Below are 57,671 nucleotides of genomic sequence, written 5' to 3' on the forward strand. Positions count from 1 at the left end.
TTCCGAAGCCCCTGGCCATCGGTTATCGAGCGGTGCTGATGGAGCTTCTGGACTCACAGGATGCTGATAATGTGGATCTCACGCTCTCGGGCTTAGCCATTACATCCGGGGGCAGCGTAGTTGTAGCGGCGAATCAAGCTCCGTCCGATACAGATGGCGATCAATCCCAAGCAGTCACCTCAGATCACACCCCCAAAATCGTCATTATCGGGACGGGAAGCGAAACCTCACCAGCTGGTGTTAGCTCCAAAGCAGATACTCATTAAGCATCTTTCCATGTGGAGCTCTTAAGTTCCATACCACGGTATTCTGATCATCATTACTGCAGTGCAAGGAAGTAGAGAAAATGGATTACGAGATCGATTTTTTACCCGTAGGAGAAGGTTCCGGTGATGCAATTGTCGTGCGCTACGGTGAGGCTGGCCACGGAGGCTACCTACATGTCATCGATGGCGGCCACACTGAAACAGCTCAAACCATCACCGATCACCTCCACGAGTACTACCCTGGTTACCCCATCGATCACATGGTTTTGTCACACGCTGATAACGATCACGCCTGTGGTCTTATCGGTGTGATGGAGAACTTCAAGGTCAGTCATCTCTGGATGAACAGGCCGTGGCTGTATGCCGAACAAATTCTCGAGCATTTTCACGGCAATTTCAGTCTGCAAGGCTTGATTGATGACATCAAGCAGCGTCACTCCTATCTGGTGAAGCTTGAAGAGCTTGCACTGCAGCAAGGCACTGTGATCCATGAGGTCTTTCAAGGGGACAGGATTGGGGCGTTCACCGTCCTTGCGCCAACCCGGGAACGGTACATTGAATCAATCCCGGATTTTGGAAAAACACCCGACAGATACTCGGCTGAAGCGGAAGATGTGCAGAGTTATGACCTCCTGCGTTCTTTGCTTGAGAGCGCAAAAAAGAAAGTGCTGGAATTCTGGGATATAGAAACACTTGCGGATGACACCAAGACCTCAGCGTCTAATGAAAGCTGTGTTGTGCAGTACTCTACCCTCGGCAACGGCGTTCTGCTCACTGCTGACGTTGGCCCCGTCGGCCTGACCGAAGCTTATGAGTACGCGGATCAATGTGGTTTGAAGAAGCCTGGGTTTGTACAAATTCCACACCACGGGAGCAGGCGCAACGTCACTCCGACGGTTCTGGACGCCTGGCTTGGTCCCATAAAACCACAAGGCACTGTGGGCTGCACTGCATTTTGCTCGGTCGGATCCAACAAGCACGACTACCCACGCGCGCAGGTCAAAAATGCGTTCATCCGGCGTGGTTACGAGGTCTATGTTACCCGGACGCGATGGATATCGCATTTCAAGGGGCTTGGTCATCCCAATACCGGACCAATAACCCCTGAAAAGTTCGAGAGTGAGGTGGAAACGATCTGATGGAGGTGTTCAAGTTCTTCGACGCCTATTCCATTCGTGCGAGGCTATTCCCAGCGATTATCGCCGCTGCCCCCGCCCTTGCCGCCCTGGCACTGTTGATCTCATGGAAGACGCTTCAGCTTTCAAACTTGGTTGCTTCATTAGGAGCCCTTGTTCTGCTGTATGCCATCGCTGACATCGCACGCTCACGCGGCCGTACAATCGAGCCCAAGCTCTTTGAGCGGCAGGGTGGCATACCATCGATCACTCTGTTTCGTCGAAACGACCCGACCATTGATGCCGGTTCCAAAGACAGGTATCGGGAGTTTCTTGCTGGAAAGCTGACAATCCAGGCCCCGACTCCCGAAGAGGAAAGAGCAAACCAAGGTGCAGCAGATGCTTTCTACGCTCAATGCGGTGTTTGGCTTCGCCAGAATACGCGAGACACCCAAAGATTCTCGATCCTGTTCGGTGAGAACGTCACATACGGCTTTCGCCGTAACCTGCTGGGCGTCAAAAGGCTAGCACTGTGTCTCAACATCACGGTTGTAGCTGTTTGTGCCTTCATTCTATGGCGACTTTCCTGGGACATCACCGCCCCGCTTGGCAACAACATAACACTCGTTTTGCTCGTAGCAGCCGCTCACGCTGCATACATGCTCGTGGCGGTAAACGAAAAATCGGTACAAGACGCTGCGCGCACCTATGGACGGGAACTCATTCTGAGCTGCGAGGCCTTGCTGGAGCAACCGAAGGGTGCCGTTGGGTAAGCGGCTGTATGTGTTTCAGGGAGATGGGTATGTAGGGAGCAGCCTCCTGGGCCAGCCAGCTGCCACATAGCACGCCCCGGCTCGATGTCACTGCGGTGTAATACAACGAGGTGTATGATCCCCACCACTAAGGGATTAGTACCTACTGAAGGACTAGTGCTTGCTCAAGGATTAGCACCCCCGTTGAAAACCCGGCCCACGTGCCGGGTTTTCGCTATGTGGGGATTGGTCTGTCTGGTTGCATCTCGAAAACACGCTGCGATACTACAGGGCAGCGCTAGGTCGAGACAGCTGGCCACAACCACACAGCCCCCTTGGTACTGGATGTTTGGACACCGGAATCAAAACCTACCAGCCCGTACAAATCTCGTACAGCGTGACCGCATACGGCTCCTGCCATGAGTTTTGATGCCGAAACGGGGCTATAGGCTAAAAATTCATTGGTATCGCGTGGATAGGGCATTGCTGACCGGGAAAATGGCGTTCACGAAGCGGTTTCGTTCTACCGGAACGAAACCAATTTCAATATACATAAAAACGTGTAGGCAATTGATTCTATTAGATTAAACAGAAAAAAAACCTGACAAAACCTCTTTTTCCTGCAAATCTTGAATAGCTATTCCCTAAAAACCTAGTGCCTGACTGGCGATACTCGCCAGTCAGGAGGTATGATCCATGTATGACATCATTAAAGAAACATCATAGGAATGGTCGTGCTCACTTCTCGGGGCATGAGACCTTCCCTCTACGCCAAATGTGGCTAAAAAAAGCCTTCGACCAATCAGGTGCTGAAGGTGTAATCCTGAAGTCTGTATTCACTGACGCCTCAGCAGTTGCAACTTTTGGCGTCGGCAAGAATATGGTTGCTTCTATTCGACATTGGGCTCTAGCGTGTGGAGTAATGCGGGATACTAACGAAGGCTTCCGCGTAGGGGACATGGTCAAAGAAATCCTCAAAGATGGAGGGCTCGACCCTTACGCGGAGAACCCCTCGACTGCCTGGCTCGCCCATTGGCAACTTGCAGGAAAATGCTTTCGCTCCACCACATGGTATTGGCTCTTCAACCACGTGACAGCCCCAACCTTTACTCGCCAAGAGCTCGAAGCCCCCCTCGCTAATTATGCGCGGGAGCTGGATCCCAAGCACCGTTTGGCAAGCGCGACAATCTCACGAGATCTGGAAACATGTCTTCGCAGCTATGCACCCCGAGCTGCAGGCGGGTCGCCGGAGGATCTAGCCGAACCGCTTCTGGGCGAGCTAGGTCTATTGCAAGAGGTTCATAAAAACCAATACACCTTTCGGCGCGGCCCTAAAGCATCGCTTCACGACGGAGTCTTTGCATACGCCCTCGTTGATTTTTGGAATCGTGCAGCTCCACACCAAAGCTCTCTAGCTTTTGAAACAATTGCTTATGCTGAAGGCTCTCCGGGCCGCGTTTTCAAGCTAGACGAAGAATCCATAGCCCAACGCCTAATCGCCCTATCTGACTTCACTGGTCGCAAGCTCGAATGGACAGATTCTGCTGGCTTGAGGCAGGTCTACCGAAAGGACCTAGAGAAAGAGAACATAAGAGATATGATTAGGCGCGCTTATGACTGATGAAAAACAGCCGTTGCTAGCGGACATCGTTCAGATTTCACGCCAATACCAACGCTCTATACGTATAAATGCTGACCTCGGTCGCGCCGCAGCCCTTTGCGGTTACATCTGCCATGCCACGGCCGCAACGATAGTGGATAGTATGTGCAGGCATATCTCGGAGACCAACCAACGCTGTTTCACGTGGACGGGTCCTTTCGGCGGAGGAAAAAGCTCCTTAGCTCTTACTCTTGCAAGTGCATTGCATCCTGACAGTAGTCTGCGAGCACAAGCTCGGGAAGCTCTAAAGTCGGATTCTACTCCCTCTTTCGACACTGCACTCCCCGTCCGCAATGGTTGGCTAATCGTCCCTGTTGTGGGTCGACGCGGCAGCGTAGTCACTGAGCTCCATACTGAGCTGAGGCGCGCTCAGGAAAAAACCGTGCCCGATAATGAACAGTATTCCATCCAATCTGTCATTGCAGAACTACTTAGTGAAGCCAAATCTCGGCCGGACGACGGTGCACTCGTTATAATTGACGAAATGGGCAAGTTCCTGGAAGCTTCTGCGCTAGGCATAGGTGATGATGTCTATTTCTTTCAGGAACTAGCAGAGGCCGCCGCTCGTTCCGAAGGCCGGCTAATAGTTGTGGGGGTGTTGCATCAGTCCTTTGCACAATACTCTGCTCGCCTAGGGACCGAGACACGTGACGACTGGGCAAAAATTCAAGGCCGCTATGTCGATCTACCGTTCGTCGCTGCAAGCGATGAAGTGGTAGAGCTAATCGGCCGCGCTATCCAAGCGGAGCGTAGCCCTAAGCGTATATCTGTCGCAGCGAATACGGTCGCAGAGGCGATACGCTCCCGCCGACCGGCTGTCGGAAAAGAGTTTTCCAACGCGTTATCTGCATGCTGGCCGCTCCATCCGGCGATGGCCGCACTACTCGGACCGATCTCCAAAAGGCAGTTCGGTCAGAACGAGCGCAGCATATTCGGTTTTTTATCGTCTGTGGAGCCATATGGTTTTCGCTCTTATCTAGATTCGACTCCAGCCGATGCGGCGAATTGGTATTGCCCGAGCGATTATTGGGACTATCTACGGGCTAACCTTGAACCCGCAATTCTTGCTTCCCCCGACGGCCATCGCTGGTCACAGGCAGTTGAGGCAGTAGAACGAGCCGAAGCAAAAACTGGTGATACATTACAACTCTCGTTGATTAAGAATATTGCTATAATTGACCTCTTCCGTAATGGATCGGGGCTCGCTGCTGATGCTGCAGTTCTCAGTTCTTTATTCAACGATATACCCCCTAAAGAAATCGACTGCGCACTGACAAAACTGTCGTCGCTTAACGTTATTATTTATAAAAGCTATACCGGAGCTTGGTCTGTATTCGAAGGTAGCGATTTCGATATTGATGGGGCCATTACGCAAGCTCTCATGACATCGCCTGACGTTGATTACGCACGCCTCACACAGCTAATGGGATTACACCCAGTCGTTGCGAAGCGGCACTATCACGAGACTGGTTCCATGCGCTGGATGGAGCTATCGTTATGCAGCGTTGATCAGGCTGAAAAGACCGCCGCCGCCTTTCAGCCCCGCAAGGGCGAGTTTGGAGTATTCATCTTAGCTCTGCCCAGCAGAGATATGAGTCAGCGAGATGCGGAATTGCGAGCTCAAGCTTGCTCGAAGCTACGCCCTTGGCCCGTAATAGTAGGCATTCCAGCCAATCACGCTCGCATCTCTGAGCTCACGTCTGAGTTGATGGCTCTTGAACAGGTCAAAGAGCGCCACGAGTTATCCGGCGACGCCGTAGCGCGCCGTGAAGTCTACGCACGCCTAGCCGCTACTGGAGCTGATCTGGAAGATCAGCTCCATACTGCAATCGCTCTGACTGGATGGCACGATGGCACGGATCATATTATTGAATGTGGCTCAAAACTATCTCCTTTAGCGTCCAACTTAGCCGAAAAGCTTTTCAGCCACTCACCCCGGGTATGGAGTGAGCTAGTTAACAGGGATAGCATCTCAAGCAATAGCGTTAAGGCCCGTCGTGAATTGCTTCACGCGATGGTCAACGCCGAAGGGCAAGAGGTTCTGGGCTTCGAGGGGTTCCCGGCGGAAAGAGGACTCTACGAGACTTTACTGAGAGGCACAGAGCTTCACCGCCAAGACTCCTCAGGTATTTGGCGTTTTTCCCCCCCAAGCAAAGGGCATACCAGCAACTTTCGACCTCTGTGGGAGGCTGCCCAAGCACTCTTCTCTGACACTAGTGTCCGTGTAGATGCGCACGAGATTTATGAGCGGTGGAGCGCACCTCAATTCGGAATGAAAAAGGGTATCCAGCCAATTATCCTCACCGCGTTTATGCTCGCTCACAAAGGCAATATCGCTACTTACAAGGACGGGGTTTTCCTGCCCCGCCTTACCGACTTTGACATAGACGAATGTCTTCAGGACCCCAAGCGCTTCTCGCTACGCTGGGTGACTATTGACGAGGATAAAAGCCATATCCTCGTAGGTATCTCGAAACTATTGGCAGAGGTCGGCGAAACAGCGCACACATCTGACCCGCTTGAGGTAGCCCGCGGCTTGGTAGCGATGGTGTATAACCTACCCGGATGGGCTAGAAGAACCCAACGCGTAGGTGAAACTGCCAAGGCTGTGCGCGACATACTGCTAAAAGCTAACGACCCGCATAAGGTGCTGTTTGTAGATTTAGCCTCCCTGCTCAACGCCATTGACGGTGAAAACTATGTTAAATCGTTGTGGCCACCACTCAAAGAGCTCACAAACGCTTACGGGGAAATGCTCTTTGAAGTCGAAGAAAAAATGCTCGATGCCCTAGGCGCAACCAGAGTAGATCTCGCAGCGTTACGCGAGCGTGCTGGCTCGGTTTCGGGCGTGTCGGGTGACTTAAGACTCGACGCCTTTGCAACACGCTTAGCCAGCTTTGATGGCAGCAGAGGCTCACTCGAGGGTATATTAAGTCTGGCAGCAGATAAGCCACCCCACGACTGGGTAGATCGGCATATCGATGCGGTAATTTTGGAGCTGACAAAGTTCGCACGGCGATTCCGCGAGATTGAGGCATTCGTGGCTGTACATGGGCGGAGAGCGCACAGCGAGGCTATTGCTATTGTCATCGGCGCAGGTTCAGACACCAAAACTATCTCCCGATCCTTTGCAATCTCGGATCGTCACCAAAAAACGGTTGACATTATGTCCAATGAGATCATGACTCTGTTAGAGGCCCAAGACTTAGAAACTGAAGTACTGCTGGCAATCCTGGCCAAAGCGGGAATGAAACTAGCTTTTACCGATGAGAAAACACGCAATGACTGAGCGACATGTTTTGGGTATTTCTGGCGGAAAAGACAGCGCCGCATTGGCGATCTATATGCGGGATCGTCATCCAGAGCTCGATATCGACTATTTCTTTACCGACACAGGAGAAGAACTTCCCGAGGTCAAAGAGTTTCTCGACAAGCTTGAAGGGTATTTGGGCAAACCTATCGTAAGGCTCAACCCCGGTCGCGACTTCCGTTTTTGGCTACAGCAATACAATCATTTTTTACCTAGCCCGCAGGTTCGCTGGTGCACTCGCATGTTGAAGCTCAAACCATTTGAAGAGTGGGTAAAACCTTGGCTAGCGGCTGGCGACAAAGTAACATCTTACGTCGCTATCCGCGCGGATGAGGAGTATCGTGAGGGATATTCGTCCAAATCCGAAAACCTCTACGTCAGGCTGCCGTTCCGTGAAGCAGGCATCAACAAAGCAGAAGTGATCGACATCCTAGAGAGCTCAGGCGTAGGCTACCCAAAATACTACGAATGGCGCTCCAGGAGTGGCTGTACATTCTGCTTCTTCCAGCAAAAAATTGAATGGGTTCGTCTTCGCGAAAGACATCCAGACGCTTATGAAGCAGCGAAAGCCCTTGAGAAGGATGCGCTGGAACATGGGTCTCCATTCACTTGGTCTAAAGGGGAGTCCCTTTCTGATCTAGAGCACCCCGCACGGATTATGGAAATCAAATCTGAATATGAAATCCGTCGCGCGCGGCGGCGCTCTAATATCCCGGTCAACCCTTTGCGCCCAATTACGCATACTATCGACGATATAGACGATATTTATGGGGAGGATGATGGGAATGGAGCCTGCTTAATTTGTCACAAATAAGCATCGGTGGCCAACCAACTCCGGGCGAAGTACCCTGCGGAGCGAAACAGAGACTCATCTGACGCTATACTTCGCAGAAAAATAGTATGGTCTAACTTCTCATTCGAGCTATGAAAGAACCGTGCCTGCAGCCTCAACTCCCACTCATTGGATGAAGCGAGAAAAGTAGAGAGCGTGGCTCAAGTATTACAACGAGCAACGCATTCATCATGCACTGGGAATTAAAACAACCCAGCATAGTTTGTCAATAATTTGTAGAAGCTTAGATCTGATCTGGCACTCGTTTTGAAATTGCCAGATCAAGTTTGGATTTCTAAAAATAATTAGCGGCCTGAGCGTGTATCAGAGCGGCAATATTCCGGCTATACTGGCTTACTATTCATGCATGCCAAAAAGCCACTATTGCTTTTTTTTCATTTTCTTTTCTGACCAGCCATTTCTCTTTATTTATGAAGTCTCTCAAATCCTGGATTGAGACCGGTTTCTCCTTGCAGTAAATACAAAGCAATGTACTTTCAGTACACTGCGCACCGGGTTTAAGCTGTATTCCCATATAAACGCGAGTAAGTTCATCGTTATTTGCGTCCGGAAAAGCATTAAGCATCGCACTCAGACTGTCTTCGTCAATGTGAATCTCATCCGCACTTCCCCTAGACCTGGCGTGGCCAGTCAATGGTGTGCCTGCGAGTACAGCTGTGGGCTCATTCTCCAATAATGTGCTCACTAATAATGCGGTACCATGTAAGTCCCAGCTACTGAAAGTACGCTGAAGGCCAACCCTCGATGCTCTTGAACTGTATGTAGCTGCAATGCTCTGCGCCTGATCAAGGCGAAGCTCGCCTATTAGCTCCCAACCGTTTACAAAATCCTCAGCAAACTCCTGGATAGATGGCGTGAAAATGTGTTTAAGATTCCATCCCAGACTATCCGTATCGCTTTCAGATACCCTTGAGTTAAGGTAGACCATGGCTTGACTTTTTTCTAGATTCAAAGGGCGTGAGCGAACCCCTCTGACAAGGAGCAACGACACGCTGTCGCATTCCTCATCTTTCGCTTGAGCGAGATCACATGCTTGAGTAAGGTTCAACCATTCCCTACCTTCCTTTGAACGTAAAACCATTCCAAAACGCAGATTTTTCTTCAACCATTTTGACTTGTCAAGCGCAGGAGAGTCGGCAGGGTAAGCATCATGATCAACTTTTGAATCCCCACGCCACTCCATACTTCTCATTAATCCTCGAATAGCGGCTCGCGAATCGCCTATCTCTGCCACTGGCGCAATCACATGAGTGTTACGGTTGTTCATTAAGTTTTCACCAAGCTTACGAAGCGAACCACGGATTCCGGAATAGGACTCTAGGGCAGTAAGCAAATGTCGGCTAAGACACTCTTCCACGTATCGACAAAAATCATCATTGTCTAAGGTTGCCGTTTCATGAAGTATATCCATGGCCTGAAGGTCAAGGCCCCAAAGTTTCTTGGCTTGAACTTGTGCTGCCTGTACAAGACCATTCGACGCCTCACTTACAAAGTTTTCGACTGCAGAAATGAATGGTCTGTCAGATGCCAATTGATAAAGAGCAGTTTTCCAATGGGTCAAATCTTCATCGCTCATCGGCTTGCCCATGAGCCTCATCCTTGAGCTGGATACCTTAAGCTCAGGTCGAATATCGAGGAATTCTTCCCGCAGCTGAGGCACATACGTTGACATTAATATTACTTGGAGGGGTTCTTTTATACAGTCCTTGTGTGCTTCCAAGACATATTCAATAAATGGAAGTGTCGCCTCTTTAGAGTTATCTACTAAAAAATAGTCAACTATTATTAAGTCATACTGATTACCCTCTGGAATTTCGGGGAGAGAATAGTGATCAATATTCCCCTCAAGCACACCCACATCTAGCAACAAATCTCTGATACGCCTTACAGGCTCCGCATTACCGTGGCGGCTTTCAATCACTTTTTTTGCAGCGTTCCTTAATCGGGCAGGCGATTCCTCACATATTGTTTTTTTAGAAAGCGGTACGGCAAGATCAGGCATACTTTCTACGTTATAACCATGATTGGTCAAAACTTTGACATAGGCCTCATAATCTGGATCATGCAAATCACCTAGCAATGCTTCAATATCGCCGTCGATGGTAATGAGGTCTGAAGTACGAATACTCTCAGATAAGTCGTCATCAATAATTGCAACCCTAATAATTTTCGCGTCAAGTAGAGTTTTCTTGAGATCCATATCTATTCCTTGGGAAGCTCGAGCACAAAGCCTCTAAATCGCCCATCATCATCTGGCGAATCCAATACAAGCTTTGCTTCGTGGTAAGTTGCGACCTCTGCCGCAATGAAAAGACCAAGGCCCTGCCCCCGCGGCCGAAGTGAAAAGCCAGCCGTGAAGATCCTATTTTTGTCGGCGGGTGAGATCCCCGGACCATTATCTCTTATAGTCAAAGTTCTTGATTCGGGGTCAAGCTCAATCGATATCCGCCGTTCGGTCCTCCCAGGTTTAGCACCCTGTTGAACCCAGTAAATGGAATTTGTTATCAGGTTCTCAATTGCTAGACTCACGAAGCCACGAACCATCTTAATTTCAACTGGTCGAAGTTCGCTTTCACCGGAGATAAAGAGTTCACACTTGACTTTGTGGCGTTCAAATCGGGCCGCATAACCTTCAACTATAGTGTTTAGCAATGCGGCAAGATCAAAGACTTCTTTTCGATGTCTTCCAGAGGGGGTCAGTGGATCCAGTTGGCGTAGCCGAGTGTTGATGGCTTTAATTTCCGCGTCTAGTTTTCCAAGTAGTGCTTTTGTTTGCGGTGACTCATCTTTAGAAAGCTTATTCATCAATTGTCGAGTATGACCTGTTGTTCTAGTCAGCTCATGTAACACCCCTGACATAACTGTGCCAACCCCAGCCAGTTCAAGAATATCCTCCCTACGTTCACTAGCTAATTTGCTCGCCTCTTCGAAACGAGTGACTTCGTTCTTTATAAAATGGAGGTGATTGGCAATTGACTGTACTGATCCCTGCACGTCTACCGAAACTTTGGAACGAATTTCCGTTAAGCCTTGCTCAGCTTGTAGCACTCTTGCTCTTATTGTGGCCGGAGCACTTTCCACAATGTCATCAAGCTTAGCCTTTTTCTCCTCTTGCCCTTCATGCCCTATGTAGCGTCTAAGCTCATCTATTGCAAATTTGGTTAGCATTTCTCGGACGAGGTTTGCCTCAGGAGACTCTATCAATCCTTCACGATTTGAGCGATCTATCAAACAGGGATTTTCTGCTCTGGAAATTTCCAGAGCACCTACCGTTTGAATACGGTTTACCGCAAAGCCTCCACGCTTTAGCGCTGAGCTATCTAATCCCAGCCAGTCCTCGCCAGTGGACTGCCCTGAAAACCCAACGCGAAAACCATCTCGATATATTGCAATTCCCCCGCTCCATAAGTCGAGCTCTGCTTTCGCAGCCTTCCAGTTACCATGTAAAGTTGCTTGCTGTCGAAGTCGATCACGATTAAACCATCGAATCGTAGCCTTAATAGGTCCGATTTTTCTTAGAGCATCCATTGTTGTCATCAACGAATGTGTTAACTCTTCTACCGTCCTTATCGTTACCTCCGGTTCATTTCCTCGTTGGTAATCGATGAGGGTCGTCCGTAAGATACCGGGAGCGCTCCCTTTAACCCCATCAGGATCGAACTGGAGCTCAATGTCTGCTTGAACAAGGTCGGTAAGCACTTTTTTCATTCCCTCGATAGGAATGCGAGCACCCCCGTTGATATGGACATCAATAGGAAATCCTGATGGTTTTTTCTGTTTTTCCGACTTCTTCTCTTCGCTTGGGTCTCGATCTTCAAGCTTACTAAACGGGTTTTGTAAGCGGCGAAGAAAATCACTTACCAGCTTGCTTCTAACCTTTTCTTCAGTCCAGTGGCTTTTTAAAGCAGAGATTGTAATTACCGTTCCTGATGGCGCCGAGAGGGGAATCTTTGTTTGTTTTATATCGAGAGTTATATCATTAATTTCTTTAGTGGGATCATCAAACAATCTCCAGTCAAATTGTATCTCATGGGCTTGACTATCTTTTGTCCAGGATGTGACATTCGCACAGTCTCCGAGACGCATCATCGCCAGGCGACCGATACCTTTATTACCTAAAATTTTCCGGCCGAGATCGTCAGAAGTGTGAGTCTGCAATCTTGACGTTGTTCCAATAGCCAGAAATACAGACTCCAATGTTTCCGCATCCATTCCGCAGCCTGTATCTTCGATTGAAATCCAATTGAGCGACTCAAGTACTTTCTTCGCTCGATCTCTTGTCAGCCCCGGAACTAATTCCGACAGTAGTCTTTGTGCTTTCGAAGATTGCCCAAGGTTTATAATTGCATTAATATCTTCTCTTACCTCTGAAATCGTAGTTCCTAATTCAGCCGCACTTCTAGCTTGATCGATTTTCTGGATGCTTTCATCAATTATTGAGTGGGAGACCGGGATATGAATATCAATTTTCACTCTTGGTGACTCTGCATCAAAGGCATTTTTGATGAGCTCATTGATGGCCACCTCGTCAGAAGTAATCAACTCCGCCCCGAGATGTATTAATGTTCTAGCTGCTACCGAAAAAATTGCCACTTTATCTCAGTCCTTAAGTAATTTTTGATGTGCGCCGTCTTAAGTTATAGCAACTTTCCCAAGTCAGGAGCTACGCCGTTGGGACATCAACATAGATGGCATCTCATTGATCGATTCAACCCTAGCACTTACGTGATGATGCCATGGTGATTGCAAGTTCTCAATGCCCCTTGTTTGACACGTGAGGCCCGCTGATCTGCATTTGGATTTTTTGCCCGCCGCACCGCGTTGATGGCTAGGATCCTAGTCTCCACAGCGAAGCCTTCTAGCAGTCCGTCTGCCATGTAGCGCCCGGCATCTCATTGAACAACCTGCTGATCACAACGGCCGTGACGACATTCGAGAAGCCCAAGTGACTGTGTACCTCGTCTTCCCAGCTCAATCGGCAGAACCATCGATAGGTCAGGTTTAGGTGCGCCTCTTCGCACAATCGCAGTTCAGAGCGGATGCCATAGCAGTAATGAGGGGCGCCTGATAAGACTATAGAAACCCACCAAGTAAGCGCGTAATCGCTGGGGCCCATGCAATGATCGATGCTGCGTAGGAGGCGCTGCCGCTCTCCCGGTAGCCGTCCCATCATACGGTTGCCCCCCACGCGCGCTGACAGAATAATCAACGGCATGGAGAGACCGTTACTTTTCAGCAAATTGGCCAGAAGCGGAAGGTTAAGCAGTATTTAGCAGGATGCCCCTTGAAGCTTGGGCGCGTCTACTCAGATCAGGGCACGAGATACTCACGGAACGCCCCGGTCATCCGATTCCCCCACCAATGAAGCGCCCTCAAGGCAAGATTAATCCAGCGGTATATCTGGTATTGCTTGACTGCTCTTGGCCGTTCTCAGTGAAAGCCGCCCGGCTTCGTACCAGAACACTTTTTTGTCGCCGCCGACCGAATCATTCCACGGCTTGCTTCCGCAGTTCGCTGGATGACCACTCTGTTTCTGAGTCTCGCAACGCTATCGGCTGGTAGTTGCCAGTCGCAATGCGAAGGGCTTATTCGAAAGGCATCACTGTTCTTTCTCCTAAGCAGACAATAACATTACGCCACTTCAGCCAGCTATCCCAAGCGAACATGACTCTCACCTTCTGGGGCGGTCCCCATACGCATCAAACCCTCGAAGCTGGTCGATTTTTTTAGCTATTTTAACCGCAGCCTCCAGCTCGCTGATCCCGTGCTGTTTCATGAGTTCATAGCGCTCGGCCTTCTCCTCCGGTTCAGTTTGAGCGAGCGCTAGAAACAGACTCGGCGGCACGGCACGAAACAGCACCTCCATGCTTTTGGACAGAATGACGCCTTCAGTGAACTTGCCGGCCTCCTTGCGAGCGGACAGCATCAGGGCTTTCTGCGCGGGGTTCAGCTCACGAAACCGGGCAATCTTTTCCACCTCGTCAGGGGGCATGGATAGGCAGATCCACCACTCAATCATGTTGAGCATGGTTTCTGCGGATGTCGGCAGGTCGTCGATGTTCTGCGTGGCCAGCCAGAACCAGGCACCGAGCTTGCGCCACATTTTGGTGATTTTCACCACATAGGGCGATAGCAGTGGGTTTCTGGTGATGATGTGTCCTTCATCCGTCACGTTGAGGATGGGCCTGCCCAGGTACTGGTCACGCTCAGCGATATTGTTGACCGTGTTGATGAGGGAAACGTAGGCGATTGACAGTTGGGCGTTGTAGCCCTCTCGGGCATAGGTGGCCAGATCGACAATGGTGATATCGGCTTCTGGCCATGGCGTACCGTCGCGATCAAACATTTCGCCATCGGTACCTTGGCAGAACATGTCCATTGCATCGGCCATCTCCAGCAGCCGGGTGCGCCGGGTTTCAGGCAGTGTTGAGTCACGGCCTCGCGCTCGCAGTGCGTCGCGCACGTCGCGGGTCAACACTGTGCGTTGCTCGCCGTGGCAGAACTGCGCGGCATCAAGGATGCACTGGCGGATAAGGCTGCGGTCGGCGCGGGTCATGCGCGCTTCTTCCTTGTCCTCCCCACCGGTGATCATCAGCCGTGCGGTAATCTCCAGCTCGCCCAGCACATCCCGTTGTTCGTCCATCTCAGCGGCATCATTCTGTGCGGGTTGATCCTCATCCAGCGCATCCGCATCCAGTGTCTGTACGTCACTGGGTGATTCAATCAGTCGGCGGGCGTCGGCAAATGGCGCAAGGCTAACGCCGGATCCGGGTGACAGCTTGACGCGGTTGACCGTCAGTCCCAATTGCTTGGCGAAGTCGCCAAACAACCCGAAGGAGTTACCTGCTTCGACAATGAATATGCGCGGTCGATAGATAGCGGCGACCTGGCCGAGGATATTGTTGAGAGTGGCCGACTTGCCTGACCCTGTCGGGCCGAACAGAAACAAATGCGCGTTCATCTGCCGGTCCAGGCGATTGAACGGATCAAAGGTGATCAGCCCTCCCCCACGGTTGAAGAAGGTGATGCCCGGCCGCCCGGTCCCCTGACTGCGCCCCCATACCGGCGCCAGATTGGCGGCATGCTGGGCAAACATCAGTTGCGTGTACCACCGTTTGCGATCAGCGTCCGGGTTGTAGACGCAGGGTAGCCAGCGCAGGTAGCTGTTGAGCGGCGCGACTTCGTCCTCCTCTCGCACGGGCTGCAGACCAGCGTTGAGCATGACGTTGGCCAGTTGCAAGCCGCGCTGATCCAGGTCCGACTCGTCGCCCCCAGACAAGTAGAACGCCAGCGCACCACGGTACAGTTTGTGGCTGCTGCCAATCAGCGAGCGTGCCTGCTGTACATCCTCCAGCGCCTGTTCCGATGCCAGGGTTTCGCCAACGGCTTTCTTTGCCAGGTGGTTGAGGTGCGCTTCAAGCACATCCTGGGGAGTGGCTACCAGCGTCAGGCACATCACCGTGCCCAAGGGCATCTGGTCGAATACGGTGTTAACGGCGTCGCCTCTGCGTGTTTCGCCGGTCAGATGGCCAGCGGTCGGTGGCGTGCGCAGGCGGTCGGTGACCATGACCCGGTGCGGGCGGCTATCGAAATACCATAGCCCCCGCTCAGCGTCAGAGCGCGGCTGGCCAAAGAACAACCGCTGCGAGAAATCCGTGCCGCTGGCGAGTTCGATGTCATCAGCTTCGGAGGTTTCCGGGTAGGCGGCCAGGCAGTAGAAGCGCTCACGGTCTTCGGCATCCGGGCCCAGCAATGAAGGGTGGGGATTGAACCAGCGCAGCAACCAGTCGTGAATCTGCGCGGCACCCAGACGAGATGTCTGAATACCGGCATTGGCCAGGCCGCCCAGTAATCTGTCACAGGCGGTGTTCAGGGCCTGCTCCGCTGTCTGGCCGCGGCGGGTTGCTTGATGGGCCGTTCGGCGGTAGACCACCATGCGTACACGCCGAGTCTGCCCGCGCCAGCGCAGGCGGGTGACGGTGGTGTCCTCGAACAGGCCACCGGGCCGCGATACGGCCCGCAGATGGTGCTCGACGCTCCTCAAATACTGCTCGGTGAATACGGCTCCCTTGGCTCGCGGCTGAACGTAGTCGCGCAGGGTGTGCAGATACTGATCGAAATTGGGCTCGTCCTGAGCATATAGCTGGACGACCCAAGGGTTCTGGTCTAATTCATCGAATGAGTCCTGCAGGGCATTTTCCAGTGCATCACGGGCCTGCGCCAGCCAGGCGGGTTCCCGCCCCTCGGTACCCAACGGGGTGAGCTCGAAGAAAGCCGCGACCGAGACGCCATCCTCCAGCAGCATGCACTGCGGTTGCGGCAGGTATTCGACCCAAGGCAACAAGGACACAAAAGACGGTGCGCTGTCGTATAGCGCTTGCTCATCCGCCAAGGTGGCCGGACGGTTGTCGTCTACAGCTACGCTGGGCGAGCGTCGACGCCACAAGGGCCAGACCATCAGTACGCCTCCGTGCGCTCACCCGGCATCGCATACTGGATGCGCTGGTACAGGGGAAAGACGGTAGAGTAGCCTGGCACCGGGACGGGATCGGTTCCGGTCAGATGGGGAAATACATACATCACCAGATCCGGGTTCGGTAAACGCTGAAACTGCCGGCGGATCTCGTTCGCTGCGGTACGGGTGTAGCGCGTCTGCTCGGAAAGTGCGGCCTGCCTGTCTGTCTCTTCTAGTGGACGTCGCAGGCTTTGTCGTGCATCAAGCAGTTGGCGGCGGGCCACCTGGCCACTGCCGCCCTCACCTGTCTGCTGGTGCCAGATGTCCTGCATGCTGCGGTCACCATGGGGCATCAGTTGCTCCTTGCTGGTGGTACAGCCAGCAAGCACCGTCACTACCGCCGCCAGCAGCAGCTTATTAATCCAGTTCGAGTGCATGGCTCTCTCCTGCCCGATGGTCAACGCGTCGGCCTTCTGGCTCGTAGTCGATATGAAGGGGTTTTTCGAGGTGGACGGCGACCTGAGCACCGGGCTGCACATAGACCGCCGCGAAGGCCTGGCCATAGAGCCGATTCACCCATTGCGACATGTCCTGCACGCCGCCCGCGAGAATGCGCCCAACCGCTTCGTTATCCGAGATACCTACGGTGCCGATGGAGCCGTCTGCTCCGGCGTAGGACATCTGGCTGCTATCGGACTCGATCAGCGAGGCCACACCCGCGCCAGCGGCGGTGACCAGCGCTTGGGTACCGAGGTATTGCTGTGCATTGCTGCGCCTTGCACCGCTGACGCAGGGAATGCCATAGGGGTCGCTGATCCAGCCCAACCCCTCCTGTCGGTTATTCTGTTGACTGCTACCCTCGCTGTCTTCGGGTATGGTGCGAATGGTGCCGTCATGGAACACAAAGGTGATGCTGCGTACCTGTCCTCTCACGCAGGACAGCGTCCAGTCGCCGCTGGCGGTGCCGCTGAATACCGCACCCGCGACATCCGGAATATCAATACCGTTCGCGGTCAAGTTGTCGGGGCCGACCAGCACCTTGAAGGGGTACGGATCGTTCACGGTGCCATCAATGGGCACACGGCCGATCAGTGCAGTCATTGCGACCGAACCCATCAGGGTGGCGTTGGTCGGTACGGTGTAGACCGCTCTGGCTGTGTTGATGCCAGTCGTGCTGGCACCGGCATCGACGATATGCTCGACCGTGGTGTCCAGCATGCTTTGGGCTGGCCCAAAACTAGTTGGAAAGCGCTCATCTTCACCGGGCCGGTTGCGCCCTTCTGTCTTCCTGACATCATCAGGCTCCACCCAGCGCACCCTCTCACGGAACCCGGCTTCACCGTCACCGCGCAGCCCCAGGCCCACCGGCAGGTCAGCATGGCCGCTGCTATCACCCAGTGTGTCCAGTTTGCGCTGCAGCTCAGCGATGAGCCCATCACGCTCTGTCTCCAAATGCTGCTGATCGCGGCGTAGATTGTCACGCTCTGACGCCAGCGCTGCGCTGATACGCTGATCAATCGCGCCTTCACGCTGACGCAGGCGTAGGTTTTCTTCACGTTGCGTCTTGTTGTCCGCTTGGGCCTCCTGCAGTTCACTGCGCATCTGTTTAACTTGCCCCACCAGCGTGGCCACCGTGTCTCGCGGCGTGTCCCCCTCGATGCCCAACGCCTGCATTTCGTCAGCGGTAAGCTGGCTATCAAGGCTGCCCTGTTGCGGGGTTGTCCCGTCACTACCAGAAAACAGCCGGATGCCCGCGTACACCACCAGCAAGCCAATGGGGATCATCAACCACTTGAGCAAGCCATTACTGCGCATGGTCGTTCTCCATGGTGCGGGTAGTGCTCTGGTCTTCGGGGTGTGGCAAATGCACAGCGGGATCAAAGCGCTGGATAGCGGGGAGTAACGACTGCCCCAGGCCTCGATTGCGGGTGACCAGATACAACACGGTGGTGTCTTCCGGTACGCCACGTGGGCCGAGTGTTGGGTGCTGGAAGCTGGCGGTAAGGATGTCGCCCTGGATCAAACGAGGGTCGAGCGCAACCCACTCTGTGCTGTGATTGATGAGGCGCACGGCGGTCACCCACTGGTCTTCCAGCCGCCAGGCAGCAAGCGCTTCGGCGTGTAGCGGCAGTGTCGGCAACAGGGTGTCGAGCACCAGGTCGCGGCGCAGGTTCACCCGCCTGATTCCCGGCACGGGTTCGACAGTGCGTAACGGTGCATACAGGTTCTGGGCTGCGTAGCGCGTCAGCACCACGGCGATGGGCGTCTCGCGCTGAGGGGAGCGTGTCTGCTCAACGGACGAAGCCGTACTTGCACCCTCTTCCTGCGCTTGGCCATAGCGCTGAGGCGTGGCGTTGCTCTCGACGATGCGTACCGGCTCCAGCGGTGGGTCACCTTCATTGGCTGGCTCGGCGGCAATATCCAGCAGGATCAGGGTGCCGCTGTCCGCATCCTGCAGTTGCAGCCGTGTGGGCTCAATCGGCTCGCTGGCTCGCAGATAAACAGCCCCACCCGCACTTTGCACACGCAATCTATCGCCCACACTGGTGGGTACACCCACACGCACATTGCGATCGATAAACACGATGCGCTCCTGACCGACCTGAAGTGGCACCGCTAACGGCAGCCGCTCCCAGTGCAGGACTTCCACTGCTTGGGCAACCGATGCCAGGATCAGAGCCATCAAGCCCAGCCCCACAACCCTGTAATGCTTCATCGCGAATCTCCTTGCGGCATCAGGCCGCTACGCTCCGGCACAGACTCCAGCGTTTCTGGCACCGTGATGCGTTGGGGCGAGACGGCGTAGCAATCGATTGCCAGCCCGAACGGATTGCGGGCTGGATCGACGTCCGCCTTGGTGACTTTGAGGGGATACCGAACGAGGGCACGTTTGACCTGCTCTGCGCCGTAGTACTCGTCAGCGCTGATATCCAGCGTCACCACCCAGTCACGATTTGAAACCACACGCACGCGTGCCGAGGGGGCGTCGCCATATCCCCGCCCAGGAATCTCATAAATGCCGCGCACTCTCTGGCGCAGCTCTCCCGTAGAACGGCGATGGTCATAATCAGCCTGCAGAAAGGTGCGGCAGGCCGGCGTGAAGTACGGCGCCAGCACATGCAGATTGCGTGCATAGTCCTCTTCCCCATTGGTAGGCCAGCGGTGCAGCTGCTGCCACACGTAGAACGTGAAGGCATAGACGCTCTCTGGCGGGACCTCCCACCAAGCCCGGGTACTGCCCGAGCGCAGATCGGGTGGCACATGAACCGTCAGGTCCCGTGGCGCGCTCCACCAGCCGCCGCCCATTACCAGCGCAATCAGTAGCAGCGCTAGAGCACCAAGACGCAAGGTCTTGATATGCGCCTGCAGATGGACGACTTCGTTCTTGAAACGGCTCATCGCGTGCTCCGGCGTACCGACCAGAAACCAGATCGATAAATCAGTCCCTGGCCGCCGACCCAGGCAGCAAGCAGCGGATGCTGCAAGGCGATCTGCCACTGCAGCTGCCGATACAGCCAGGTGTCCGGCCTGCCTCGTTTCTTGCGACGCAGAATGCTGCCGCCGATAAAAACACCGAAGGTGATACTCAGAACAACAAGCGTTGGCGCGATGGCAATGGTCGACAACATCCATGAGAGCGGGATGCCTGCCAACAGGCCAACCGCACCGGTCAGGCCGCAGCAGATCCACAGCTCATCAGCGGTCAGGCCTCGCACCACTACCGGGTGGCGATTGAGACGGTGCGGCAAAAAAGACACTGTGCCGTCCGCCCGGAGATGTTGATGCTCCGGCATGCCAGCCCCCTTACAGGATTCCCGTGGCTTCAGTGAGCAGCCAGATGCCGATAACCAGCAGGACCGCACCGACAGCAACTGTCAGCCCAAACTGACCCCAGGTTTTTTTGCCGGTATGGATTTCCGCGTAGGTTCCGTAGGCGTGATAACACACACCAATGAACATGCTGGCCACAACCAACAGCGCCACCAGCAGCACGATGTCGTACCCATAATTGCGCAGGGTTTCCATGATGCCGCCGCCGGTGCCACGGGAAGGGTTCTCCAGCGTGGGCAACCCCTGCGCGAAGGACATGGCAGGCAGGCACGCCGAGCTGATGCCTGAGGTATAGCGCTTGAAGCGTTGGGTAGTGGACAGGCGATTTCCCATGGTCAGGTCTCCGGGTTCAGGAAAGGAGGAAAAAAGTCAGGACGAGGTACAGCGCTACGAACCGGATCACGACGGATAGGAACTGACGCTGATTGAGCTGGTTTTCTGCCCAGCCGACGTAGGCGGTCCGGATGGCCCACACGCCCCAGAGTAAGAGCACAGCGAATACCGCACCGACCAGTGCCGAGGCCATTGCTGCGGGAGCAATCCCCCCGTTGGCGAGGAAGGCAGAGGTTTGTGCGGGCGTCATGGCTGCTGCTCCTGGGTTTGTAGAGGCGCAGAAAGCTCTGTCTCGGCTCGATAATCACCGTCGAGTTCTTGCAGATCGCGGGGCTGGGCGCGGGATGGAGTGAGATGGAACTGGATGCCGGCACGAACGTGCGCGAGGTCATCGAGTAACCTCGGGTAGTCGAAGTAGTAGCGTTCGCCCGTTGTGACCAGCGCCTGGGCCGCACTTTGAGCAATGAAGCGCTCCAGAGCGTCGAGCTGGCGCAGTGCAGCAATGAGATCCTGGCGCTGCGCTGCTGCGGCCAGTGGCACGACGGCCATCAGGGCGGTCATGAACAGAACCGTCGCGCCGCAACGTACGACGCGGAGCGGAAACCGTAGCACCATCGCACCATTCCTCGTCAGATCAGTAATGATCCGATCATGGCGAGACGGACGCCTTCAGGCCACAAACAATGGGGACTGCACAGTTACCGTATTAGTGAGCAGCGCTGGGGCAACAGCGGGAGGGGAGAGGCGAAGAAGAAGCCCCGGATTGACCGTAATGCAGTTCACTTGAGTGGAGCAGCCTTACGATCCAACGGATACCAGGTTTTGGAAATCTTTACCGTCCTTGGCCTTCCCCGCTTTGGAGGGTGATCCTATCCCGCAGCAGAAAGCACCAAACGGCAGCTACAACCAAACGGTAGCTACAGTTCTTGCCAGAGCACTGGCACCGCCCCGCCTGGTGGCAAGCCCAGTGCCGCCAGCAAGAGCAGCTTGGAAGGCCATTCATCCATATCGCGCACTGCGATGACCCAGTGTGCCTGGGTTACGCGAGGTTGCGCGAGCAGTGCCTGAAAGTACACCGCATCAACATCCGACAGCGAGTGGCCGAGCACGACCACCTGTTCGATGGTGGCCAGGGAGTTAAAGAAGGAGGCGTTCTGGGCGATAAGGTCGGCCGAGTGTTTGAAGGTCGACGAAAAATAGTCGTCGATGATGCCGTTGGCTTCTATCAGGCGCGCGTCGGTTTCTTCGATACCGGGGCGATCATTCAGTGAGCTTCTGGACGACGGACTCCAGGCATGGCCGAGGATCAGCGTATCGTCTGGTTGTGTGGCGCAGCCGTGGATAAACAGCACCTGCTGACGAGCAACATCATAAACGGCGTTCAGTGTGCTGGTGTAGTTGAAGCTCAAGAACAGTGCCTGACGATCCAGCCTAGACAGTCGTTGCGGGGTGGTATCGCGTGTGGGAACGGGTAGCGCACGAACCCAGTCGGCGAAATGAGTCTGCAGTTCCTTCGAAAGCCGATCAACGACATTTTTCACTTCATTCTGAAAGTCGTGATGCCCTGAATCACTCCAGGCCTCGTCTCTGTAGGCCGCCATGAAATGACCGAGGTTGTCGATCAACATATCTGCATCCAGCTCGGTCAGCGCCAGTTCCAGTCCGTTCCAGTTTTCTCCGGCAGAGAGGTACTCCTCCACTTCACGGTAAACGTCGCTGTCCGTGTCCTGAACGTACTCCTTGAAGTCTCCGAGGCCGGATGGAATGCCGTGCCAGAGGTCAAAGCCGTTTCCGATGATGTAGAGCGTGGTGGGTACCATTTTGTTTTCCGTCGGTTTTTTGTGCTGATGATATGTGAGCCAGAATGACTTTCGATCTATGTTAACAGAGCAATGCGGGACATCGTTCAAGGCAAGTAGTAGGCTCTCATGATCTAGGTGGTGGAACCACTTAATGTGTTCAGAACTTTGAATGGAGAAAAGCAATGAACTGCTTGATTAAACACAGCCAAAGCTTTGTTATTGAAAGCCTGGTAAAACGATTGATCGCAGATATCAATATTTATTCTCATTTACTGACAACGGTAGATTGGCAGTTGCTAATAAGCTTGAACAATGCTGTTGGTGAGAGACAGAACTGCCAGAAAAACTGCTTAGGGTGTCTGGAGTTTAGCAGCATGTTGCACATACTCTCCACTTTCATTCATGGAGTTTCTAGCGCAAACAAGAAAAGCGAAGCGATTGTCACGGAGTTGTGCCGTATCTTTACTGTTCCGAATGATTTAGATCCAGTTGTCCTTGCGCTGGATCTGGTTGTTTCTCCCAATTATGTTAAGTCAAAAATTTCCGCAGAATATATTCTGCTCTATGAGAAATACGTTGATGCGGTGAAGAGCAATATTTCCCGCTTGGCGTTGGATCATTTCCTTCATGAACAGGCGAAGTGTAATGACACAATTCTCGCGCACGTAAATCTGGATCAAGAGCAAGTGATTGCTTATCAGACGGCAGAAGCATCTGCTGGTGATGAATTATTTTATGTTGACCAGAATGTTGTTAGCAAATATGGAATAGATCAAGGCTTCAGTCGGCAGATAGATAACTTTAAAAACAAGGTTTCTTGCAAGTTTGTTTACAGCCCCTATGTAATTGAAGATGGTGTAAAAATGAGCCGTGTTCGGCTTGCTGAATACTTTGATACGATTGAAGCACTCACGGAAAACACTATGCTGGTGCGATCCGGTAACGGTGTGATGTTTGCCAGGGAAGATATTCAGGTTACATTCGATCGCGTTTTGCTCTGGAGAAATGCAACAAGGGCTGCTGAGGATTTGAAGGTACAAAAGATGCACTACAATCATTGGGGATATCCTCATTATTCAAGAGGGTCAAAATTGTCGAATCGGGTTAATAAAGATATTCATGTATTCTTCGAATCCCTGCGCCCCTATCTGGATGACATAAGTTGTGACTTTGATTTCAATGACGATGGGAGTGATCGGGAGCTGTGTCGCTGGCTATGTGCGGCAACGATCGGGAAATCTTTCTCCTTGCGGGAACTTGTTGATAGGTCGATCAGATATGAAGGTGATACTGGATGCATGGTGTGCATTGAGGATCTGTGCGACTTCCTAGACTTGATAAACTATCAGACGGAGCCTCTTTCTGAACTGACCAAGATTCGGAGCAGTGTTCAGGATACAGAGCACTTGAAACTTGCTTGGAAGGCAGACTATTTCGTGACTGATGACAAGAAGCTGCGTATACGTGGCGATTTTATTTATTCAGTCCTTGGGTTAGGCACAAAGTTCATAAGCATCAAAGAGCTTAAAGAAAGGGTCGTCAGTGCGCTCAAGGAATGACTGATCAGTCACTCCTTGAGCGACTAATGTCCTGTATGGGTATGGTGTCGATCACAAGTACTTCTTGAAACTCCCCGCAGTCAGATTCATTGCCAAATACAGCAGTCCAGCACTGGGTAGCAGTATCCATAATGGATGTAGGGATACCGGCAAGGCCAGATAAACCACCCACGGCAATACCAGCAGCGGGATGATGGACGCTTTGGCGCGGTGGTATATGAATCCCGATTCCCGCCCTGCGCCGAAACGGCGGATGTCCCGTCGCACCAGCCCATCGACCAGGCCGACGAACGCTGCGAGGAAGAACAAGGGCAGCGTCAACACCAGCACCAGTAGTCGTACCAGAAACGTCAGCGTGATGTAGGCTGCGGCAATCAGGTAACGCTCGCTCCAGACATAGACCTGGCCAATGAAGTAGCGGAAGTCCCGTATCTCTGCCCTACCCGCCTGCCGTACCTGGCCGGCTGTAGCTTCTATTCTCTCGATCAGTCCCGTTCTGATAAACAGCCAGTGATATCCGGTGTCGACCAGCTGATGGGCGGTACGTCCTGGCTCCTGCACGATGGCACTGCGGGTAAAGTGACCTGACAGATGGCTCAGTTCGCTGTGCAACATGGACTGCGAATGGCGCCACCCCTGCTCTTTCCAGAACAGGTGCATGCCGATGCATTCGATCACGATAGACAGCAACAGTGAGGCAATCAGCAAACCCAGCAGGCGAAACGGCAAGGTAACCAATCCTGCAATCAGGCCACGCCGTTGATTATGCTGGGTTCTGGCGGTGGACACGGTATCGCTCACGTTGACGTGGTCTCACTGGCGTCGTCGGTGCCCTCATGATCATGCAGCAGATCGATTGGTAGATCCTGATTCTGTAAACCCGGTGTACCCAGGCTGACCCACCACTGATTGGAGTCCGTGTAGCTCTGGCGCATATAGTCGGCCATCTGCCGAAGGTCATCTGGCATGACCTCATCCTTATCGGGGGCTGGCAGTGGCATCCGCACCTTCCACAGCTGACCGCCCTGTATAAGCGCAAAACACTGTCCCTTGGATAACTGCACCACATGAGAGGGATCAATCATCGGCACGCTGGACATGCTGATACGATCCTGCGTATTGCTGGTGAAGTCAGCTGACCCTTGAATGTCCGAGCTATCCGTGGCGCCACTGACAATGGTGGTGGAGTAGACCTCTACCTTGGGCAGTTGCTTGGTCAACAGCTCCGCAGTAGCCGTCTCTCTGACTCGGAGCATGAACAGGTTATTGAAGTTGCCGATCACCTGCCCCGCCTTTGCACGGTTACCTAGACGAGCCTCAATGTCCGAGAGGGTTTGGGTGTAAGCAGACACCTGGATGCCTGCCCCGCCCCCTTTGTTAATCATGGGAATGAATTCGTCACCCATGAGCTCGTTGAACTCATCCGCGTGAACGTTGATTGGCACTCGAGCGTCTGCCACTGCGCCCGGCAAACCATCATCAATTCCGTGTTTGTAGATGTGGCCAGCGACCGACACCATGTCGCTGAACATGGAGTTACCGACTGCTGCAGCTACCTCGGCATCCGACAGGGCATCCAGGCCAACATAGACAATGGCGCGTTTTCGGATGATCTGCATCCAGTCGAAGATGGGACGGGAGTCGGACAGGTCCGAATAATCCGGCGCGAGCAGCTGGGCGATCTTGCCGCTGGTGAGCTTTTCCAGCAGCGGCAGCAGGCTGGCGACGATCTTGTCAAAATAGGTTTTGTCATAGCGGACGGCGCTGCGCAGACCATCCAGTACCGGGTCGTAGTTACGCACCTGGCTCAGGTATTGCTCCAGTGCGACCACGCGCTTCTCGCGCCCGATCATGTTGCGCGGGATGTTTCTGTCGTTGAGCCGCCCTTCCAGCTGGACAATGACCTCCCAGGCCTTCGGTTCAGTCTTGGCAAAGTAATGGTGAGCGTACTCAATGAACAGTGCATCGATGTTGACCACATGCTGCTGGATCAGCAGATAGTCCGGGCGTCGTCCCAACTCGACCAGGGCGCGCGCGACGATATTAACGAACCGCCAGGCGAACTCCCGGAAAGCGGCTGAGTTGCCTTCGCCGGAAAGCTGGCCCGCTATGCGCGTAGCAACTTCCGAAATACGCCCGAAACGCCCCACAGCGTTATAGCGAGCACTGATCTCTGGCCAGCCAAGGTGAAACACATAGAATTCACCCTCGCGACCAGCGCGCTTGGCTTCCACATACATGCGTTTGAGAAGATCCGCATCACCTTTGGGATCGAAGACGATAACCACCTCATGCTCCCCGGCTGCACTCTTGCGGCGGATATCCTGGGTGATGAACAGCTCGGCCAACCGCGTCTTGCCCACACGCGTGGTACCCAGCACCAGCGAATGGCCCACCCGCTCACCCAGTGGCAGGCTGACATCCACTTCTTCCGGCTCGATGCCGTGCAGTCGAGGGAGGCCACCCACCGGTGGCAACGGTCGCACCGGGTTGAATGGCACGTCCCAGCCGGTGAGCTTCATCAGATGCGATAGTGGGAACGGGGCAAACTCCAGCTTCTCTTCCAGCCGTCGGGCCAGCCGGTATGCCGGCGTCAGATCAACATAACGGCGAAATTCTGGACGGTATGTCTGCATCAGCCGATGCGTGTGCTTTTGCTCCCAGAGAAAGCCTCGACCGATAAACAGGCGGTGCTGGCTCACCGGTACGTCTCGACTGGTCACCAGATAGCGTGGCAAACGACGGATATTGCGCTGGTAGCGCAGGATGGCTCCGGCTTGACGCAGTCGCATGACACCCAGGCCCATGAATGCGGCTGCACTACCAATTCCGATGACCGGACTCAGCGCAAGGGACCAGGGTGCTACCAGGCACAATGTCGCAGCGCCGGTGCATACCGCCACGGTGTATAGCTCCACCGCTGGTCGCAACAGTACTTCAACCGGCTGACTCTGTGACATGGATTCATTGCTCGATGCCGGTGGCCGTGATCAGCGCCGGGTAATAACGCAGACCCAGACGGTCGGCCAGATCATCGCCGGCCACAGGTGATAGCGGAACACCAGGCACCAGCGCTCGCAGACTTTCCAGAGCGTGTGCAGTCTCGACATTGACCACCAGGCCAACTGCACCGAGCTCGCGCAGCGAGTCCGCATGATGGTCGAGCCACGACCTGGATGCTTCATCGTCGCCAACAACCACGAACGGGCGCAAGCCAGGAGCATCGATGCCCCGCCTTACCACAGTACCCGGCGTCAGCCTGTCGCTACGTACTGGCAGCATGGCGGACTCATCAGCAGGTATCGCAGGTGCCTGGGGCGTTGGCAAAGCCTGTCTCCTGCCCTCATTGCTTCGCGGCTGAAGGTTCAGCGCTTCGTAGTACGGTAGCGCCGAGGTGCCACCGTGATCCTCGACCACGATCAGTGGATCGGCTGCGTGCAAGGCCAGTGGCGTCGCCACCAGCAATATGAATAGTCCTCTCAGGACGGGACGTGAGTTGTTTGTCATGGTGAGGTCTCTTGTCGCGGGGTAAACGTCGTGATGCTGGAGCGCCCGCTCTGCAGGCGAATGAGGTGTCGGGATACGCTGCGCCGATACCGTGCAGCAGGTTCACCCCCTGCGGGACGGTGATAGCGACCGATCGCCTGAATCCAATCCTCGCCGGGGATATGCTGTTCGCGCAGGATGTCTCCAGCCATACCAAGGTTGCGGTAGGGGTCGAGCACATCGCACGGGTGGGTGAAGCGGTGGGCCTGATAGCCAAGATTGATCTGCGCCAACCCGGCGTCGATACGTTTGGACGATGTGTTGCGCAGCGCTTGTTTCAACCCCGTGCATGCCTCGGCGCGGGTGGGGAAACGGCGAGATTCGCCAGCAACGTTGAGTGACCAGGGCCAAGGAGCGATGCGCCCGTTGTGACGAAACCCACTCTCCTGCAGCGCCACGGCATAGAGCACCACTGAAGGAACACCTGCTCGCTGCGCAGCCAGTTGATATGCTGGAGGCGGAATCTCTTGGGCAAGGGCCGTACCCACATACAAGCCCATGGCGAACAACAATACACCCAGTGTCTGCGAGGCGCTTACGGTTGACGCTGCCATTGGCCGTTCACCTCGCGTACCACTGCCGGCAGATCCCCAAGTAGCTCCATTGACAGCCAGCGTCCACCGTCATGATTCAATGTGATCGCGCCGCTACGCACCTTGGCCGGATCAATACCCATACGTTTGGCCAGATCACGGATGCGTGCATCATCCTGACGGCTATCGACCATGTAAATATCAAACCCGGTTCCAGAGGTTTGCAGCCGCTGTACGAGCTGAACGCAGGCCGCACAGTCCTCTTTTACAAAAACAGTCATGCGACCATTACTACGCACCGCAGCGTTGTCTGGCACGGCATCGGGTAGACTCACACGCTGCATCCCGGGATACAGGCGCTGCCAGGCCTCATCGTAGGCGCGTTGGTAGGCTAGTAGCTTTTCGACACGGCGCGATTCGGCCTGCACCTGCATTTCGGCATAACGTTGCCGCTCTTCGTCAGAGCGAGCTTCGATTCCCAGTGCTGATAGTGGGTCGAGGTTTGGCGAATAGATGCCCAAGGGCCCTTCCATCAGCTCTCGGTAGCGTGAGAACTCGTCTTCGCGCAGACCCCAGTCCTTCGCCAGACGTATGTCCTGACTAGCCGCGACCTGGCTCTGGCGGGTATGAATCGGCTGGATGCTTGAGTCCTGCAGGGACGCCTGCTGCGCCGACACCGGGAAGTTCAGCCCAACGAACACCGGCATCAGCATGATGAAAGGAAGAATCGAATGGCGTTTCATCACCCGGGGCTCCGCATCAAGGAATCGCCAGGCGGCGAGTCTGACCATGGGACTGGAACACGGCGGTATCAGACTCGACGGCCTGCAAGCGCCACGGGCCAACAGCATCGCCCGGCAACAGCACTTGAATTTGTTCAGTGGTGAGATAATCGGCGGCTGGCGCGACGGATACGCTGCGTTGACCTGCGCGCAGCTCGGCACCTACAACGCGAAACGGCAAGGACTGCGGCACTGGCTTGGTCACAGTGGGCCTGGTCGAGCGTGGTTGGGCAGGTACTGGGGCACGCGCCCTCTTATGACGCGCCATGACTTGCTCGAACTCACTACGCAACGCTTGAACGTCTTCCGTGAAAGCAAACCCATCCAATGCCTGCTCAACCAGTGCAATTCTGTCCTCCATCGCCTGGCGGGTGGTTTGCAACTCTGCATCCGTCACGCCCATAGGCCGCTGCTGCAATACCTGACTGGTCTCGGCCAGCCCGATGAGCTGTGCTTCCAGGTGCTTCAGACCGGCATCGAGCTGCTGCTCTTGGTGGGCCATGTCATTCATCACCCGAGCCCCAATGAATACGAAAATGCTGAGACAGAGCAACCAAAGCCAGAGGACAGTGACCAAGGCTATTACTCGCCGGGGAGACAGTCGCATGTTGATCATGGCTGATCTCCCGTTAACGGGAACGACCTGGCCGCCTCTGTGACTGTCGGTTCGGGTGTCGGTATAGCTGGAGTTACACCCCCTACCCGCTCAAAACAGATCTGGCGTTTACCGTCATCCGAATGCAGCTCCCAGGCTGGCCCAGCCAGGGTGACCAGCGCATCACGCAGGGTCATTGGGCCGAGATGCAGGTGTGCTGCCGGTAGCGGCAGCACATACAAATCGGTTACGGGGTGTGTCTTTTTACAAAGCTGGTAGCCGCTGCGCTTGAGCACATGGCGTAATCCATCACCGACAGTGGCATGGACATCCCCGGGTATGGACACATCGACGGTTTGCAGCAATAGATCACGCTGCGCCGCCGTTGGTGCCAGTTCCACCAGGGTATAGCGGTTATAGCGAACCACTGGAACAAACTCAGTCGCTGCCTCGGAGGTCTGCCGGGCTGGCTCAATGGCCAGAGGCTCTATGGGTACGGGTGTGCTCACGCAGCCCCCAAGGGCAGCAGCTGCACCGATCACGCTGCAGACAATCAGGCGCGGAAACGAGAGGGTTGCGTACATGGGCTTGGCTTCCTATTGCAATAAGCCAATACCTTCATCGAGCCGTGTGTTCAGATCAGCAGAGAATGGGAACTGGGGCAAACCGGGTTCTAATGGTCATCCTCAAATGGCGGATGCTGCAAGTCGACTATCCGGATTTACGACAGATCAGTGGGTGGAATGAACCTCGCTCATAGGGAGCAAGGTTCTTCTGGGTTAGGATTTCAGTTGGCGCATGCCTTCTGTAAGCATCCACAATGATCGATTCAGACGCAGGTTCTGGTCGATGCCAAGCACCGCCCGTGTTCTCTGTCTGCGACCATTGGCCGTGCGTGCTGACAAACCGCCTTTGATGAGGTTTTCCTGGATTCGATTGAATGCAGACCACAGGGTTGGCTTGTGATCGTCATGACGCCTGGGGGCAAGCAGTTGGTCCTCTGTGATCGGCGCTCCCTGTTCAGGATCGTCGTATTTGAGCGCCAATGTGGCACGGGCAAGAAGATGCTCTTCACTCGCATCCAAGGTGATGGCACGCATTTCCTCACGTGCTTGATCGACACGCTCAAAGCCCTCAAGGACTTCATAGGCGCCTTCAATCACCTGATCAATAACATCGCCCTTATGGGGCACACGAATATCGGCGGCGGTATCACCGCACACCAACCCGTTGTGACAGACAAAGCGGAACATACCGGCAAGCATCTGATAGGACGATGATCCGTCGTGGGAGTTGAGGAGGATAATTTCATGTGCCTCACTGTCGTTGATCTGACTGGCGTGGCGCAGACGGATGAGGTGCTTGGTAAAGTCCCGGCGTTCTTCATTGCGAACGCGGGTTTGGCAGACCATGAATGGCTCAAAACCTTCCTGGCGCAGCTTCGATAGCACAGCGACTGTGGGAATATACACATACCGCTCAGAGCGGCTGCCATGAGGTGTGTCAGCGTAAATGGAAGGTACTACCGCACGAATCTGGTCGTCCGACAGCGGACGATCCGAACGCAGTACCGGTGCACGAGTTGAAAAACGTGAAGCGAGAGACATGACTATTCTCCTGAGATAACAATACACCCCGCCAAGATGTTGATCGTGGCGGGGTGATGGACTGGGACGTAATGAATGCTCTCTGAAAGGGAGCCTGGAAAGTGCCCCCCGAGGGGGGTGCTTGATCAGAACGAGGCAGCTGATACCTGCTCTTGCGGTGCAGTAGCGCTTTCCTGATGTTGCTCGGGAGGCGGCATCTCTGCTGCTGTTTCAAAGTCACTTCCACTGACGTCAGCCGTGACTTCGTTATGTATTGAGGACGACAAAGTGTCCGTCGCCAATTCAGGGTAAACCCGCTGACCATCAATCTTGATGAGACCGATATGGACCAGTTTCGACTCCAGGCTGACACCGGGCTCCCCTGCCTGCTCACCTTTGGTACGCATGTAGGGGTCGGCCTTGATATCATTTAGCCTGAAAGCGATCAGTACCTTGCGATCAGCCTCAATGGCCTCGACACAGCGACGAACCAGGTGCTGAGTGTCAGTCGTTGCAACAATAGTATTGATGTACCGATAGTCAGGTTCACCAACTGGCCCAGCCAAAGCTCCGATAGAGCACGCCAGGAAAGGGTCACCTGCCTGCGGCGTAACTGCCCGGGGGCGATTCAGATATCCGATGCCTCGCGTGATCAGCTCGAACTTGTCGAAGTGAGCAAACGCTGCACTATCAGCCAGCTCGGCTTTGAGTAGACGCCCCTTGAGACTGGCTGCAGGCTCGCCTGCTCGATCACCCTTGTTGCGAATGAAGGCATCACCCCAGAGATCACCAATACGAAAGTGAACCAAGGGACGTTGCTTGCCATCATCAACACCAACATAGCGGGCCACCAGTTCTTTGGCCTTGGCACCTGACACCTTGAGATCAAAATAACGATAGGTGGGATCTTTGACCGAGCCAACAAGGGCTGCGATTGTGCATGCCAGAAACGGTTCAGCACGCCGACCGCCCCTGACGGGGACTTTGCGGACACGCTGCAAATAGCCGATACCTGATGTATGAAGGTCGAAGTACTGCTTTTCAGTGGAAGTCGTGCTCATGGTGAATCTCCATTGGAAAATAAAGCGGAGACACACCAGCCCCAGGTTGCGGGGAAAGTGCGTAACCCCGCGCTGGGTTAAGAAGGCAAGCATCCTTCACCGGTAAACCGATGACGTTCGCAAAAAACCGGATGCGGTGCGAACTGGATCGGTCACACAGCATGCGCTGCGTCGCAACCTCTAAGACCGAGGGTTGCCTGGCATGTCGCTGACAACGTCAGCAAGCATGGGGCAAGCCTTACACCATCCAGACTTACCTGCCATCGAGAATGGGTTCCATCATTCGACCGTATTTGAGAATTATCATGGCGGGATGAACGCAGCCTCGGGAGTTGCTGACGAATAAGTTGGTGGTCCATGGAAAATCTCCAGGGAAAAGGGACTTCCCAGCCTCTTGAGTAAAACGGGCTGGTACGAAGGGAAAGGAAGGTGAACGCAGACCGAGCCTGTCAGACCTCCATAAGCGGTAGGTCTGGTAGCTCGGGCGCATCCGCATCAAAAATGAGAATGCGCACGTCAGCCTGGCCAGCCAGGTGAAGAATCTGTACCAGGTCATCTGGAATGCCCTGCGACAGGTACTCCCAGCGCAGTTGCTCGGCGGTGATACCATCAACGTGCATCAGGTTCTCATCCGTCCAGGGCGTGGCGATCAGCTTGACGCCGAGGGTCGAGCCGTACGGGAAACGAAAGACCTCGAACAGGAGCCCACTCGGTGTGGCAATGTCCGCAAGCTCCGACAAGTAACAGCTCGACGCTTTGGTGATATGAGCGGTGCTGATTTCCCAGACACGACCGTAAACGCCTGTCTCGAAACTCAAGCGGCTCATCACTTTACGTGCGGCCTCCTCCAGGTAAAAGTCCCCTAAATGCACAGGTTTTCCATCAAAGTCCTGACCGCTAATGGCATAGACAACAGAGCGCACAATACCCATGGATCGGCATTGGTCTTCCAGAGATTGCGGCACCTGCTGGCCTTCCGTAATCACTGCAAAGTAACCATCAAACACACAAGGGAATTGGTTAATCTGCTCTTCGGACAGGTGTGCCTGAACAGGATGCAGTGACCGCCAGACTGGAGGGTAATCATCTGCATGGGTAATAAGTAGCTGCCGGGCTATGTGCAAGCTGCGGTATCCGCGGATAAATGGGTTATCAAGCTGAGACATCAGGTTTCTCCTACAGAGATTGGGCAAGAGCCAACCCCTGCTGGGATTAGCTCCAGCAGATGGGAAACGGAAAGATTGAAACGAGGGGCAGTGTGGCGTCGAAGTAGACTACCTGTCCCGCATGGGTTCAATGAGAATGAGGCAATACACCGGAGCTGATCTACCAACCGCTGTAGTTCAGCACCAAATCGGCGATCACCTGGCGCCGCTCCAGATCCAGAGCGGCAAGGTCAGCCAACCCCATGAATCCACAGCGTTCGAGCATTGCCCCGCCCTCCTCGGCGTTGTAGAAGCTCACCATGACCGACAGGAAAAGACGCTTTCCGCCACTCAGAATATCGAGCGCATCATTGAGCACCCACAGGTTTGGACATAAGTCCCACTTGTTTGTAGCCGTTCTTAGTCCCGCTTCAGTGCCGTCACCAAACCACTCAGGACCGGCGATCGCGACACCTCGCTTCCAGGCTTGCAAGAAGACGTGAGGCGCACTCACAAAATGGCGTTCTTCGCGCATGCGGTTACCAACGACGCCGACTGGCAGCAATTGATTCATGACGATTCCTCCTGGGTTGGATCAGGGATTGGGCCGCTGGGTCCAGCTACCTTCGTCGAAGGCACGCTGAGCTTCTGCTGAAGTGGGGAAGTACTCGGACTCACGAGAAACCGGGCCTTCAGCATCGCGTGTGCCTATGTAATAACCAGCACCGCTGCAAAGTACTTCCAGCGGCAGATGGATACCTGCGTAGGTCAGGGCCAATTGGCCGAAAGATTCGTGTTGGTTCATGGTCAGACTCCTTGGAAAGCGAGACTGCCCTACCCTTGCGGGATGGCAGCTCCCGCTGGCGGTGGTGGATTAATCAGCATCGACGCATGGTTGCGTACGTCCGCAGACTCGATGCGATAGCGGACTGGTTGGGTAACACGAGATATAAAACCCGCGGCAGCCTGAACCCTTGACTGCTGGCGAATCACCGACAAGGTCGGTAATAGCGGGTACCAGCATCAGTCCGGGCGGTTGGCTACGTCACCCGGAAACGGGAAATTGCAGCAATCGGATTCGTCCGCACCAACAGCGTTATCCAACCGTATGGTTTGTGGGATAAACACGCCGAAGGCACCCAGCCTTCGGCTCAGATAAATAAACCACCCGTGTACTGGCGCAGGCTGCGGTTGTCGGTGAAACCGGATACCTGTATCAGCATTCACCCGACCCTTGTCGTGGCTGAGGTCGGCATTATCTGGCACACATCCGCGCACAAAAGGAGCCCGTTGTTTCACCGGCGGGCACCGGCATCGAATACCGCCAACCCCGAAGGGTCTCCTGATGGCTGGACCTGCTTGAGACAGGCAAGGCATCAGGAGACTCTTCTGAACGAGCGGAAATGTCACTGATCAATGGAATACGCTAGAACGTAATTGGATGGACAAGACCTTCTGACCCTACATAAAAGGGCTCGCACACCGCATTAGAAGGTTTTGCGTGCTGGATACCCCGTCATATTGCGGAGCGGGGTCACGTTGCCGCAGTCAGGTCAACGCGACAAGGGATTTACTGTATCTCATGCTCTTTTCCGGCCATCACGACGCTTGCGGGGCGCGGTACGCTTGCCCGGTTCGATGGTCAGCGTCCCCTTGCATTCGGGGTATTTCACGCAAGACCAGAATGGTCCGTTCTTGCCGCTACGCTGCCGTGTGGCACTGCCACACTGGGGACACGGTGGCCCCTGGGGAACCTTGATCGACAACGATGTATCACGGTACTTCACAATCAACTGCGTCACCCAGGCTGCCTGCTTGTCGATGAAGCTATCAAGAGAGAGCTGGCCGGTCTCGATCATGTCCAACGCCTGTTCCCACACCGCTGTCGTACCCGGATCGGCAATAGCAGCAGGTACGGTCTCAATAAGCGTGAAGGCCGCATCCGAAGCGCGGATGGCCCGTCCCTTCTTGAGCAGATAGCCTCGGCCAATCAAGCCGCTGATGGTATTGGCGCGGGTCGCTTCGGTCCCGATGCCCACGGTGTCTTTCAACTTCTGTTTCAGCCGCGGATCGGACACCAGCTTGGCAACGTTTTTCATGGCTTTGACCAGTTCGCCCTGCGTAAAAGGACGCGGCGGCAACGTCTTGAGTGCCTTGAGGTCGACACTGTCTACCTGGCATGCCAGCCCCCCATAGAGTGCGGGTAGTATCTGGCTGCGGGGAGCCGCATCAGCTTCAACATCGTCGGGCTGTGGCTCGACCAAAACCAGCCGCCATCCTGGTACAACTACCTGATTACCAATAGCCTGCAATAGCTGTTCGCTACAGGAGAGTCTTGCCGTAGTCCGGTCGAATGCGTGGTGAGGAAGAAATTGCGCAAGATAGTGGGCGCGGATCAAACGGTATACAGCCGCTTCCTTGTCGCTCATCGCCGACAGATTGGCGGGCTCGAGTGTGGGAATAATTCCGTGGTGAGCCGTTACCTTGGCATCGCTCCATGCCCGCGAGCGCTGGGCGCGGTCGAGCTGATCCATGATCGGTCGCAGGCTCGGGTCGGTCGCGAGCAAGCTATCGAGAACAGTAGGTGCTTCAGCAAACATGCTGTCGGGCAGGTAGCCGGAATCAGAACGCGGATACGTCGTGGCTTTATGCGTCTCATACAACGCTTGGGCAATATCCAGGGTTTCCTGTACATCCAACCCCAGTTGCTTTGAGCACATTTCCTGCAGGGTGCCCAGGTCAAACGGCAGTGGTGGTCCTTCACGCACACGCTCAGTCTCGACAGATACCACCTGAGCACTGTCGGTAGAGCGTATCTGCTGCTCGGCCAATTGTGCCACCAACTGCTCCAGGCAGCGGCCAGCATCATCAGTGCAGGTATCAGGTGCAACCCATTGTGCGGTGAACGGCTGACCACCTGTAGACAATACCGCGTCAATCGCCCAGTAGGGTGCCGAAACAAAACGTGCTATATCTCGATCACGGTCTACCACCAGCTTGAGCGTGGGGGTCTGAACCCGACCGACCGACAGTACACCATCGTAGCCAGCCTGCCGCCCAAGCACCGTGAACAGTCGACTGAGGTTCATACCCACCAGCCAATCCGCGCGTGAGCGAGCCAATGCCGAGTGGTACATCGGCAGCGTCTCGGCAGAGGGTCGTAATTTACTTAGAGCTGCACGGATAGACGCATCGTTCAACGCGGACAGCCACAGGCGCTCGACCGGACCACTATAACCGCACAAATCGATGATTTCGCGGGCTATCAACTCACCTTCACGATCAGCATCCGTAGCGATGACCAGCTCAGTCGCCTTGGCCAGCAACCCCTTGACCACGTTGAATTGCGAAGCGGTCTTCGGTTTGACCTCCACCCGCCAGTGCGGGGGAATGATCGGCAACTGCTCGATGGACCAGCGTTTGAACTGTTCGCCATACGCCTCGGGCGGTGCTGCTTCAACAAGATGACCTATGCACCAGGTGACAGTGACGCCTGAACCGTTTAAACATCCTGCACCGCGCTGGGTGGCACCGAGTATCCGGCCAATATCTTTACCCTGGGAGGGCTTCTCGCACAGAAACAACCGCATGCTGACTCACCCAATTCGTGATGCTGAAGAAGATGAGATCAAGGGTGTTTGATGGTAGTAATGTGATCAGTAAACAAGCAGAACGCCAAGCCGACCTATTTCAATCAGGTACGATGTGCGAAACACTGGAAAATCAATAAAAAATAGGTATTATTTATGTAAATCAAGATTTTCTTTCCCTCGTAAAGAAAATTTCTCTCAAAAAAGCGAAAATGAGGATTTCTTCACGTGAACGCAGTTGGCTACTCCTATATTCAAGAAGCCCTCGGGATATCAGCCCTTCCTCTGCGCCAGCCTGCCATCGTTCAGCCTGTCACCCGGCTGGAACGGATTGATAATACCTTGGCAGTACCGGCAGCCATGGCACCCGCCTCTGATGACATCCTCGGACACGTATTATTTGCTCTGAAGCACGAGGGCATAAACCTCGGTATCCTCGCCCAGACCCTCCCCCAGATTCCACTACATGCATTTGAGATGGTTCTGCGGGAGTCGCCCAACGGCATCTACATCCGCAAGGCTTGTTATCTCCGAGAGGCATTTGCTGACGAACCCGTCACACAGCATGCCCCCGTGCGCGGCGTTTTCATTCCCCTGTTCGACCCTGAGCGTTACATCACTAGGACTGGGTCTAGGAATTCACGTTGGAGGGTTGAATTCAACGGCCTTGGCTCACCTTCTTACTGTGCAACTGTGGAGCGGACTGCAGAACTGGAAGGCTTACTTAACCACGACATTCTGGGACGAGCCAGGGCATTTATCGACTCGCTACCCAAAATGATGATGGACCGGGCGATCAACTGGGCCTACCTCAGCGAGACTCAAGACTCATTTGCCATTGAGCGCGAAGCACCGAGTACGGACAAGGCACATCGCTTTATTGAGCTTTTACGCCAGGCGCATGATCGGCACCCTCTCAGTGAGGACTATCTGGTGGCGTTACAGAACGCCACTGTCTCGAACAAGCTAGACATGGCGGCGGCTTACCGCCATGAGCAGAATCACCTGGCCGGTGCATTGCCGGGAGCGGCCGGCGTGACCTATGTTCCACCGACACCCGAACTGTGCCGGGAACTGATGGAAGAGCTCGTTCAGTTCGCTAATGAAGCTCCAAACCAGATTGACCCGTTGGTAGCGGCGGGCATCATTTCCTTCGGCTTTGTGTTTCTGCACCCCTTCATGGACGGCAATGGCCGGCTATCCCGATTCCTTATCCACCAGACACTGTGCCGCTCAGGTGCGCTGGAACATGGTCTGTTATTACCGGTTTCGGTTGCAATGAAGCGCGACGAAGGTCGCTACCTTGAAGCTCTGCAAGCCTTCTCAAAGCCCGCACGGGATTTTTGGAACGTCCTCTGGATTGATTACGGTAACCTGACGCTCGACTTCACCGGACACCCAGCAATCTACCGCTATTGGGATGCTACACCCGGCGTCACCTTCACCCTCGAAATGGCCCAGCGCGCCCTCGAAGTCGAACTCCAACAGGAGACAGAATTTCTGGAGTGCTTCGACCAAATTGTCACAGCTGTGAATGAAAACTACGATGTGCGTGGCAGTGACCTGGCTAACCTGGTCATGATGTGTCTTACCAACGGCGGGGTAATGTCGAAGAATCGACGCAAGCAATACCAATACACTGTCCCAGAGGAAGTCTTCGATTTCATCGAGCAACAGGCCCAAGCTTTGCTGAATCCAAACACGCCCTGAGCTACCCGTTAAGTGAGAAACGAGGCTTACTTGTTCATGGCATGCTCGCTTGGCAGCGTATTGGCCAGTTTCTTCAGTGCGGCTTCGGCTGCCTTCAACTCTTCTTTTTGCGCCTTACTCCACCCCTTGACCAAGGGTTCCAGATCGACTTCTTGCTGCCCCCTGAGACACCATTGGTAGTGATCATGCCATCCGCCAAGCGCAGACTGAGCCTTCTTCAGGGAAGTCGTCGCTACTGCTGGTAGTGGTGATAGTGACGGAAATGCATCGGTAATATAGCGGGTGCGTTTGACCAGTATGCGCAGCTTATGCCGGTCGAACTCGGCATCAGTGACCCCAGCGTACAGTTTTCTGACCTGCCGGTTCAGCGCCTTGCCGATGATGCGCTTGAGTTCAGGTGAGTCGCCGCCGAGATCTGATCTGGCAAACGCTGCGGGCCATTGCTTGAGCTCGGCAAACAGACGCTGCAACTCCGGTGCCTGGACAATCTCCCGGTACTCGGCCTGCAACAATTTACGTCTTCCGTCCGCCAGCGCCGAATAGCCCCGCTGATCCAGTTCAGCGATGAGTACTTCCAGATCCCTGGTGGGGGTCGTAAGTCGCCCGACCTCGGCTGCGGCCTCGCGTAAAGCCTGGTTCTCGGGTAACGAACCGAGTGGACCAAGCAAGCTGCGAATACGCCTGACAGCGATGCGCAAGTCATGCAACGCTTCATCATCCGTATTCTCATCCAGACGCCTGTATGCGTCACGCAGGACCGCTGTGAGATTCTGAATTTCTGCAACATATTTGTCCAGAAACATACCCTGCTCCATTCGTACTGTGCAGTGACTCCAAATGAGGCTAGCAGAGATTCAGCGAAGCGGCAGTTTGGGTGCCCAAAGTCAGCAGAAAACTGAAGCTCCTGAACGAGCGTTTTTGAAGCTCTCCCGGGTTCTACCCCGCTAACACGGACACTTTCAAGTAGACTCATGTGGAGTCATAGGAGTGTTCATGTCCAAGCGCAAACAATATAGCCCGGAGTTCAAACGGGAGGCCGTAGAACTGGCCCGTCGCTCAGGCACCAGTTGTCGTCAGATAGCTCAAGAGATCGGGGTGGCGCCAAGCTTGCTAAATCGCTGGGTGCGTGAGGCGCGAGCAGCTGAGAAGCCTTTTCCCGGCACAGGCAACCCGCGAGATGAAGAACTTGCCCGCCTCAAGCGCGAGCTGGCCCGAGTGACGAAGGAACGTGATTTTTTAAAAGACGCGGCAGCGTACTTTGCCAGGGAATCATCGAACGGTACTCGGTGATCCAGCGCTGCCGCAACGAGTACCCAGTCCGACTGATGTGCCGTTGTTTGAAGGTGTCTGCCAGTGGCTATTACGACTGGCAAGATCGTGAGCCAAGCCCACGCGCTCAGGATAATGCGCGCCTGATAAAGCGTATTCGTGAGATCCATGAGGATAGCCGCGGTGCAATAGGTGCGCCTCGCATGCACGAGGATCTCCTATTCGAAGGTGAAACCGCCAGCCTGAACCGTGTTGCTCGCTTGATGGCCGCAGAGCAAATTCAAGGTTGGCCGCGCAGGAAGAGACGTGGCTTTGGCCGAGTAACGTCTGGCCGCCCAACAGGTGTGGAAAATCTACTGGAACGCGACTTCAATGCCTTGGAGCCGGAGCGCAAATGGGTCACGGATATCACGGAGATAGCCACGCTGGAGGGCAAGCTCTTCCTGTGTGTAGTGCTGGATCTGTACAGCAAGCTAGTGATTGGCTGGTCGATGCATCATCGCCAAGATAGGCAGATGGTCATCCGGGCAGTGGAGATGGCGATTTGGCAGCGTCAGGGTAACTGGTCGGTCATTTTACATTCTGACAGGGGGAGCCAATTTACCAGCGTCGACTATCAGCGCTTTCTGAGCCGAAACACGCTGGTTTGCAGCATGAGTGCCGTTGGCCATTGTGGCGATAACGCGGCTTGTGAGGGCTTCTTCGGCCAACTCAAGCGCGAGCGTGTTGCTCATCAATCGTACCGGACACTTGATGAAGCGCGAGCGGATCTGTTCGACTATATTGAGCGGTTTCATAACCCACGAATGCGTCGTAGAGTTGCTCAGCAAGATCTGAAGTTTTCGGCTCTTTAAAACCGTCCGTGGAAGCGGGGTAGAACCCCCCTGGACTTCAGTAGCACTATCCCCAGGGGATCAGTTCACGTCTTGAATTGAACGAGCAGCCCCGTACTCACGGTGCTGCTCGTCACACTCACTCGCCTGCAGCCTTCTCTCCGTCGGCCACAGGCTTCGGAACAAGCATCACCGACGCCACGCGAAATGGCAGGATGCCTACACGCCTCGCCTCAACCTTGAAGGTGACACGCTCTTGCTCTTCAGCATCCTCCCATTCATCCCGAGTAGTGCGCCCCTGAACCAGTACCCGCATGCCCTTCTGGTACAAGTCCTTCCAGTGCTCTGCATCGCGATGCCATAACTCGACTGGAGCCCAAAAGCCCCCGCGATCTTCGAATCCTTCTTTGGTTGGAACAGGGTTATCGAAGTACACGTTCAGGCGCAGCAGTCTGCGCGGCTCATCGTTGCCATTGGGAAACTCTCGGTATTCAGGTGTTGACCCCAGGTTACCCTCGCCAATGAAGTGGTTGCTCATGTTGTATTCTCCGTGCTTGTTAAAACCCTTGCTGCAGGGTGCAGGCAAAAGTGTTGTGATAGTGGCTATCAACTGTGTGGCAGATCCCGTATACCTGCCCTTCATGCACGACCCTCAATCTGGCGCAGATAAACACCCTCAGCCTGCGCCATCTTGCTTGCGCATTCCCGCGCTTGGCGGCCGAGTGTATGCAGCAGGCTTACCTGCATATTCATCGTGATACGCGTCTGCTCGATAGCCAGCAGATCATCCAGAAGAGTGAACGGTGTAGTTGAGTTCGCCATCAGCTCCTGCCACAACGCCACGCCCATAACGGAGCGGTCAGGTGTGCGCCAGCGCAGAAAGTGTGTGCCTGCGCCAGTGGTCTGCTGGGCCAACTCAATGGGCAGCAGGTTGAAGGGATACCCCCTGGCCTGCATCAGCACCCGGGTTTGCGGCCCACTGATCAATCTGTCCCGTAATGCAAAACATTCGCTGGCCCATTCATCCAAAGCCCCCTTACCTTTAAAAGGTTTTAAAAGGCCTTTTAGAGAGGCTGCGTGTTCCAGCTTCATGAAGTCATCCCGTTGCAAGACTTCAAAATGACGAACTTGATGGGATTGATCACTCATAATGGTTCCTCATCCTCTTCGGACTCAGCCCCTGCCCTCGGCTCCTCAACACCTTCCTCCGCCAGTTCTGCGCCATTGTTCGCAGGCTGGCTGCGTAGCTGTTGGACACGGTGAGTAATTGGCGGCGCAAAGCGTGACCGGCGTACACCTTCCAGGACATCCTGAGGCAGTTCTCCGAACTTCTCGATCGCCTCTCGGGCTGCCGCATTTTTCGCTGCGAAATCATCTCTGGTGCAGCCCGAATATCGATATTGTTGAGCCAGTGAAAACAGACTGCGCAGGGCATGTGCGCCCTCGTTCAGCCATCGTTCCAGAGTGCTGCGGTCAATCAGAGCGGTGTGATGAGCCAGGATCAGCTTGCGAGCAATATCGTCGTACTCGGCCAGCAGATAGACAGCCGCAAAGCCCAGCTGGGCATTCACGAACAGGGGAAGTTTGACAGGCTGGACGTTCAGATTTTCACCCAGGGTGATGGCCATCGGCACATCGGATAGCGCCAGCTCAACCTGCTCGTGTAGTGATTGCAGCGTGGTTTTGGTCTGCTCCAGCTTCTCCTCGATCCGCAACATCCACCAGTCGCTGTAGGGGTCGTCCTGCTCGGCACCTCGTTTTATTTTGTTGGTAATGCCGATGAAGCCGTTTAACCCGACTATGCCTGACTTGACTTCGCTACGGGCTCGGCCATGCCAGATTCGTGAGGCGTGATGGGTATGAAGTGTCAGCGACATCGCACTGCGCAAGGAACCCAAGTTCAACTGCAGGTGTTCATTCTCATTGGCAGCCATGATTGCAGCTCATTGTTGGAAATGGAGCTGCCAGCATCAGCGGTAACCGGAAGGCCGTCAGTCAAGAAACCGATACCCGCAAATCCCCCGTTCCAGGAACATGGCCTTTATCAGTTGTAACAGTGAAATTATCCCTAGGGGATAGTTCCACACATTGCTGCTGAGCGCTGTTGCCCTGTAGGTCAGTCTCTGTGCAGAAGGTTGCGTAACTCATTGAGATATTCTTTAGCCTGCATGGGCGAAACCATGTTCCTGGCTTCCTGCTGTTTCGGAATCTCTGCAGGCAGGCACACCGCTGGCGGCTTCTCAACCTGCTTGGCCAGCGCATTGAACTCGCCTCGAATTGCACGCTGAATAATACCGAACAGATAGCCTGCGGGATTGCGGATAGCACTGCTGTCACAACGCAACACCCATTCGTCCAACACGGCCTGCTGCAATGGAGTATCCAGCTGCCGCAGAGCTACCAGAGCACCTGCTTGCTGCTCGTCCTTCAGCCCTCTGAAACGTTCAGGCAGCACCACGCCTGCCGCTGAATGGCCATTCGATTCAGTACGTACTTTACTAATACTTTTACTACGTACTGTACTGTCCGCCTTCGGATTCCGAAGAAAGGCGCCAGCTGTGGGTTTCATGCTTGCTTCGGATTCCGAAGACGGCGCCCCGCCATTCCGAAGACGGTTTAAATATCCGTCTTCGGATTCGTGTGAATTGCTGTGCTGTGGATAACTATCGGATTGTTCAGTACGTCCCTGATTCAACCGCTCGGCCAGAAGCTGTAGGCGTGATGGCAGCGGACGCCCACCAAGTAAAGGGTCATCTGCAATTTCCTTTAAGGTATTGTTACCTACAACCTGGACAGCCTTGGAGGCATGGCTCAGAGACTGTATCACCAGCTCCAGATAGCCGGAGTCCAGTTCCATGGCCTCAAAGGGCGTCAGCGGTTCATCATGCAGTACGTAGAGGTTGCCCAATATGCGACCGGATCCAGCATCGCGGCGCCGACGAACAAGACTGAGCCAGCGAGTCAACCGTAATAGCGTCAAGGCTCTGGCAACCGTTTCGGGAGACGCTTGAGCACCACAGGGCATAGAAGCCAGCCAAGGGCGTAGTTGCTCATAGGTGGGTAACGCAGTTACACCATCATCATTGATCTGGAGACGAAATACCTGCCAGGCATTGCGTTCCAGCGGCGTCAATCGACGGTCAAAGAACAAGCGGCGCGGCACGCTCTCATGGCGGTTACCGCTATACAGTAAACCGTCCATTGTTTTGGAGGGTTGTCTGGTCGTGAGATGACTCAGTGCGCCATCAAGCAAATTCGCCAACGAATCCGAGCGCCGGTGGGACAACTCATCATCCATAGCCATCGTTAGGCAAGGCCATCTTCAATCCAGCCCTTGACCGTCGCCCATACTACCGACAAGGGTAACGACAGACTTTCGGCCAGTTCCATGGCGACATCCAGCAGTGCCGAATCATCATCAAGCTCTACTTTGTGGACAGCTGACACCCTCTCCCACTGCCTCCACAACTCAGTTTCCTGCTGTTCATCCAGTACCGGGTGACGCCCCTTGCGCTTGGGGAGACCGAGAACATCACGGCGCAGCGCCACCTCCTGATGGGTCAATCCGTAGAATCGGCTAACCATCTCGGTGCTGGCTCCCAACCTGAGCATGCGATCAATCCTGGCAATCTCTTTTTCCACGTCAAGCGCTTGCTGCAACAGCCTACGCAGTACTTCACGGTTTACGGATACAGAACACCAGGACACATTGGCATTGGTCAGGACGCTCACCAGTAAAGGGTTCTTGAGTGCATCCAGTTCCTGGTCACCGAAGCCCATTGCTTTACATCGGCGTAACTGTCCATTACGAAGATCGTACAGAGCCTGGGCTATGACAGCCTGATTAAGTGGTTGTGACGCTGACATCCGAGCCTCCTCTTATTCAGACACCGTCGTCTGGTGATCACATTCCAGCTCCCTCAGTCGCCGTGCCAGGCGAATCAAACGGAACAGTTTGACCAGCGAGTTATCACTCAAATACGGAGGCTCTGCGCCCTGACCATATAGTAACGAGGGTAGGACGAGGTGGGCCGGGGCTCGCCCTTCTTCAAGCGTAGGTTGACTGCTAAGGGCAACAAGCAGGCCCAGGACGGCCTTACCAGCTTGAGGCATATCGTCCTCAGCAACCTTGCACATGAACCCAATACCATGGTCGTAACCTTCGATGCAGTGGCCCAAGAAATCCTGCCCAGCAATTTCGCGAGCGAACCGCGCAAGGTGGATCCGCAGTTGTTCGGGCGAATCCATACTGGGCTCAATGCACCAGATATCCGCGACCGGATATACACCAGCAGCTTGATCAGGCATTGACCGTGAGTCGCTGTCCGAGAAATCAGAGAGCGGCTCATCGCCCAACTGATCCGCCACCATGCGTTGAATCGATTGGAGCCGTTCCGTCGTTGGCGGAGGTGGAACGATATGCTCTTCCACCATTTCCTCCGGCGATGCAGGGTGCTGCCCCTGCTTGGACTCTTCTGGACTGGAGCGAACAACGGTGGAGTCAAGTGGCGTAATGGATGGTTCAGGCGCTGCCGGTGGTGCTTCGTTCGGTCCAGGCTTGACCGCTGGCTCAGGGCGAGGCTCCAGGTTCGATACCGGTTCTGGGTCGCTGACCAGAGCTCGGTGACGACTGTCGGCTTCACTCAAATCCAGCACCAGAACGTCGTAGTCGATGCCCAGCATATCGGACATCTGACCAATCATCTCATCCTGTACTCGTTGCGCCGAGAAATCACTCTGGCTGGTATCGAACTGCGACAGCACATCATGAAAAACGCTGTCGAATTGCTGACTGAGTGTCCCGGCCTTTGCATAATGATCCCAAGTTCGCTCACATGACTTGCGCATCACAGACAACCGTTCAACCTGGTGGCGGCCCAGTCCGGCATACAGTACGGTCGGTATCGCGGGCAGCAAGTAGCTCACGGCGTCACTCATGCGACTGATATGTGACTGCGGCACTGGGAAACCGTCCGCAGCCAAGCGACGAGCAAGCTCTGACTGGCTCAGTGTTTTACCGGTCTCCTGCTCGTAGATCTCACGGGCTTTCTCGACTCCGAGGGCACGTTCTATGAAAGTCAGCCGCCCTCGCAGCTCATTTTCTGCAAGATGACCAGTGAGTGCCACGATCTCACCACGCTCAGACCACGGTCGGAACAGACACAAAATACGGAAAAACTGCTCGTCTCTGGTCTCCGACCATAGTTCACGCAAAATAGCCAACCGCGTATTCCCACCGTTGCGAATGACATAGTGATCAGCATCAGGTCGTCGCGTAATCGGCGGCGGAGCATCCAGCCCGCGTTGCTGGATAGAGGCTTTGATCTCGTCATACAACGGGTTACGCGTCAACCTGGGGTTAAGCTCATAGGGATGCAGCTCATCAAGGGTAACCATCATTGGAGTATCCGCAATGGGATCATTCAATGTAGGGGCAATGGGACTGCTTTGTGAGAAGCCTTCAACCTGTAGCTTGCTCGCCATTTCGTCGGGTGTGATATCAGCCATTTTATTCGCCCACCCCTGCTCGCTCGCCTTGCGAAAACGATCTCTGAGATGTCTTCCAGCACAACTCATGATTTTCTGTCATGTGACACCCCCTTCCCCGTTACCCGGGTCGACTGACTCTCCCACTGTGGTGCCAGCTCTATAGCGATCCGGCGAATAATTTCCAATGCGGCGGGAGTTTGCCGTCCTGAAGGACGACTGTGCTCGGTACGGTGTACCGGCTGCCCCTTGGTCGCAGCGCGTGGAAAAGCCTCAATCGCCGGGACATCCTGTTTCAGCACAAGCACATCGGGATGCCCGCGAAACATCAGTCTCAGCGTTTTCTGAACCAGCTGCGCATTTGCCGACACTGCCGGAAGGCGATTTATCAGCAAAAGCACCGGTGGCATCTGAATACCAAGATGGCGGTACGGACTTATCTCTTTAACCAGTTGCAAGGTGCCCCGCTGAAGTTCGCGAGCTGCGAGTATTTCGGGCGTCACGGGGGACACAGCCTGGTCGGAGGCCAGAAGCGCCATTTCCAGGAGTACGCTTCGGGCCCCTTGGGTATCAATGAGGACCAGGTCGTAATGCGGCTTGAATACTGATAGCAGGTTGCGCAACCGCAACCTGCCGTCAGCAGCATGCAGCAGCAGAGTATTGAGTTGTCGATGCTCGTCGTTGGAGACAATGATGTCGAGACGATGGATAGCAGTACGTGACACCAGCTTGGCTGGGTCACGCTCATTGAGCGCGAGCAACTCATAAGAGCCGCCGGCAGCTCGATGAGCAAGCGTGAAATATGATGACAACGTTGGTTGCGTGTCGAGGTCGAGCAACAGCACCCGCAATCCAGCATCTGCAAAGAAGCCTCCCAGGTTCGCAGCTATAGTGGTTTTACCCACCCCACCTTTCGTAGAAATCAGCGAAATAACATGCATGAGCGGCTCCTTATCTGTGGGCCGGATAAAGTGCATTCAGGCACGATTACTGCGCCGTTCCGTAAGCCACTCTTCAATCTCAACCGAATCCCATCCAACGGCACGCACACCAATACGAATGGCCTTGGGAAACTTACCTAGACTCATCAGGTTGTAGATATGGGCACGCTTGAAGCCGGTTTTAGCTTCGACTTCAGGTCGGCGCAGGATGCGTCGTTCAATACTGCCCTCGCTGAGAGGCATCTGTTGATTCTGCTGACTCATCTGGATTACTCCTTAGCGCTACTGGCGCTTCACTGGAGTGACCAGAATGGAGAGGGTCGCCTGAAATAGGCACTGCAAATGCAGTATTGGCAACTGCACATGCAGTAATGACACATCAGATGATCTGTGATGCCAAACGGCGTTTAGCCTCAGCAAATTTGGCGTGCAGGGTCCGCTCTGTCACACCCATAAGTCCGGTATGGTGTGCAATCAGAGCGGAAATGATGGATTCCTGACTCCGGAAAGTGGAGTAGGCAATACCGGATGGTGTTTCGCTCAGTATGAGCTGAACCAAGGCGCCTATGATATTCAAATAGGTGAGTTCAGCACGTTGACTCAAGGAGGTGCCAGCATGCCGAGTCGCTATATCAAGCTCTCCTCTCATAGCATCCAGCTTCCTTCGTAGCTTCTTATTCATGCGTTGACAAGATTCGCTTGAAGAACGCCAGAGGTCTCGTTCCATCACCAGCGCTTGAACCGCTTCGACAGTCACAGCGGGATGTAGCAATCGCTCATAATCATCGAAAAGAAAATCAGGCCGTTGATCAGGATACTTCTCACTCATCCAGACACGCATATCGACATGTCTGATGGTCACACTGGGAGAGGAAAGCAATTCAGGATCGGCACAGGTAATCCCGTTACGACCAAAAGGCAAGTCACCATTGAGCAAGCCATCATAGATCCGATCGAGGTTTAACCGTATAAGCGGCCACCTTTCCAATTGGTGGTTCAGAGGTAAGCGATCAGGATCGAGCAACCCGATAATAAACTGTTCTTGCTCATACAAGTTGCTCCACCGGATAGCGGCCTCAATAGGGGTGTAGAATATTTTTATATGACTGCTGTTCATTATCACGCGCGCCCGTCTTCTTGCCGATGCTGCAATCGGCAGTAAACTACCCGTGAAGATCGTGGCGCGAGGGGCACCCTCGTGAAGCCCGATCCGATATCAAAAACAAATCGAGAAGAGCGTCGTACGACAGCTCAAGCCCTCCAGATAGCCAAGGGGGCAGGAGTAAACGCTTCAATCAGTCTTTTCGGAAATCGGCTCGCTGTAAAGTGGGCGACGTTGCCATGACAAAAATATTGTCAATTTATGTCAAACGCCATCTTGAAAAGTCACAGCTGTGACTTTCTTCATGCCCCGCGCCGCTGACGCTCTACTATCCCTGTCCAAGCATCGCGAGGATTGACTGTATCTCATGGCCATCATACTTATGACTAATAGCGTCCTGATGGCTTGCTTTGACTTATTCGATCATTTACATGTCAAAAATAACAACAGGAATTTGGCCAATCTGACCTCAACATGCGATTACACGCTCAACCGGCCACTGATTCCACGGCCATCCGGCCACCTTTCCGGGCAGGCAGCTACGCAGGATTAACTCACTATCATTGACCTCTTTTTCGAAGCGAAGGGGGTCGCTGTAGAGCGCTTATCCATGCGTAAGATTCGAGAGATGTTGCGCCTCAAGTCTGAGGCCAAGCTATCGGCCCGTCAGATTGCGATCAGCGTGTGCCACCATCGGCGACTACCTCAACCGCCTTACCGCCAGCGGCCTCACCTGGGCCCGCTCCCTAGTCGACGCCGAACTGGAGCACCAGTACAACCACCAGCCCCGGCAGTACCCAGCGAACAGCGGCCCATGCCCGACTGGGCCAAGGTACATGCCGAGCTGCGTCGCCCCGGCGTGACCTTGGCTCTGCTCTGGCAGGAGTACCGTATGGGAGAACCGCAGGGCTTCCAGTACAGTTGGTTCTGCAAGCACTACCGGGCCTGGACTGGCAAGCTGGACGTGGTGATGCGCCAGGAGCACCGCGCTGGCGAGAAGCTGTTCGTAGACTGCGCCAGAACGCCGAAGCCGGATACTGGTTAACAGGCCGACGCCATGATGCCGACTGTCAGGGTTGAGCGAGCATATTTAATTTCATGGGGTAAAACATGGGGTAAAAACGGCGCAGCCCAATAATCATCGGCCATAAAAAAATCCAGTCACCGCTAAGTGACTGGATTTTCTAGGTATTTTTGGTCGGGACGGAGTGATTCGAACACTCGACCCCTTGCACCCCATGCAAGTGCGCTACCAGGCTGCGCTACGCCCCGACGATGCTTCGGTTTGTCTGCCGAAGCGGGTCGCATAATACATTAACTATCTGAAATGAGAAAGTTTTTTTTGGTTATCAGCGAACGCGAAGCACGTTGAGCACTTCTTCCAGCTCGGCAATGGTCTGACGAATCAGTTGCTTGTACTGGGTGAGGTCTTCGCGGGCTTCTTCACCGGACAGGCGCTGACGCGCCCCACCAATTGTGAAGCCCTGATCATACAACAATGCCCGGATCTGGCGGATCATGAGGACATCCTGGCGCTGGTAGTAGCGTCGATTACCACGACGCTTGACCGGCGACAGCTGCGGAAACTCCTGCTCCCAATAACGCAGAACGTGGGGTTTCACTGCACACAGCTCGCTGACTTCACCAATGGTGAAGTAGCGTTTGCCGGGGATAGCCGGCAATTCGTCGTTATGGCTGGGTTCCAGCATAGGCTTCTACTCGTGCCTTCAGTTTTTGTCCTGGGCGAAAGGTCACTACCCGTCGGGCAGTAATGGGTATTTCTTCGCCAGTCTTGGGATTACGTCCGGGGCGCTGACGCTTGTCGCGCAGATCGAAGTTGCCGAAACCCGACAGCTTCACCTGCTCATTAGTCTCGAGTGCGTTGCGAATTTCTTCGAAAAACAACTCGACCAACTCTTTGGCTTCGCGTTTGTTGAACCCTAACTCTTCGTACAGCCGCTCAGCCATTTCCGCTTTTGTCAGAGCCCCCATTAGACCTATTTCCTTAGTGTGGCGTTGAACCCTTGCTCCAAGGACTGCAGCACTCTGTCCATGACAGCATTCACCTCGTCATCAGTAAGAGTGCGCGACGAATCCTGCAACGTCAAGCCGATTGCCATGCTTTTTCTATGCGGATCAATACCTTTGCCCTCATAAACGTCAAACAACCTGAGGTTTTTGAGATGGGCTCCGGCTTCTGCACGAATGCAGGACAGCAGATCCTCGGCCAGCACGTCACGGTCCACCACCAGCGCTATGTCACGTCTGACTTCAGGGTAGCGGGACAATTCCACAAAGCGCGGCAACTGACCCTGGCAAATTTTCGCCAATGCCAACTCGAACACAAAAACGGGGCCGTTAAGGTCCAAGTCAGCAACCAGCTGCGGGTGCAGCGCGCCGATCAGGCCGACCTGCTCCTCGCCATTGAGGATGCAAGCCGACTGGCCCGGGTGCAGTGCCGGGTGGTCAACCGGTGCAAAACGGAAAGCAACACCGGCTGCGCTTTGCGCCAGGATGGCTTCAACATCAGCTTTGACGTCAAAGAAGTCGACCTTCTCGGCACCATTGGCCCAACCTTCTGGCTGTCGGCTGCCGGTCACGATACCCGACAGCATGACTTCCTGCAGCAGGCCATGGGCGCCGGGAATAAAGCGCTGACCAGTTTCAAACAGACGTACCCGGCTCTGCTGACGGTTCTGGTTGTACTGCGCGGCCTTGCTCAGACCCGGCCACAGCGAGGGACGCATAACGGCCATGTCGCTGGAGATCGAGTTGGCCAGCGCCAGGGGTTCGATCTCCGGCTCGAACTGCTTGCTCAGGCCCGGCTCGATGAAGCTGTAAGTAATGGCTTCATGGTAGCCACGGGCGACCAGCAGGCGACGCAGCACGGTCAGCTCGCCGCGGGCCTCCGGCTTGCCAGCCAGACTGAGGGCTGCGGTCGGTGCGCTGACCGGCAGGCGGTTGTAACCATACAGGCGGGCCAGCTCTTCGATCAGATCCACTTCGATACTGATATCGAAGCGGTGACTGGGTACATCGATCTGCCACTGGCCATTACCAATCGCGGTAACGCCCAGCCCAAGACCGGAGAGATAACCGACCACGTCGGCCTCACCCATCTGCATGCCGAGCATCTGGGTGATGCGGTCATTGCGCAAGGTGATTTGCTTGAGTGAGGGCAATGCGCCCTGCTCGACCGCCTCGATGACCGGACCTGGCTCACCACCGACGATCTCCAGGATCAGGGCCGTCGCACGCTCGATGGCCTCACGCTGCAGTTGCCAGTCAACGCCTCGCTCAAAGCGATGCGAAGAGTCGGTGTGCAGGCTGTAGCCACGCGCCTTGCCGGCGATGGCGATGGTGTCGAAGAAGGCGCTTTCCAGGAACAGATCACGGGTGTTCTCGCTCACACCGCTGTGCTCCCCACCCATGATGCCGGCCATAGCCAGCGGGCGTTCGTGGTCTGCAATCACCAGGGTATCTGCACGCAGGCTGATTTCCTGGCCATCCAGCAGCACCAGCGGCTCGCCCTCTTCGGCCAGGCGCACACGAATGCCGCCCTTGATTTCGGCGAGGTCAAAGGCGTGCATCGGCTGACCCAGTTCGAGCATCACGTAGTTGGTGATGTCGACCACTGCATCAATGCTGCGGATATCGCTGCGACGCAGGCGCTCGACCATCCACAGGGGCGTGGCGCGCGACAGGTCAACATTGCGGATCACCCGGCCCAGATAACGTGGGCAAGCCTCGCTAGCAAACAGCTCTACCGGACGCACCTCTTCATGGACGGCCGCGACCGGCTCGACCTTGACACGGCAAACCTCGGCGCCATAGTTGGCACCCACTTCACGGGCCAGGCCGGCGATAGACAAGCAATCGCCACGGTTCGGCGTCAGGTCGACTTCAATGATGGCGTCATCCAGGCCCAGGTACTCGCGCACGTTCTGCCCGACCGGGGCATCCTGCGGCAGCTCATAGAGGCCGTCGTGATCTTCTGAAACCTTTAGCTCGGCCGCCGAGCACAGCATGCCGAAGGACTCGACACCACGCAGCTTGGCCTTCTTGATTTTGAAGTCCTCACCCAGCACGGCCCCCACCATGGCGAACGGGATCTTGATACCAGCGCGAGCGTTCGGCGCCCCACAAACAACCTGAAACTCCTCACTGCCATTGCTGACGCGGCACACACGCAGCTTGTCGGCATCGGGGTGCTGCTCGGCACTGAGAATCTCGCCCACCACAACGCCGGAGAACTCACCGGCTGCCGGGGTAACGCTATCTACTTCGAGTCCGGTCATGGACAGGCGCGCCACCAAGTCGTCACGAGAAACGTCAGGGTTTACCCAGGTGCGCAGCCACTGTTCACTGAATTTCATTATCGATTCCTGCTGTCAAAAGGGTTGCGGGTGCGGCGCTCAACGGAACTGCTCAAGGAAACGCAGATCGTTGTCGAAGAAAATGCGCAGATCGCCCACGCCATAACGCAGCATGGTCAGACGCTCTACACCCATCCCAAACGCAAACCCCTGGTATTTCTCCGGGTCGATACCGGACATGCGCAGCACCTCCGGGTGCACCATGCCGCAACCCAGCACTTCCAGCCAGTCGGCCTTTTCTTCGCCGTTCTTGACTACGCGGCGGCGAATATCCACCTCGGCGGAAGGTTCGGTAAAGGGAAAGAATGACGGGCGGAAGCGCACTTCCAGATCCGCCTCGAAGAATTCGCGCAGGAACTGCTCAATGGTGCCCTTCAGATCGGCAAAGCTCACACCCTCGTCGATCAGCAGGCCTTCGACCTGGTGAAACATCGGCGAGTGGGTCTGATCCGAGTCACAGCGATAGACACGACCCGGGCAGATGATGCGGATCGGCGGCTGCTGGCTTTCCATGGTGCGCACCTGTACCGGGGAGGTGTGGGTACGCAGCAGGGTGTTGGCGTTGAAGTAGAAGGTGTCGTGCATGGCACGCGCCGGGTGATGGCCCGGAATATTCAATGCTTCAAAGTTGTGGTAATCGTCCTCAACCTCGGGGCCTTCCGCGACGGTGTAACCGACGTGGGCAAAAATCTGTTCAATCCGCTCCATGGTGCGGGTAACCGGGTGCAAACCACCGGTCGTCTGACCACGGCCGGGCAGCGTGACATCCACACGCTCGGCAGCCAGACGGGCATTCATCGCAGCGCTTTCCATCTCGGACTTGCGCCCGTTGAGCACGCTCTGTACCTGCTCTTTGGCCTGGTTGACCAACGCGCCAACCTTGGGACGCTCCTCAGCCGGGATGTTGCCCAGGGTCTTCATCACCTGAGTCAGCTCGCCCTTCTTGCCGAGGTACTGCACGCGGATCTGTTCCAGCGTAGCCACATCTGCGGCCTGTTTGATTGCCTCAAGTGCTTGTGCGACCAGGGCGTCAAGGTTTTCCATCAACACGTACTCCAGAAACAAAAATAGGGGAAGAGCTTGGAGGCTCTTCCCCTATCATTGACGTTGCCAGCCACGCCGCGAGGCGCGGTGATTGTCGTAACGAGGGCTTAAGCCAGGCTAGCCTTTGCTTTTTCGACAATCGCGGTAAACGCCGCTTTTTCGTTCACGGCCAGATCAGCCAGAACCTTACGATCGATCTCGACGGACGCCTTTTTCAGACCGGCGATCAGGCGGCTGTAAGACAGACCGTTCTGACGAGCACCAGCGTTGATACGGGCAATCCACAGCGCGCGGAACTGACGCTTGCGCTGCTTGCGGTCACGATACGCATACTGACCAGCTTTGATAACCGCTTGCTTGGCAACGCGGAACACGCGTGAACGCGCACCGTAGTAACCTTTAGCCAGCTTGAGAACTTTCTTGTGACGCTTGCGCGCCATGACACCACGTTTTACACGAGCCATTGCTTTCTTCCTCTAACCTGTACCTTGATGATTAACGCAGACGCAGCATGCGCTCGACTTTTTGGACGTCAGCAGCGTTCAGCTGCGAAGTGCCGCGAAGTTGACGCTTACGCTTGGTGCTCATCTTGGTCAGGATGTGGCTTTTGAAAGCATGCTTGTGCTTGATGCCGTTCCCGGTTTTCTTGAAGCGCTTGGCAGCGCCACTTTTGGTCTTCATCTTTGCCATGTTCAGTTACTCCAAATTGAAGTGCATCAAATAATCGCAAGGCCTGGCGTTGCCCTGGAGATTACTTTTTCTTTTTGGGGGCGATGACCATCATCAGCTGACGACCTTCCATCTTCGGGTGCTGTTCCACGGTGCCGTATTCAAGCAGGTCGTTTTCAACCCGTTTCAACAGCTCCATGCCCAGCTCCTGATGGGCCATTTCGCGACCACGGAATCGCAACGATACCTTGGCCTTGTCCCCTTCAGAGAGGAAACGAATCAGGTTGCGAAGCTTGACCTGATAGTCACCCTCTTCCGTCCCTGGGCGAAACTTGATTTCCTTGATCTGAATCTGCTTCTGATTCTTGCGCGCGGCGGCTTGCTGCTTCTTCTTCTCGAAGATGTGCTTGCCGTAGTCCATGATGCGGCACACGGGCGGTGCCGCATCGGGGGAGATTTCAACCAGATCCAGCTTGGCCTCTTCAGCGGCGGCTATCGCCTCCTGAATGGATACGACGCCGACCTGCTCTCCGTCGGGGCCAATGAGGCGCACTTCGCGCGCCGTGATGTTTTCGTTAATCGGCGGGCGTTGCGCAGCTTTTCTGTCTTGTCTCATCTCGCGTTTAATCTTTATTGCTCCGAATTCGGGCGGCCTCGTTGTGCGATAGCGCTGTCGAGGAATGCAGTGAACTCGGTGATAGACATCGAACCCAGATCTTTACCCTCTCGCGTGCGCACGGCCACGGTTTGCGATTCTACTTCGCGGTCTCCGACTACCAGCAGGTAGGGAGTCTTGTGCAAAGTATGCTCGCGGATTTTAAAGCCGATCTTTTCGTTTCTCAAGTCCGCAACGGCACGATAGCCCGAATCAGTGAGAGTTTTCTCTACTTCGGCACAAAATTCAGCCTGATTGTCGGTAATATTCAGCACCGCAGCCTGAGTTGGTGCAAGCCAGGCCGGGAAGTCACCCGCGTAGTGCTCGATCAAAATCCCGATAAAGCGCTCGAAGGAACCAAGAATCGCGCGGTGCAGCATGACCGGCGTCTTGCGCGCGCCATCTTCAGCCACATACTGCGCGCCTAGACGACCCGGCAGCATGAAGTCCAGCTGCAGCGTGCCGCACTGCCAGACCCGACCGATACAGTCGCGCAGCGAAAACTCGATCTTCGGACCGTAGAATGCCCCCTCGCCCGGCTGCAACTCCCACTCCAGACCCGCCTCGTTCAGCGCATCCTCCAGACCTTTTTCCGCCTGATCCCAGAGCGCATCGTCACCAACGCGGCTTTCCGGGCGGGTAGACAGCTTCAGCTCAACATCGTCAAAGCCGAAATCACGGTAAACCTTGAGGGTCAGGGCGATAAAGTCTGCAGCTTCTTTCTTCACCTGCTCATCGGTACAGAAGATGTGCGCATCGTCCTGAGTGAAACCACGCACGCGCATCAGGCCGTGCAGCGAGCCAGACGGCTCGTTGCGGTGACAGGAACCAAACTCGGCCAGGCGCAGCGGCAGTTCGCGGTAGCTCTTCAGGCCCTGATTGAACACCTGGATGTGGCAGGGGCAGTTCATCGGCTTGACCGCGTAATCACGGCTTTCCGACTCGGTGGTGAACATCGCGGCGCCGTAGTGTTCCCAGTGGCCGGAGCGTTCCCACAGCACACGATCCACGACCTGCGGGGTCTTGATCTCTTTGTAGCCGGCGTCGATCTGCACCTTGCGCATGTACTGCTCAAGCACCTGATAGATGGACCAGCCATTGGGGTGCCAGAACACCATGCCCGGCGCTTCTTCCTGGGTGTGGAACAGGTCAAGACGCTTGCCGATCTTGCGGTGATCGCGCTTCTCGGCCTCTTCCATACGCTGAATGTACGCGGCCAGCTGCTTCTTGTCCGCCCAGGCGGTGCCATAAATGCGCTGCAGCTGCTCGTTCTTGGCATCACCGCGCCAGTAGGCGCCAGAGATACGGGTCAGCTTGAATGCTTTCAGGAAGCGCGTGTTCGGCACGTGCGGACCGCGGCACATGTCGACATATTCTTCGTGGTAGTACAAGCCCATCGTCTTCTCGTCGGGCATATCCTCGACCAGACGCAGCTTGTACTCCTCACCACGGGACTCGAACACCTTGATGACCTCGTCACGCGGGGTCACCTTCTTGATTACGTCGTAATCGGTGGCGATCAGCTCGGCCATGCGTTTTTCGATGGCCGCCATGTCATCCGGCGTAAAGGGGCGTTCGTAGGAAATGTCGTAATAGAAGCCATCATCAATCACCGGGCCAATCACCATCTTGGCGGTGGGATACAGCTGCTTGACGGCATGACCGATCAGGTGAGCACAGGAGTGGCGGATAATCTCGACGCCTTCCTCGTCCTTGGCGGTGATGATCTGCAGGGTTGCGTCCTGCTCGATCAGGTCGCAGGCATCGACCAGGCGACCATCAACCTTGCCGGCGATCGTCGCTTTGGCCAGGCCGGCACCAATCGATTGGGCGACTTCGGATACGGTAACGGGATTATCGAAACGACGTTGACTGCCGTCAGGGAGGGTAATAACGGGCATGTGCCACTCCTTCTCAGTGGTGACCCCTACGCAAGGCCACATGATGGAAACGCCGCACGAATGCCCCGCTGCAGTTCATACCGGTGTCACGATTACCGGCAGCCCTCATCAGGCTACTGCAACAGCACGCCGTACGGCACAGAAACAAAAAACCCGGCCACAGGGACCGGGTTTTAAATTTGGTAGGCACGATTGGATTCGAACCAACGACCCCCACCATGTCAAGGTGGTGCTCTAACCAACTGAGCTACGTGCCTGCGATGGGGGCGAACTTTACGCACCACCCCGCACACTGTCAAGCACTAAGTTACTGAAAACCTGAAAAAACCTTGGTTGCCAGACAAGGCGCTCAACAAACAACCAACCACTGTCTAATCTTTATCCAAATCGCTCAAATAAAGACCAGAAAAGCGGCCTCAGGCCTGCATCAACTGATCGCGCAGCTTCTGAATCTGATCGCGCGCCTGGGCCGCAGACTCGAACTCCAGATCGCGCGCATGCTGCAGCATTTTCTCCTCCAGTTCGCTGATGCGCTTGGTGATCTCTGCTGGCGTGCGCGGTGCGGCATAACCTGCAGCGTCTTCGGCGGCCTTTTGCTGACGCCGACGACCACTGCGACTACCCGGCACCACCGCCCCTTCCAGAATATCCGCCACGCTCTTGGTGACGCCACGCGGCGTAATCCCGTGCTCTTTATTGAAGCTGATCTGCTTCTCGCGGCGGCGCTCGGTTTCACCGATGGCGCGCTCCATGGAGCCGGTGATGCGATCCGCATAGAGAATGGCCTTGCCGTTCAGGTTACGCGCGGCCCGGCCAATGGTCTGAATCAGCGAGCGCTCGGAACGCAGGAAACCTTCCTTGTCGGCATCCAGAATGGCGACCAGCGACACCTCCGGCATATCCAGACCCT

The 57,671-nt window shown here is 55.0% G+C and carries 51 protein-coding genes, 2 tRNA genes and 4 pseudogenes (2 of these 57 cut by a window edge); 10 read left to right on the forward strand and 47 right to left on the reverse strand.

Features of this window, described 5'->3' with window-relative positions:
• From CNQ84_RS20400 to CNQ84_RS13820, 6 genes are all read left to right on the forward strand, one after another.
• A protein-coding gene (locus CNQ84_RS20400; protein ID WP_133065905.1) for a hypothetical protein crosses the window boundary here: on the forward strand, positions 1-266 show its 3' end. 1,096 nt of this gene lie to the left of the window's left edge; only the last 266 of its 1,362 coding nucleotides appear in the window; the start codon falls outside the window, past its left edge; it ends in the stop codon at positions 264-266.
• An 80-nt stretch (positions 267-346) separates the two neighbouring features.
• Positions 347-1,405, forward strand: a complete 1,059-nt coding sequence (locus CNQ84_RS13800) for a ComEC/Rec2 family competence protein (protein WP_096005431.1) — start codon at positions 347-349, stop codon at positions 1,403-1,405.
• Complete coding sequence (locus CNQ84_RS13805) at positions 1,405-2,154, forward strand: hypothetical protein (RefSeq protein ID WP_217350102.1); 750 nt, start codon at positions 1,405-1,407, stop codon at positions 2,152-2,154. The genes CNQ84_RS13800 and CNQ84_RS13805 overlap by 1 nt, the downstream gene beginning before the upstream one ends.
• 679 nt (positions 2,155-2,833) lie before the next feature.
• Positions 2,834-3,754, forward strand: a complete 921-nt coding sequence (locus CNQ84_RS13810; RefSeq protein ID WP_096005432.1) for a DUF4007 family protein — start codon at positions 2,834-2,836, stop codon at positions 3,752-3,754.
• A gap of 421 nt (positions 3,755-4,175) precedes the next feature.
• Positions 4,176-7,082: an ATP-binding protein gene (locus CNQ84_RS13815; RefSeq protein WP_245841403.1), complete on the forward strand. Its 2,907-nt coding sequence runs from the start codon at positions 4,176-4,178 to the stop codon at positions 7,080-7,082.
• On the forward strand, positions 7,075-7,917 hold the full coding sequence (locus CNQ84_RS13820; RefSeq protein WP_036989909.1) for a phosphoadenosine phosphosulfate reductase domain-containing protein: 843 nt from the start codon (positions 7,075-7,077) through the stop codon (positions 7,915-7,917). The genes CNQ84_RS13815 and CNQ84_RS13820 overlap by 8 nt, the downstream gene beginning before the upstream one ends.
• Positions 7,918-8,296: 379 nt before the next feature.
• On the opposite strand, the gene CNQ84_RS13825 is transcribed toward CNQ84_RS13820, so the two are convergent.
• From CNQ84_RS13825 to CNQ84_RS13885, 13 genes and pseudogenes are all read right to left on the reverse strand, one after another.
• Positions 8,297-10,156 carry a hypothetical protein gene (locus CNQ84_RS13825; protein ID WP_096005434.1) on the reverse strand — a complete coding sequence of 620 codons (1,860 nt, stop codon included), beginning with the start codon at positions 10,154-10,156 and terminating at the stop codon, positions 8,297-8,299.
• Between the two features lie 2 nt (positions 10,157-10,158).
• The gene (locus CNQ84_RS13830; RefSeq protein ID WP_217350103.1) at positions 10,159-12,498 is read right to left on the reverse strand and encodes a sensor histidine kinase; all 2,340 of its coding nucleotides are present in this window, start codon (positions 12,496-12,498) and stop codon (positions 10,159-10,161) included.
• Between the two features lie 374 nt (positions 12,499-12,872).
• Positions 12,873-13,009, reverse strand: a pseudogene (locus CNQ84_RS21135) (transposase); the annotation flags it as partial.
• A 618-nt stretch (positions 13,010-13,627) separates the two neighbouring features.
• A pseudogene (locus CNQ84_RS13840) lies at positions 13,628-16,366 on the reverse strand (conjugative transfer ATPase); the annotation flags it as partial.
• 47 nt (positions 16,367-16,413) lie between these two features.
• Positions 16,414-16,848: a TIGR03751 family conjugal transfer lipoprotein gene (locus tag CNQ84_RS13845; RefSeq protein ID WP_096005436.1), complete on the reverse strand. Its 435-nt coding sequence runs from the start codon at positions 16,846-16,848 to the stop codon at positions 16,414-16,416.
• A complete protein-coding gene (locus tag CNQ84_RS13850) occupies positions 16,829-18,226 on the reverse strand; it encodes a TIGR03752 family integrating conjugative element protein (RefSeq protein WP_096005437.1) in 1,398 nt (465 codons plus the stop codon). Before CNQ84_RS13850 ends, CNQ84_RS13845 begins: the two co-directional genes overlap by 20 nt.
• Positions 18,216-19,127, reverse strand: coding sequence for a TIGR03749 family integrating conjugative element protein (locus CNQ84_RS13855; protein WP_096005438.1), 912 nt, complete (start codon positions 19,125-19,127; stop codon positions 18,216-18,218). The genes CNQ84_RS13850 and CNQ84_RS13855 overlap by 11 nt, the downstream gene beginning before the upstream one ends.
• On the reverse strand, positions 19,124-19,810 hold the full coding sequence (locus CNQ84_RS13860) for a PFL_4703 family integrating conjugative element protein (protein WP_096005439.1): 687 nt from the start codon (positions 19,808-19,810) through the stop codon (positions 19,124-19,126). The genes CNQ84_RS13855 and CNQ84_RS13860 overlap by 4 nt, the downstream gene beginning before the upstream one ends.
• Entirely contained in the window at positions 19,807-20,205 is a 399-nt protein-coding gene (locus tag CNQ84_RS13865; RefSeq protein WP_096005440.1) for a TIGR03750 family conjugal transfer protein, read from the reverse strand. The genes CNQ84_RS13860 and CNQ84_RS13865 overlap by 4 nt, the downstream gene beginning before the upstream one ends.
• A gap of 10 nt (positions 20,206-20,215) precedes the next feature.
• Positions 20,216-20,575, reverse strand: coding sequence for a TIGR03745 family integrating conjugative element membrane protein (locus CNQ84_RS13870; RefSeq protein ID WP_096005441.1), 360 nt, complete (start codon positions 20,573-20,575; stop codon positions 20,216-20,218).
• Between the two features lie 16 nt (positions 20,576-20,591).
• On the reverse strand, positions 20,592-20,825 hold the full coding sequence (locus CNQ84_RS13875; protein ID WP_036989927.1) for a TIGR03758 family integrating conjugative element protein: 234 nt from the start codon (positions 20,823-20,825) through the stop codon (positions 20,592-20,594).
• Entirely contained in the window at positions 20,822-21,136 is a 315-nt protein-coding gene (locus CNQ84_RS13880; protein ID WP_425439972.1) for an integrative conjugative element protein, RAQPRD family, read from the reverse strand. The genes CNQ84_RS13875 and CNQ84_RS13880 overlap by 4 nt, the downstream gene beginning before the upstream one ends.
• A 356-nt stretch (positions 21,137-21,492) precedes the next feature.
• The gene (locus tag CNQ84_RS13885; RefSeq protein ID WP_096005443.1) at positions 21,493-22,395 is read right to left on the reverse strand and encodes a bacteriophage abortive infection AbiH family protein; all 903 of its coding nucleotides are present in this window, start codon (positions 22,393-22,395) and stop codon (positions 21,493-21,495) included.
• Positions 22,396-22,559: 164 nt separating this feature from the next.
• Between CNQ84_RS13885 and CNQ84_RS13890 the strand changes: the two genes are divergently transcribed.
• Positions 22,560-23,936 (forward strand): hypothetical protein, encoded by a 1,377-nt coding sequence (locus tag CNQ84_RS13890; protein ID WP_096005444.1) that lies wholly within the window; start codon positions 22,560-22,562, stop codon positions 23,934-23,936.
• Between the two features lie 51 nt (positions 23,937-23,987).
• On the opposite strand, the gene CNQ84_RS13895 is transcribed toward CNQ84_RS13890, so the two are convergent.
• The 13 genes from CNQ84_RS13895 to CNQ84_RS13955 all read right to left on the reverse strand — a co-directional run bounded on the left by CNQ84_RS13895 (position 23,988) and on the right by CNQ84_RS13955 (position 36,774).
• Positions 23,988-24,737, reverse strand: coding sequence for a TIGR03747 family integrating conjugative element membrane protein (locus CNQ84_RS13895; protein WP_096005445.1), 750 nt, complete (start codon positions 24,735-24,737; stop codon positions 23,988-23,990).
• Complete coding sequence (gene traD, locus CNQ84_RS13900; RefSeq protein ID WP_096005446.1) at positions 24,734-26,896, reverse strand: type IV conjugative transfer system coupling protein TraD; 2,163 nt, start codon at positions 26,894-26,896, stop codon at positions 24,734-24,736. The genes CNQ84_RS13895 and traD overlap by 4 nt, the downstream gene beginning before the upstream one ends.
• A 4-nt stretch (positions 26,897-26,900) precedes the next feature.
• Positions 26,901-27,443 carry an integrating conjugative element protein gene (locus tag CNQ84_RS13905; protein ID WP_096005447.1) on the reverse strand — a complete coding sequence of 181 codons (543 nt, stop codon included), beginning with the start codon at positions 27,441-27,443 and terminating at the stop codon, positions 26,901-26,903.
• Positions 27,440-28,036: a lysozyme family protein gene (locus CNQ84_RS13910; RefSeq protein ID WP_096005448.1), complete on the reverse strand. Its 597-nt coding sequence runs from the start codon at positions 28,034-28,036 to the stop codon at positions 27,440-27,442. Before CNQ84_RS13910 ends, CNQ84_RS13905 begins: the two co-directional genes overlap by 4 nt.
• Positions 28,018-28,728 (reverse strand): TIGR03759 family integrating conjugative element protein, encoded by a 711-nt coding sequence (locus CNQ84_RS13915; protein ID WP_096005478.1) that lies wholly within the window; start codon positions 28,726-28,728, stop codon positions 28,018-28,020. Before CNQ84_RS13915 ends, CNQ84_RS13910 begins: the two co-directional genes overlap by 19 nt.
• Before the next feature lie 46 nt (positions 28,729-28,774).
• A complete protein-coding gene (locus CNQ84_RS13920) occupies positions 28,775-29,413 on the reverse strand; it encodes a hypothetical protein (protein ID WP_096005449.1) in 639 nt (212 codons plus the stop codon).
• The gene (gene pilL2, locus CNQ84_RS13925) at positions 29,410-29,976 is read right to left on the reverse strand and encodes a PFGI-1 class ICE element type IV pilus protein PilL2 (RefSeq protein ID WP_096005450.1); all 567 of its coding nucleotides are present in this window, start codon (positions 29,974-29,976) and stop codon (positions 29,410-29,412) included. The genes CNQ84_RS13920 and pilL2 overlap by 4 nt, the downstream gene beginning before the upstream one ends.
• 195 nt (positions 29,977-30,171) lie before the next feature.
• On the reverse strand, positions 30,172-30,999 hold the full coding sequence (locus tag CNQ84_RS13930) for a DUF932 domain-containing protein (protein ID WP_096005451.1): 828 nt from the start codon (positions 30,997-30,999) through the stop codon (positions 30,172-30,174).
• Positions 31,000-31,124: 125 nt separating this feature from the next.
• Positions 31,125-32,039, reverse strand: coding sequence for a DUF3577 domain-containing protein (locus tag CNQ84_RS13935; RefSeq protein ID WP_096005452.1), 915 nt, complete (start codon positions 32,037-32,039; stop codon positions 31,125-31,127).
• 449 nt (positions 32,040-32,488) lie between these two features.
• Positions 32,489-33,205, reverse strand: a complete 717-nt coding sequence (locus CNQ84_RS13940; protein WP_096005453.1) for a DUF5983 family protein — start codon at positions 33,203-33,205, stop codon at positions 32,489-32,491.
• Positions 33,206-33,365: 160 nt separating this feature from the next.
• Positions 33,366-33,758, reverse strand: a complete 393-nt coding sequence (locus tag CNQ84_RS13945) for a hypothetical protein (protein ID WP_096005454.1) — start codon at positions 33,756-33,758, stop codon at positions 33,366-33,368.
• A 21-nt stretch (positions 33,759-33,779) separates the two neighbouring features.
• Positions 33,780-33,989 (reverse strand): hypothetical protein, encoded by a 210-nt coding sequence (locus tag CNQ84_RS13950; protein WP_096005455.1) that lies wholly within the window; start codon positions 33,987-33,989, stop codon positions 33,780-33,782.
• A 775-nt stretch (positions 33,990-34,764) separates the two neighbouring features.
• Positions 34,765-36,774 (reverse strand): DNA topoisomerase III, encoded by a 2,010-nt coding sequence (locus CNQ84_RS13955; protein ID WP_096005456.1) that lies wholly within the window; start codon positions 36,772-36,774, stop codon positions 34,765-34,767.
• Between the two features lie 228 nt (positions 36,775-37,002).
• On the opposite strand from CNQ84_RS13955, the gene CNQ84_RS13960 reads away from it, so the two are divergent.
• Positions 37,003-38,484: a Fic family protein gene (locus CNQ84_RS13960; RefSeq protein ID WP_096005457.1), complete on the forward strand. Its 1,482-nt coding sequence runs from the start codon at positions 37,003-37,005 to the stop codon at positions 38,482-38,484.
• Positions 38,485-38,510: 26 nt separating this feature from the next.
• On the opposite strand, the gene CNQ84_RS13965 is transcribed toward CNQ84_RS13960, so the two are convergent.
• Positions 38,511-39,287 (reverse strand): CHAD domain-containing protein, encoded by a 777-nt coding sequence (locus tag CNQ84_RS13965; RefSeq protein ID WP_165771299.1) that lies wholly within the window; start codon positions 39,285-39,287, stop codon positions 38,511-38,513.
• Between the two features lie 190 nt (positions 39,288-39,477).
• Between CNQ84_RS13965 and CNQ84_RS13970 the strand changes: the two are divergent.
• Positions 39,478-40,630, forward strand: a pseudogene (locus CNQ84_RS13970) (IS3 family transposase).
• A gap of 95 nt (positions 40,631-40,725) precedes the next feature.
• On the opposite strand, the gene CNQ84_RS13975 reads toward CNQ84_RS13970, so the two are convergent.
• The 9 genes from CNQ84_RS13975 to CNQ84_RS14015 form a co-directional block, all read right to left on the reverse strand.
• Entirely contained in the window at positions 40,726-41,124 is a 399-nt protein-coding gene (locus tag CNQ84_RS13975) for a single-stranded DNA-binding protein (protein WP_036989949.1), read from the reverse strand.
• A 101-nt stretch (positions 41,125-41,225) separates the two neighbouring features.
• A complete protein-coding gene (locus CNQ84_RS13980) occupies positions 41,226-41,735 on the reverse strand; it encodes a DUF3158 family protein (protein WP_096005460.1) in 510 nt (169 codons plus the stop codon).
• Positions 41,732-42,520 carry a PFL_4669 family integrating conjugative element protein gene (locus CNQ84_RS13985; protein ID WP_096005461.1) on the reverse strand — a complete coding sequence of 263 codons (789 nt, stop codon included), beginning with the start codon at positions 42,518-42,520 and terminating at the stop codon, positions 41,732-41,734. Before CNQ84_RS13985 ends, CNQ84_RS13980 begins: the two co-directional genes overlap by 4 nt.
• A 182-nt stretch (positions 42,521-42,702) precedes the next feature.
• Positions 42,703-43,890 (reverse strand): STY4528 family pathogenicity island replication protein, encoded by a 1,188-nt coding sequence (locus CNQ84_RS13990; protein WP_096005462.1) that lies wholly within the window; start codon positions 43,888-43,890, stop codon positions 42,703-42,705.
• A 2-nt stretch (positions 43,891-43,892) separates the two neighbouring features.
• Positions 43,893-44,453: a DUF2857 domain-containing protein gene (locus tag CNQ84_RS13995; protein WP_096005463.1), complete on the reverse strand. Its 561-nt coding sequence runs from the start codon at positions 44,451-44,453 to the stop codon at positions 43,893-43,895.
• A 12-nt stretch (positions 44,454-44,465) separates the two neighbouring features.
• Positions 44,466-46,094 (reverse strand): ParB family protein, encoded by a 1,629-nt coding sequence (locus tag CNQ84_RS14000; protein WP_096005479.1) that lies wholly within the window; start codon positions 46,092-46,094, stop codon positions 44,466-44,468.
• Positions 46,095-46,159: 65 nt separating this feature from the next.
• Positions 46,160-47,014: a ParA family protein gene (locus tag CNQ84_RS14005; RefSeq protein ID WP_096005480.1), complete on the reverse strand. Its 855-nt coding sequence runs from the start codon at positions 47,012-47,014 to the stop codon at positions 46,160-46,162.
• Between the two features lie 36 nt (positions 47,015-47,050).
• Entirely contained in the window at positions 47,051-47,278 is a 228-nt protein-coding gene (locus CNQ84_RS14010) for an AlpA family transcriptional regulator (protein WP_036989955.1), read from the reverse strand.
• Between the two features lie 115 nt (positions 47,279-47,393).
• A complete protein-coding gene (locus tag CNQ84_RS14015; protein WP_096005464.1) occupies positions 47,394-48,131 on the reverse strand; it encodes a hypothetical protein in 738 nt (245 codons plus the stop codon).
• Positions 48,132-48,726: 595 nt separating this feature from the next.
• On the opposite strand from CNQ84_RS14015, the pseudogene CNQ84_RS14020 reads away from it, so the two are divergent.
• Positions 48,727-49,149, forward strand: a pseudogene (locus CNQ84_RS14020) (IS21 family transposase); the annotation flags it as partial.
• A 162-nt stretch (positions 49,150-49,311) separates the two neighbouring features.
• Here the strand turns inward: CNQ84_RS14020 and CNQ84_RS14025 are convergent.
• The 11 genes from CNQ84_RS14025 to uvrB form a co-directional block, all read right to left on the reverse strand.
• Positions 49,312-49,388 (reverse strand) — tRNA-Pro (locus tag CNQ84_RS14025).
• Positions 49,389-49,465: 77 nt separating this feature from the next.
• Positions 49,466-49,825, reverse strand: a complete 360-nt coding sequence (locus CNQ84_RS14030) for a MerR family transcriptional regulator (RefSeq protein WP_083727851.1) — start codon at positions 49,823-49,825, stop codon at positions 49,466-49,468.
• Positions 49,806-50,108, reverse strand: coding sequence for an integration host factor subunit alpha (gene ihfA, locus CNQ84_RS14035; protein ID WP_083727852.1), 303 nt, complete (start codon positions 50,106-50,108; stop codon positions 49,806-49,808). Before ihfA ends, CNQ84_RS14030 begins: the two co-directional genes overlap by 20 nt.
• Positions 50,109-50,113: 5 nt before the next feature.
• Entirely contained in the window at positions 50,114-52,492 is a 2,379-nt protein-coding gene (gene pheT / locus CNQ84_RS14040) for a phenylalanine--tRNA ligase subunit beta (protein WP_096005465.1), read from the reverse strand.
• Positions 52,493-52,531: 39 nt separating this feature from the next.
• On the reverse strand, positions 52,532-53,536 hold the full coding sequence (pheS, locus tag CNQ84_RS14045) for a phenylalanine--tRNA ligase subunit alpha (protein WP_096005466.1): 1,005 nt from the start codon (positions 53,534-53,536) through the stop codon (positions 52,532-52,534).
• Positions 53,537-53,643: 107 nt separating this feature from the next.
• Entirely contained in the window at positions 53,644-54,000 is a 357-nt protein-coding gene (gene rplT, locus CNQ84_RS14050; RefSeq protein WP_083727855.1) for a 50S ribosomal protein L20, read from the reverse strand.
• Between the two features lie 31 nt (positions 54,001-54,031).
• A complete protein-coding gene (gene rpmI / locus CNQ84_RS14055; protein WP_083727856.1) occupies positions 54,032-54,226 on the reverse strand; it encodes a 50S ribosomal protein L35 in 195 nt (64 codons plus the stop codon).
• 61 nt (positions 54,227-54,287) lie between these two features.
• The gene (gene infC / locus CNQ84_RS14060; RefSeq protein ID WP_174704263.1) at positions 54,288-54,839 is read right to left on the reverse strand and encodes a translation initiation factor IF-3; all 552 of its coding nucleotides are present in this window, start codon (positions 54,837-54,839) and stop codon (positions 54,288-54,290) included.
• Positions 54,836-56,761, reverse strand: coding sequence for a threonine--tRNA ligase (gene thrS, locus CNQ84_RS14065; protein WP_096005468.1), 1,926 nt, complete (start codon positions 56,759-56,761; stop codon positions 54,836-54,838). Before thrS ends, infC begins: the two co-directional genes overlap by 4 nt.
• Positions 56,762-56,941: 180 nt before the next feature.
• Positions 56,942-57,018 (reverse strand) — tRNA-Val (locus CNQ84_RS14070).
• Between the two features lie 159 nt (positions 57,019-57,177).
• On the reverse strand, positions 57,178-57,671 hold the final stretch of the coding sequence (gene uvrB, locus CNQ84_RS14075; RefSeq protein WP_096005469.1) for an excinuclease ABC subunit UvrB. It continues 1,516 nt past the right edge of the window; the window shows 494 of its 2,010 coding nt (coding positions 1,517-2,010); its start codon lies beyond the right edge, outside the window; it ends in the stop codon at positions 57,178-57,180.

Source organism: Pseudomonas abyssi, from assembly GCF_002307495.1.
Taxonomy (GTDB): domain Bacteria; phylum Pseudomonadota; class Gammaproteobacteria; order Pseudomonadales; family Pseudomonadaceae; genus Halopseudomonas; species Halopseudomonas abyssi.

Coding starts and splice junctions, on each gene's coding strand:
- CNQ84_RS13810 (WP_096005432.1), top strand. CDS start 2,834: ATGACATCATTAAAGAAACATCATAGGAATGGTCGTGCTCACTTCTCG.
- CNQ84_RS14015 (WP_096005464.1), bottom strand. CDS start 48,131: ATGAACAGCAGTCATATAAAAATATTCTACACCCCTATTGAGGCCGCT.
- CNQ84_RS13800 (WP_096005431.1), top strand. CDS start 347: ATGGATTACGAGATCGATTTTTTACCCGTAGGAGAAGGTTCCGGTGAT.
- CNQ84_RS13855 (WP_096005438.1), bottom strand. CDS start 19,127: ATGAAGCATTACAGGGTTGTGGGGCTGGGCTTGATGGCTCTGATCCTG.
- pilL2 (WP_096005450.1), bottom strand. CDS start 29,976: ATGTACGCAACCCTCTCGTTTCCGCGCCTGATTGTCTGCAGCGTGATC.
- CNQ84_RS13915 (WP_096005478.1), bottom strand. CDS start 28,728: ATGCTGATGCCGGTGTTCGTTGGGCTGAACTTCCCGGTGTCGGCGCAG.
- CNQ84_RS13935 (WP_096005452.1), bottom strand. CDS start 32,039: ATGAGCACGACTTCCACTGAAAAGCAGTACTTCGACCTTCATACATCA.
- CNQ84_RS13870 (WP_096005441.1), bottom strand. CDS start 20,575: ATGGGAAATCGCCTGTCCACTACCCAACGCTTCAAGCGCTATACCTCA.
- CNQ84_RS13845 (WP_096005436.1), bottom strand. CDS start 16,848: ATGCACTCGAACTGGATTAATAAGCTGCTGCTGGCGGCGGTAGTGACG.
- CNQ84_RS13955 (WP_096005456.1), bottom strand. CDS start 36,774: ATGCGGTTGTTTCTGTGCGAGAAGCCCTCCCAGGGTAAAGATATTGGC.
- CNQ84_RS13875 (WP_036989927.1), bottom strand. CDS start 20,825: ATGACGCCCGCACAAACCTCTGCCTTCCTCGCCAACGGGGGGATTGCT.
- traD (WP_096005446.1), bottom strand. CDS start 26,896: ATGTCACAGAGTCAGCCGGTTGAAGTACTGTTGCGACCAGCGGTGGAG.
- rplT (WP_083727855.1), bottom strand. CDS start 54,000: ATGGCTCGTGTAAAACGTGGTGTCATGGCGCGCAAGCGTCACAAGAAA.
- pheS (WP_096005466.1), bottom strand. CDS start 53,536: ATGGAAAACCTTGACGCCCTGGTCGCACAAGCACTTGAGGCAATCAAA.
- CNQ84_RS13950 (WP_096005455.1), bottom strand. CDS start 33,989: ATGAACCAACACGAATCTTTCGGCCAATTGGCCCTGACCTACGCAGGT.
- CNQ84_RS14000 (WP_096005479.1), bottom strand. CDS start 46,094: ATGGCTGATATCACACCCGACGAAATGGCGAGCAAGCTACAGGTTGAA.
- CNQ84_RS13905 (WP_096005447.1), bottom strand. CDS start 27,443: ATGACAAACAACTCACGTCCCGTCCTGAGAGGACTATTCATATTGCTG.
- CNQ84_RS13995 (WP_096005463.1), bottom strand. CDS start 44,453: ATGTCAGCGTCACAACCACTTAATCAGGCTGTCATAGCCCAGGCTCTG.
- CNQ84_RS13975 (WP_036989949.1), bottom strand. CDS start 41,124: ATGAGCAACCACTTCATTGGCGAGGGTAACCTGGGGTCAACACCTGAA.
- CNQ84_RS13820 (WP_036989909.1), top strand. CDS start 7,075: ATGACTGAGCGACATGTTTTGGGTATTTCTGGCGGAAAAGACAGCGCC.
- CNQ84_RS13850 (WP_096005437.1), bottom strand. CDS start 18,226: ATGCGCAGTAATGGCTTGCTCAAGTGGTTGATGATCCCCATTGGCTTG.
- CNQ84_RS13910 (WP_096005448.1), bottom strand. CDS start 28,036: ATGGCAGCGTCAACCGTAAGCGCCTCGCAGACACTGGGTGTATTGTTG.
- ihfA (WP_083727852.1), bottom strand. CDS start 50,108: ATGGGGGCTCTGACAAAAGCGGAAATGGCTGAGCGGCTGTACGAAGAG.
- CNQ84_RS14005 (WP_096005480.1), bottom strand. CDS start 47,014: ATGCATGTTATTTCGCTGATTTCTACGAAAGGTGGGGTGGGTAAAACC.
- CNQ84_RS13865 (WP_096005440.1), bottom strand. CDS start 20,205: ATGCCGGAGCATCAACATCTCCGGGCGGACGGCACAGTGTCTTTTTTG.
- CNQ84_RS13805 (WP_217350102.1), top strand. CDS start 1,405: ATGGAGGTGTTCAAGTTCTTCGACGCCTATTCCATTCGTGCGAGGCTA.
- CNQ84_RS13930 (WP_096005451.1), bottom strand. CDS start 30,999: ATGTCTCTCGCTTCACGTTTTTCAACTCGTGCACCGGTACTGCGTTCG.
- CNQ84_RS13860 (WP_096005439.1), bottom strand. CDS start 19,810: ATGAGCCGTTTCAAGAACGAAGTCGTCCATCTGCAGGCGCATATCAAG.
- CNQ84_RS13945 (WP_096005454.1), bottom strand. CDS start 33,758: ATGAATCAATTGCTGCCAGTCGGCGTCGTTGGTAACCGCATGCGCGAA.
- CNQ84_RS13890 (WP_096005444.1), top strand. CDS start 22,560: ATGAACTGCTTGATTAAACACAGCCAAAGCTTTGTTATTGAAAGCCTG.
- CNQ84_RS14030 (WP_083727851.1), bottom strand. CDS start 49,825: ATGCTGGAACCCAGCCATAACGACGAATTGCCGGCTATCCCCGGCAAA.
- pheT (WP_096005465.1), bottom strand. CDS start 52,492: ATGAAATTCAGTGAACAGTGGCTGCGCACCTGGGTAAACCCTGACGTT.
- rpmI (WP_083727856.1), bottom strand. CDS start 54,226: ATGGCAAAGATGAAGACCAAAAGTGGCGCTGCCAAGCGCTTCAAGAAA.
- CNQ84_RS13985 (WP_096005461.1), bottom strand. CDS start 42,520: ATGGCTGCCAATGAGAATGAACACCTGCAGTTGAACTTGGGTTCCTTG.
- CNQ84_RS13940 (WP_096005453.1), bottom strand. CDS start 33,205: ATGTCTCAGCTTGATAACCCATTTATCCGCGGATACCGCAGCTTGCAC.
- CNQ84_RS13980 (WP_096005460.1), bottom strand. CDS start 41,735: ATGAGTGATCAATCCCATCAAGTTCGTCATTTTGAAGTCTTGCAACGG.
- CNQ84_RS13965 (WP_165771299.1), bottom strand. CDS start 39,287: ATGTTTCTGGACAAATATGTTGCAGAAATTCAGAATCTCACAGCGGTC.
- CNQ84_RS13920 (WP_096005449.1), bottom strand. CDS start 29,413: ATGATCAACATGCGACTGTCTCCCCGGCGAGTAATAGCCTTGGTCACT.
- CNQ84_RS13825 (WP_096005434.1), bottom strand. CDS start 10,156: ATGGATCTCAAGAAAACTCTACTTGACGCGAAAATTATTAGGGTTGCA.
- CNQ84_RS14010 (WP_036989955.1), bottom strand. CDS start 47,278: ATGAGTCAGCAGAATCAACAGATGCCTCTCAGCGAGGGCAGTATTGAA.
- thrS (WP_096005468.1), bottom strand. CDS start 56,761: ATGCCCGTTATTACCCTCCCTGACGGCAGTCAACGTCGTTTCGATAAT.
- CNQ84_RS13880 (WP_425439972.1), bottom strand. CDS start 21,136: ATGACCGCCCTGATGGCCGTCGTGCCACTGGCCGCAGCAGCGCAGCGC.
- CNQ84_RS13885 (WP_096005443.1), bottom strand. CDS start 22,395: ATGGTACCCACCACGCTCTACATCATCGGAAACGGCTTTGACCTCTGG.
- CNQ84_RS13990 (WP_096005462.1), bottom strand. CDS start 43,890: ATGGCTATGGATGATGAGTTGTCCCACCGGCGCTCGGATTCGTTGGCG.